This is a genomic window from Luteimonas lutimaris, assembly GCF_039537065.1.
Taxonomy (GTDB): Bacteria; Pseudomonadota; Gammaproteobacteria; order Xanthomonadales; family Xanthomonadaceae; genus Luteimonas; species Luteimonas lutimaris.
The window spans coordinates 28,616-83,533 of record NZ_BAAAZU010000003.1; the positions used below are offsets into that span (position 1 = coordinate 28,616).

50 protein-coding genes, 1 tRNA gene and 1 pseudogene (1 of these 52 running past the window's edge) are annotated in these 54,918 nt (G+C 71.0%); 28 read left to right on the forward strand and 24 right to left on the reverse strand.

Annotation, left to right across the window (positions count from 1 at the left end):
- Positions 1 to 56: 56 nt before the first annotated feature.
- The 3 genes from ABD679_RS02230 to ABD679_RS02240 all read right to left on the reverse strand — a co-directional run bounded on the left by ABD679_RS02230 (position 57) and on the right by ABD679_RS02240 (position 2,536).
- Complete coding sequence (locus tag ABD679_RS02230) at positions 57 to 431, reverse strand: hypothetical protein (protein ID WP_344758318.1); 375 nt, start codon at positions 429 to 431, stop codon at positions 57 to 59.
- A gap of 73 nt (positions 432 to 504) precedes the next feature.
- Positions 505 to 1,293, reverse strand: coding sequence for a LytR/AlgR family response regulator transcription factor (locus ABD679_RS02235; protein WP_344758319.1), 789 nt, complete (start codon positions 1,291 to 1,293; stop codon positions 505 to 507).
- Complete coding sequence (locus ABD679_RS02240) at positions 1,283 to 2,536, reverse strand: sensor histidine kinase (RefSeq protein ID WP_344758320.1); 1,254 nt, start codon at positions 2,534 to 2,536, stop codon at positions 1,283 to 1,285. Before ABD679_RS02240 ends, ABD679_RS02235 begins: the two co-directional genes overlap by 11 nt.
- Before the next feature lie 218 nt (positions 2,537 to 2,754).
- Between ABD679_RS02240 and ABD679_RS02245 the strand changes: the two genes are divergently transcribed.
- Positions 2,755 to 3,525 (forward strand): lytic transglycosylase domain-containing protein, encoded by a 771-nt coding sequence (locus ABD679_RS02245; protein ID WP_344758321.1) that lies wholly within the window; start codon positions 2,755 to 2,757, stop codon positions 3,523 to 3,525.
- Between the two features lie 32 nt (positions 3,526 to 3,557).
- On the opposite strand, the gene ABD679_RS02250 is transcribed toward ABD679_RS02245, so the two are convergent.
- Positions 3,558 to 4,772, reverse strand: coding sequence for a PQQ-dependent sugar dehydrogenase (locus ABD679_RS02250; protein WP_344758322.1), 1,215 nt, complete (start codon positions 4,770 to 4,772; stop codon positions 3,558 to 3,560).
- Between the two features lie 97 nt (positions 4,773 to 4,869).
- Here ABD679_RS02250 and ABD679_RS02255 point away from each other — a divergent pair, with 97 nt between their 5' ends.
- From ABD679_RS02255 to ABD679_RS02270, 4 genes are all read left to right on the forward strand, one after another.
- The gene (locus tag ABD679_RS02255; RefSeq protein WP_344758323.1) at positions 4,870 to 5,058 is read left to right on the forward strand and encodes a CPXCG motif-containing cysteine-rich protein; all 189 of its coding nucleotides are present in this window, start codon (positions 4,870 to 4,872) and stop codon (positions 5,056 to 5,058) included.
- Between the two features lie 326 nt (positions 5,059 to 5,384).
- Positions 5,385 to 5,738, forward strand: coding sequence for an EF-hand domain-containing protein (locus ABD679_RS02260; protein ID WP_344758324.1), 354 nt, complete (start codon positions 5,385 to 5,387; stop codon positions 5,736 to 5,738).
- A 122-nt stretch (positions 5,739 to 5,860) separates the two neighbouring features.
- Complete coding sequence (locus ABD679_RS02265) at positions 5,861 to 6,598, forward strand: HAD family hydrolase (protein WP_344758325.1); 738 nt, start codon at positions 5,861 to 5,863, stop codon at positions 6,596 to 6,598.
- Between the two features lie 68 nt (positions 6,599 to 6,666).
- Positions 6,667 to 6,981: a hypothetical protein gene (locus ABD679_RS02270; protein WP_344758326.1), complete on the forward strand. Its 315-nt coding sequence runs from the start codon at positions 6,667 to 6,669 to the stop codon at positions 6,979 to 6,981.
- Between the two features lie 14 nt (positions 6,982 to 6,995).
- Here ABD679_RS02270 and ABD679_RS02275 read toward each other — a convergent pair whose 3' ends face one another.
- Entirely contained in the window at positions 6,996 to 7,196 is a 201-nt protein-coding gene (locus ABD679_RS02275; protein ID WP_344758327.1) for a hypothetical protein, read from the reverse strand.
- A gap of 128 nt (positions 7,197 to 7,324) precedes the next feature.
- Between ABD679_RS02275 and ABD679_RS02280 the strand changes: the two genes are divergently transcribed.
- Positions 7,325 to 7,885, forward strand: coding sequence for a hypothetical protein (locus ABD679_RS02280; RefSeq protein WP_344758328.1), 561 nt, complete (start codon positions 7,325 to 7,327; stop codon positions 7,883 to 7,885).
- Between the two features lie 9 nt (positions 7,886 to 7,894).
- Here ABD679_RS02280 and ABD679_RS02285 read toward each other — a convergent pair whose 3' ends face one another.
- Positions 7,895 to 9,181 carry an Nramp family divalent metal transporter gene (locus ABD679_RS02285; protein WP_425561840.1) on the reverse strand — a complete coding sequence of 429 codons (1,287 nt, stop codon included), beginning with the start codon at positions 9,179 to 9,181 and terminating at the stop codon, positions 7,895 to 7,897.
- A 231-nt stretch (positions 9,182 to 9,412) separates the two neighbouring features.
- Here ABD679_RS02285 and mntR point away from each other — a divergent pair, with 231 nt between their 5' ends.
- The 6 genes from mntR (at position 9,413) to ABD679_RS02315 (ending at position 14,731) form a co-directional block, all read left to right on the forward strand.
- Positions 9,413 to 9,859 carry a manganese-binding transcriptional regulator MntR gene (gene mntR, locus ABD679_RS02290; RefSeq protein WP_344758329.1) on the forward strand — a complete coding sequence of 149 codons (447 nt, stop codon included), beginning with the start codon at positions 9,413 to 9,415 and terminating at the stop codon, positions 9,857 to 9,859.
- 80 nt (positions 9,860 to 9,939) lie between these two features.
- On the forward strand, positions 9,940 to 10,959 hold the full coding sequence (gene dusA, locus ABD679_RS02295; protein WP_344758330.1) for a tRNA dihydrouridine(20/20a) synthase DusA: 1,020 nt from the start codon (positions 9,940 to 9,942) through the stop codon (positions 10,957 to 10,959).
- A complete protein-coding gene (locus ABD679_RS02300) occupies positions 10,956 to 11,867 on the forward strand; it encodes an arginine deiminase-related protein (protein WP_344758331.1) in 912 nt (303 codons plus the stop codon). Before dusA ends, ABD679_RS02300 begins: the two co-directional genes overlap by 4 nt.
- A gap of 127 nt (positions 11,868 to 11,994) precedes the next feature.
- Entirely contained in the window at positions 11,995 to 12,420 is a 426-nt protein-coding gene (locus tag ABD679_RS02305; protein WP_344758332.1) for a hypothetical protein, read from the forward strand.
- A gap of 73 nt (positions 12,421 to 12,493) precedes the next feature.
- Complete coding sequence (locus ABD679_RS02310; protein ID WP_344758333.1) at positions 12,494 to 13,180, forward strand: response regulator transcription factor; 687 nt, start codon at positions 12,494 to 12,496, stop codon at positions 13,178 to 13,180.
- Positions 13,181 to 13,345: 165 nt separating this feature from the next.
- Complete coding sequence (locus tag ABD679_RS02315) at positions 13,346 to 14,731, forward strand: ATP-binding protein (RefSeq protein ID WP_344758677.1); 1,386 nt, start codon at positions 13,346 to 13,348, stop codon at positions 14,729 to 14,731.
- A 73-nt stretch (positions 14,732 to 14,804) separates the two neighbouring features.
- Here ABD679_RS02315 and ABD679_RS02320 read toward each other — a convergent pair.
- Together ABD679_RS02320 and ABD679_RS02325 are read right to left on the reverse strand one after the other, a co-directional pair.
- Positions 14,805 to 15,530 (reverse strand): annotated as a pseudogene (locus ABD679_RS02320) (M90 family metallopeptidase); the annotation flags it as partial.
- Positions 15,531 to 15,590: 60 nt separating this feature from the next.
- The gene (locus ABD679_RS02325) at positions 15,591 to 15,878 is read right to left on the reverse strand and encodes a hypothetical protein (RefSeq protein WP_344758696.1); all 288 of its coding nucleotides are present in this window, start codon (positions 15,876 to 15,878) and stop codon (positions 15,591 to 15,593) included.
- Positions 15,879 to 16,090: 212 nt separating this feature from the next.
- On the opposite strand from ABD679_RS02325, the gene birA reads away from it, so the two are divergent.
- The 6 genes from birA to ABD679_RS02355 all read left to right on the forward strand — a co-directional run bounded on the left by birA (position 16,091) and on the right by ABD679_RS02355 (position 20,535).
- Complete coding sequence (gene birA / locus ABD679_RS02330) at positions 16,091 to 17,080, forward strand: bifunctional biotin--[acetyl-CoA-carboxylase] ligase/biotin operon repressor BirA (protein WP_344758334.1); 990 nt, start codon at positions 16,091 to 16,093, stop codon at positions 17,078 to 17,080.
- Positions 17,077 to 17,814 carry a type III pantothenate kinase gene (locus tag ABD679_RS02335; protein ID WP_344758335.1) on the forward strand — a complete coding sequence of 246 codons (738 nt, stop codon included), beginning with the start codon at positions 17,077 to 17,079 and terminating at the stop codon, positions 17,812 to 17,814. Before birA ends, ABD679_RS02335 begins: the two co-directional genes overlap by 4 nt.
- 139 nt (positions 17,815 to 17,953) lie before the next feature.
- The gene (locus tag ABD679_RS02340) at positions 17,954 to 18,730 is read left to right on the forward strand and encodes an SPOR domain-containing protein (RefSeq protein WP_344758336.1); all 777 of its coding nucleotides are present in this window, start codon (positions 17,954 to 17,956) and stop codon (positions 18,728 to 18,730) included.
- A 60-nt stretch (positions 18,731 to 18,790) separates the two neighbouring features.
- Positions 18,791 to 18,866, forward strand: a tRNA-Thr gene (locus ABD679_RS02345).
- 124 nt (positions 18,867 to 18,990) lie between these two features.
- Entirely contained in the window at positions 18,991 to 19,914 is a 924-nt protein-coding gene (gene rocF, locus ABD679_RS02350) for an arginase (protein WP_344758337.1), read from the forward strand.
- A gap of 12 nt (positions 19,915 to 19,926) precedes the next feature.
- The gene (locus tag ABD679_RS02355) at positions 19,927 to 20,535 is read left to right on the forward strand and encodes a DUF6445 family protein (RefSeq protein ID WP_344758338.1); all 609 of its coding nucleotides are present in this window, start codon (positions 19,927 to 19,929) and stop codon (positions 20,533 to 20,535) included.
- A gap of 165 nt (positions 20,536 to 20,700) precedes the next feature.
- Here the strand turns inward: ABD679_RS02355 and ABD679_RS02360 are convergent, their stop codons facing one another.
- The 11 genes from ABD679_RS02360 to ABD679_RS02410 all read right to left on the reverse strand — a co-directional run bounded on the left by ABD679_RS02360 (position 20,701) and on the right by ABD679_RS02410 (position 36,925).
- On the reverse strand, positions 20,701 to 20,967 hold the full coding sequence (locus ABD679_RS02360; protein ID WP_344758339.1) for a hypothetical protein: 267 nt from the start codon (positions 20,965 to 20,967) through the stop codon (positions 20,701 to 20,703).
- A gap of 267 nt (positions 20,968 to 21,234) precedes the next feature.
- Complete coding sequence (locus ABD679_RS02365; protein ID WP_344758340.1) at positions 21,235 to 23,172, reverse strand: hypothetical protein; 1,938 nt, start codon at positions 23,170 to 23,172, stop codon at positions 21,235 to 21,237.
- Positions 23,173 to 23,613: 441 nt separating this feature from the next.
- Entirely contained in the window at positions 23,614 to 26,745 is a 3,132-nt protein-coding gene (locus tag ABD679_RS02370) for a hypothetical protein (RefSeq protein WP_344758341.1), read from the reverse strand.
- A 230-nt stretch (positions 26,746 to 26,975) separates the two neighbouring features.
- Complete coding sequence (locus tag ABD679_RS02375) at positions 26,976 to 27,410, reverse strand: hypothetical protein (RefSeq protein WP_344758342.1); 435 nt, start codon at positions 27,408 to 27,410, stop codon at positions 26,976 to 26,978.
- Positions 27,410 to 27,766: a hypothetical protein gene (locus ABD679_RS02380; RefSeq protein ID WP_344758343.1), complete on the reverse strand. Its 357-nt coding sequence runs from the start codon at positions 27,764 to 27,766 to the stop codon at positions 27,410 to 27,412. The genes ABD679_RS02375 and ABD679_RS02380 overlap by 1 nt, the downstream gene beginning before the upstream one ends.
- Before the next feature lie 27 nt (positions 27,767 to 27,793).
- Positions 27,794 to 28,543, reverse strand: a complete 750-nt coding sequence (locus ABD679_RS02385; RefSeq protein ID WP_344758344.1) for a carboxypeptidase-like regulatory domain-containing protein — start codon at positions 28,541 to 28,543, stop codon at positions 27,794 to 27,796.
- Between the two features lie 47 nt (positions 28,544 to 28,590).
- Positions 28,591 to 29,340 carry a carboxypeptidase-like regulatory domain-containing protein gene (locus tag ABD679_RS02390; RefSeq protein ID WP_344758345.1) on the reverse strand — a complete coding sequence of 250 codons (750 nt, stop codon included), beginning with the start codon at positions 29,338 to 29,340 and terminating at the stop codon, positions 28,591 to 28,593.
- Between the two features lie 131 nt (positions 29,341 to 29,471).
- Positions 29,472 to 30,638, reverse strand: a complete 1,167-nt coding sequence (locus ABD679_RS02395) for a hypothetical protein (RefSeq protein WP_344758346.1) — start codon at positions 30,636 to 30,638, stop codon at positions 29,472 to 29,474.
- Between the two features lie 219 nt (positions 30,639 to 30,857).
- Positions 30,858 to 33,599: a protein kinase domain-containing protein gene (locus tag ABD679_RS02400; RefSeq protein ID WP_344758347.1), complete on the reverse strand. Its 2,742-nt coding sequence runs from the start codon at positions 33,597 to 33,599 to the stop codon at positions 30,858 to 30,860.
- Positions 33,600 to 33,661: 62 nt separating this feature from the next.
- A complete protein-coding gene (locus ABD679_RS02405) occupies positions 33,662 to 36,289 on the reverse strand; it encodes a serine/threonine protein kinase (RefSeq protein ID WP_344758348.1) in 2,628 nt (875 codons plus the stop codon).
- A 69-nt stretch (positions 36,290 to 36,358) separates the two neighbouring features.
- Positions 36,359 to 36,925: an ECF-type sigma factor gene (locus ABD679_RS02410; RefSeq protein WP_344758349.1), complete on the reverse strand. Its 567-nt coding sequence runs from the start codon at positions 36,923 to 36,925 to the stop codon at positions 36,359 to 36,361.
- Positions 36,926 to 37,121: 196 nt separating this feature from the next.
- Between ABD679_RS02410 and ABD679_RS02415 the strand changes: the two genes are divergently transcribed.
- The 3 genes from ABD679_RS02415 (at position 37,122) to glnE (ending at position 43,286) form a co-directional block, all read left to right on the forward strand.
- Entirely contained in the window at positions 37,122 to 38,237 is a 1,116-nt protein-coding gene (locus ABD679_RS02415) for a UDP-N-acetylglucosamine--N-acetylmuramyl-(pentapeptide) pyrophosphoryl-undecaprenol N-acetylglucosamine transferase (RefSeq protein ID WP_344758351.1), read from the forward strand.
- 241 nt (positions 38,238 to 38,478) lie between these two features.
- On the forward strand, positions 38,479 to 40,092 hold the full coding sequence (locus tag ABD679_RS02420; protein WP_344758352.1) for a phytoene desaturase family protein: 1,614 nt from the start codon (positions 38,479 to 38,481) through the stop codon (positions 40,090 to 40,092).
- Positions 40,093 to 40,427: 335 nt separating this feature from the next.
- Positions 40,428 to 43,286: a bifunctional [glutamate--ammonia ligase]-adenylyl-L-tyrosine phosphorylase/[glutamate--ammonia-ligase] adenylyltransferase gene (gene glnE, locus ABD679_RS02425; protein WP_344758353.1), complete on the forward strand. Its 2,859-nt coding sequence runs from the start codon at positions 40,428 to 40,430 to the stop codon at positions 43,284 to 43,286.
- 170 nt (positions 43,287 to 43,456) lie between these two features.
- Here glnE and ABD679_RS02430 read toward each other — a convergent pair whose 3' ends face one another.
- On the reverse strand, positions 43,457 to 44,410 hold the full coding sequence (locus ABD679_RS02430) for a mitochondrial fission ELM1 family protein (RefSeq protein WP_344758354.1): 954 nt from the start codon (positions 44,408 to 44,410) through the stop codon (positions 43,457 to 43,459).
- Positions 44,411 to 44,541: 131 nt separating this feature from the next.
- On the opposite strand from ABD679_RS02430, the gene ABD679_RS02435 reads away from it, so the two are divergent.
- From ABD679_RS02435 to ABD679_RS02460, 6 genes are all read left to right on the forward strand, one after another.
- Positions 44,542 to 45,132 (forward strand): malonic semialdehyde reductase, encoded by a 591-nt coding sequence (locus tag ABD679_RS02435; RefSeq protein WP_344758355.1) that lies wholly within the window; start codon positions 44,542 to 44,544, stop codon positions 45,130 to 45,132.
- Positions 45,133 to 45,172: 40 nt separating this feature from the next.
- Entirely contained in the window at positions 45,173 to 45,745 is a 573-nt protein-coding gene (locus ABD679_RS02440; protein ID WP_344758356.1) for a YceI family protein, read from the forward strand.
- A gap of 77 nt (positions 45,746 to 45,822) precedes the next feature.
- Positions 45,823 to 46,533: a pirin family protein gene (locus tag ABD679_RS02445; RefSeq protein WP_344758357.1), complete on the forward strand. Its 711-nt coding sequence runs from the start codon at positions 45,823 to 45,825 to the stop codon at positions 46,531 to 46,533.
- 634 nt (positions 46,534 to 47,167) lie between these two features.
- Entirely contained in the window at positions 47,168 to 47,368 is a 201-nt protein-coding gene (locus ABD679_RS02450; RefSeq protein ID WP_344758358.1) for a zinc-finger domain-containing protein, read from the forward strand.
- 25 nt (positions 47,369 to 47,393) lie between these two features.
- Positions 47,394 to 48,551 carry a glycosyltransferase gene (locus ABD679_RS02455; protein ID WP_344758359.1) on the forward strand — a complete coding sequence of 386 codons (1,158 nt, stop codon included), beginning with the start codon at positions 47,394 to 47,396 and terminating at the stop codon, positions 48,549 to 48,551.
- Positions 48,514 to 49,875 (forward strand): O-antigen ligase family protein, encoded by a 1,362-nt coding sequence (locus ABD679_RS02460; protein ID WP_425561831.1) that lies wholly within the window; start codon positions 48,514 to 48,516, stop codon positions 49,873 to 49,875. Before ABD679_RS02455 ends, ABD679_RS02460 begins: the two co-directional genes overlap by 38 nt.
- A gap of 226 nt (positions 49,876 to 50,101) precedes the next feature.
- Here the strand turns inward: ABD679_RS02460 and lpxL are convergent, their stop codons facing one another.
- Entirely contained in the window at positions 50,102 to 51,025 is a 924-nt protein-coding gene (gene lpxL / locus ABD679_RS02465) for an LpxL/LpxP family Kdo(2)-lipid IV(A) lauroyl/palmitoleoyl acyltransferase (protein ID WP_344758361.1), read from the reverse strand.
- A 38-nt stretch (positions 51,026 to 51,063) separates the two neighbouring features.
- Here lpxL and waaA point away from each other — a divergent pair, with 38 nt between their 5' ends.
- Positions 51,064 to 52,365, forward strand: coding sequence for a lipid IV(A) 3-deoxy-D-manno-octulosonic acid transferase (waaA, locus tag ABD679_RS02470; protein ID WP_344758362.1), 1,302 nt, complete (start codon positions 51,064 to 51,066; stop codon positions 52,363 to 52,365).
- A gap of 76 nt (positions 52,366 to 52,441) precedes the next feature.
- Here the strand turns inward: waaA and ABD679_RS02475 are convergent, their stop codons facing one another.
- From ABD679_RS02475 to ABD679_RS02485, 3 genes are all read right to left on the reverse strand, one after another.
- Positions 52,442 to 53,827 (reverse strand): TolC family outer membrane protein, encoded by a 1,386-nt coding sequence (locus ABD679_RS02475; RefSeq protein WP_344758363.1) that lies wholly within the window; start codon positions 53,825 to 53,827, stop codon positions 52,442 to 52,444.
- A 16-nt stretch (positions 53,828 to 53,843) separates the two neighbouring features.
- The gene (locus tag ABD679_RS02480) at positions 53,844 to 54,500 is read right to left on the reverse strand and encodes a protein-L-isoaspartate O-methyltransferase family protein (RefSeq protein WP_344758364.1); all 657 of its coding nucleotides are present in this window, start codon (positions 54,498 to 54,500) and stop codon (positions 53,844 to 53,846) included.
- 143 nt (positions 54,501 to 54,643) lie between these two features.
- Positions 54,644 to 54,918 carry the final stretch of a TetR/AcrR family transcriptional regulator gene (locus tag ABD679_RS02485; RefSeq protein WP_344758365.1) on the reverse strand. Its footprint extends 403 nt past the window's final position, so 275 of the gene's 678 nt are visible here — the last part of the coding sequence; the start codon falls outside the window, past its right edge; the stop codon is at positions 54,644 to 54,646.

Genomic DNA, 54,918 nt, shown 5'->3' on the forward strand with positions numbered 1-54,918 from the left:
AAAAGCTCGCGGCTGAAGCCGCTCCTACAGAGGATTGGGTTTTGAAGCCACGCCGCTCAGCCCCGTGCGGCGAGGCAATCCGGTGCGGACGGCTCGCGGTCGTGGCTGACGCACTGCTTCAGCCGCGGCGGCAGGTGGGTGAGGTGGCGCGAGGTGCCGGCTTCGAGGGTGAAGGCTTCCACGGTGCGCGGCCGGCAGGCATCCGCGTCGCCTGCGTGTGTGTCGCACTCGCGCACGAACAGCAGGTAGTGGCAGCGGCCGCTGATGCTCTTGATGCATTCGAAATCGCCCGCGCCGCCGTTGACGTAGGAGCGCATCACGTTCTGTGCCTTGCCGTCGATCGACACGTTGGTGATCGTGGTCGTGCCGGCGTCGATCTTGCAGCCGGCCAGGAGCAGCAGCGTCGCGGCGAGCAGGATGGCGGTGCGCATGGCGGATCTCTCCTTGCGGTGTCACGGTGGCATGGCGGGCACGGTCGAATGGTTCGTCCGCGCGGCGCGAAGGTCACATGTTGCGGAACAGGGGCATGTACGGCTGGCTGACCGCCAGCGTCTCGGGCCGCTGCTTGAGGTGGATCGTGCCGCGGCCGCTGTCGTCGCGGCTGATCGAGGCGATCGCCTTGAGGTTGACGATGGTCGAGCGGTGCACCTGTTTGAACATCGCCGGGTCGAGCAGGCCGAGCAGCTCGCGGATCGGCGTGCGCAGCAGCGACTCGCCCTCGGCGGTCATCACGGTGGTGTACTTGTTGTCGGCGCGGAAATAGGCCACGTCCTCGACCAGGATCAGGCGCGTGTCCTTGCCGGCGCTGGCGGTGATCCACGACAGCGGCGTCGCGGCCGGTTCGCGGTTCGCGTCGAGGCGGCGGATCAGCGCGGCCAGCGTCGCCGCATCCGGGTGCGTGCCGGCGGCACGCGACTGCAGCCGCTGCACGGTCGCGGCCAGGCGCTCGCGCGAGACCGGCTTGAGCAGGTAGTCGACCGCGCCGTTGTCGAAGGCGTCGATGGCGTACTGGTCGTAGGCGGTGACGAACACCACCTGCGTGCGCGGACTGGCCTCGGTGGCGGCGGAGGCGACTTCCAGCCCGGTCAGGCCGGGCATGCGGATGTCGAGGAAGGCCACGTCCGGCTGGTGCTCGGCGATCGCCTCGACCGCGCCGCCGCCGTCGTCGCAGGACGCGACGATCGACAGCTCCGGCCAGGCCTCGCGCAGCAGCGACTCGAGCGAGCTGCGCAGGATGTCCTCGTCCTCGGCGATGACGCAGGTGGGGCCGGTGGTGGTGGCGTCAGGCGACATGGCCGTGTCCTTGCGCAGTGGCGGCGGGCAGGGTGATGGTCGCGGCCACGCCGTTGGGGTAGTTGGCAGTGATGCTGAAGCGTGCAGCGTTGCCATAGGCCAGGCGCAGGCGCTCGCGCACGTTCTTCAGGCCGATGCCGGTACCGCTGCTTTCGGCGTTGAAGCCGCGGCCGTCGTCGGCGACGGTGACCGAGACTTCCTGGTTGGCGCTGGTGGCGCGGATCCACACCGTGCCGCCGCCGGGCTTGGACTCCAGGCCATGCTTGATCGCGTTCTCGACCAGCGTCTGCAGCATCATCGACGGGAACGGCAGCGCGTGCAGCGCCTCGGGTACGTCGACCTGGGTCGACAGCCGCGAACCCATGCGGATCTTGAGGATCTCCAGGTACGCGGTCGCGCGTTCCAGCTCCTCGCCCAGCGTCGACTGGCCGTCGAGGTTGCGCGGCAGCGAGCGGCGCAGGTAGGCGATCAGGTGGCCGAGCATCGCGTCGGCGCGCGCCGGGTCGCTGCGGGTGAGCGCCTGCGCGCTGGCCAGCGTGTTGTAGAGGAAGTGCGGCTCGACCTGGGCGTTGAGCAGGCTCAGCTTGGCCTCGCTCAGCTCCTTGGCGCTGGCGGTGTCGCGCACCGCGGCCTTCTCGCCGCGGCGGTGCTCGGCGATGCGGCGGGTGATGGCGCGGGTGATCGCCTCGGTGGTTTCCAGGTTGCGCCCGTGGTCGACGCGCAGCCAGTCGGTCCACGCGGCGCTTTCCGGTTCGCAGGCCAGGGTGATGCTGGAGGTGTCGCCGCCCGGGGCGACGGTGCCGACGACCACGTCGTAGCGGCCGCCGAGCTTGCGGTCCACCCAGTGCATGGGATCGAAACGGCTGTGGCCGCCGTAGGGATCGGGTCGCTCGATGCCGGCACGCACGCGCAGGCTGTCCGGCGCCGATTCGATGTCGACCGCGCGCGGCAGCTCGCGCAGCGCGGCGTCGAGCAGGCCGAAGGCCTCGTCGGCGGGGAAGGGCACCTCGATCTGCCGGCGCTGGCGGTTGCGCAGCTGCTCGGGCGTGGGCTTGCCGCCGACGATCATGCGCACGCGATGGATGTGCGAGGTGGCGTCGGGGATCACGAACGCCAGCGAGATCATCCACAGCAGCACGATCGGGAATTCCGGCAGGCCGAAGTTCGACCACAGGATCAGCACCACCAGGTAGAACACGCACCAGGCGAAGACGTGGCGGGTGGCGAAGGAGAAGGTGGTCATGGCGGTGCCGTATCGAAAGCGTGGGGCGAGAATACCCACGCCGCGGCGCCGGCGGCAGCCGATTGCGACGGATGCGCGGAATCGGCGACGAATCGCGGGAATCGCGCCCCGGGGCTGGCTGCCGGACGGCCACTGCGATGCGCTTCGCGCCGCGTTGACGCCGGCCCGCGCCCCATGGGCGATCACGCGGCCCGGTTTGCCGCAGGGAGGACTCCGGCATGCGCGCATGGCTCCTGTTGCCTGCCGTGGCATTGCTGGCGGCCGCGCCCGATGCACGGGCGCGCACCGTCTACCGCTGCGTGCAGGGCGGTACCGTCAGCCTGGCCACGGCACCGGAGCCCGGCTCGAAATGCGTGGCGAAGCAGATCGACGACAACGCCGTGCAGACGCCCAACCTGTGGGGCGAGATGGGGGTCTTCAGCGGCACGCTCTACGAGCGCGAGCAGGACGGCAGGCTGGTGTACTCGACGCGCAACCTGCCCGGCTCGCGCGTGTACCTGAAGTTCACCGTGCACACGCCGCCGGGCGAGCCGGCGCACGTCGGCCTGGGCAAGGTTGGCAAGCCGCGGCTCGACCGGCATGCAGAACTGTTCAAGGCCGCGGCGAAGGCGACCGGCGTGGACGACGCATGGCTGCGCGCGATCGCGCACGCCGAGAGCGGATTCGATGCACTGGCCGTCTCGCCCAAGGGCGCACAGGGCGTGATGCAGCTGATGCCGGACGTGGTGGCCGAGTACGGCGTCACCGATCCGTTCGCGCCTGCGCAGTCGATCAATGCCGGCGCGCGCTACATGAAGTCGCTGCTGCGCCGCTACGGAGGCGACCGCACGCTGGCGGCGGCGGCCTACAACGCCGGCATCGGCACGGTGGCCCGCTACGACGGCGTGCCGCCCTATGACGAAACCCGCGCCTACATCGACAAGGTGCTGACCCTGTACGCGCGCTACCGCGAAGCGATGGGCTTCAAGCGCGAAACGCCCGCGCAGTAGGGGGACCCACAGGGGAAGGGTTGCGGGCCGGGTTACCCGGCCACGGGCACGAGTTTCAGCAACCGCCCCTTCTCGCCATCCTCCAGCAGCCACAGCGCGCCGTCGGGACCCTGTTCCACCGCGCGGATGCGCTGACCCATGTCGAAGCGCTGTGCCTCGCGCGCGTTGTCGCCGTCGATCTCCACGCGCACCAGCGACTGCGAGGACAGCCCGCCGATCAGCGCGTCGCCCTTCCAGTCGGGGAACAGGTCGCCGGAGTAGATCAGCAGGCTCGACGGCGAGATCACCGGGCTCCACCACGCCTTGGGCGCGTCGAACTCCGGCCGGGTGTCGTGGTCGGGGATGTCGCGGCCGTCGTAGTGGTCGCCGTTGGAGACGATCGGGTAGCCGTAGTTGCCGCCGCGTTCGATCAGGTTGAGCTCGTCGCCGCCCTTGGGCCCCATTTCCACTTCCCACAGCCGGCCCTGCGCGTCGAAGTCGATGCCCAGCAGGTTGCGGTGGCCCAGCGACCAGACCTGCGCGGTCACGCCGCCCTGGTCGGCGAAGGGATTGTCGGCGGGCACGCTGCCGTCGTCGTTGAGCCGGATCATCTTGCCGAGGTTGGACTGCATGTCCTGCGCGGGGTCGAACTTCTGCCGCTCGCTGGAGGTGATCCACAGCTTGCCGTCGCTGCCGAACAGCAGGCGGTGGCCGTAGTGGCCGCGGCCCTCGACCTTGGGCACCTGGCGCCAGATGACGTCCAGGTCCTCGAGCTTGCCGCCGCCGCTGTCGTCCAGCGCCAGCGTGCCGCGCGCGACCGCGCCGCCGCGGGTGTCGTCGTCGCCGGCTTCGGCGTAGCTGACGTAGACGACGTGGTTGCTGGCGAATTGCGGATGCAGGGCGATGTCGCCGAAGCCGCCCTGTCCGCCGTAGTCGACCTCGGGCACGCCGCTGATGTCGCCGACCTGGCCGGTCGCGACGTCGATCAGCTTCAGCGCGCCCTTTTTCTCGGTCACCAGCAGGCGGCCGTCGGGCAGGAAGGCCATCGCCCAGGGTTCGTCGAACGTCGCCACCTCGGTGGCGGTGAACGGGCGCACGTCGCTGACGGGCAACTCCGCGGCGGCCGCGTCGGTGGACTGCGCGGCGGTGGCCGCGGTATCGCCGGGCGGAGGTGGCGCGGTCGATGGATCCGGGGCGTTGCCGGGCCGGGCGCAGGCGGCCAGGCACAGGCTGCCGGCGCAGGCCAGGGCAAGCAGGCGAGGGGTCATGGCAGGCTCCTTTGACGTGGTTGCCCACGTGCGGGCGTGTGTGCGGTGCACACTAGCACCGCGCCGCGTGGCGCGTCGTCGCGACCGGAGGATGCCCATGCTGCCCGCCATCGAAACCACCTGCCCCTACTGCGGCGAGCCGATCGAACTGCTGGCCGACGCCTCCGCCGGCGACCAGCAGTACATCGAGGACTGCAGCGTGTGCTGCCGGCCGATCGTGGTGACGGTCACCACGGACGACGACGGCGACCCGATGCTCGCCGTGCGTGCCGAAAACGAGGCCTGACGCCCGTCCGCCGCGGACTCGTCGGGCGCGCGCGCGTGGCGGCGCAGGTGAAGGTTGTGTTGTGTTCATGCGCGCGCCGCCGCGGAGGGGACGCGCGAGGGCCGGAATTGCCGTCCTGCGGCCCGCTCCCGGCCAATGCATGACGGCCATCGCATTCACGGCTAGCGGCAAATCGCAGGCGCGTGGTTAAGAGGATGTAAGCCGTTGCCGCGCGGCGGTGCGGACGTTCATCGGCGCGGCGGCATTGTCGGTGCCAGGGTCGTGCTGCCCGATTGCATCCGGTGGCGGCCCGAACCGAAGTTCCCCCGAACACAATGGAGAAGACCATGAACCATGCAAGCAAGCTGTCCGGCCTGATCGCGCTCGCCGCCGCCGTTGCCATGCCGATGGCGTTCGCGCAGACCGCTCCGACCACGGACGACGGCATGCAGTCCGAGCCGCCGACCGCCGCCCCCGCGCCGACGGCCGAGCCGCAGCAGGTCACCTGGGCCGACCTGGACACCGACAAGGACGGTGCCCTGTCGAAGGAAGAAGTGGCCACCGTGCCGGCGCTGGCGCAGGTCTTCGATGACGCCGATGCCGATGCCGACGGCAAGCTGACCGCCGACGAGTACAAGGCGCATGCCCAGACCACCAATGCCGATGCCGATGCGGCCGGCAGCGACGACGGCGGGCAGTAACAGCAAGACTGCCGGTTTTTCCCGGCGTGTATGTGCAGGGGCGGCCTTCGGGCCGCCCCTTTTGCATGCGTGCGCGCAATGCCGGCCGATGACGCTTGCGCTCCGGCCTGCATAATGTGCCGATGGGCAACGGCATCCGCATGGTCGCCTTCGACGGCGACGACACGCTCTGGCGCAGCCAGGACTACTTCGACGACGCGCAGGCGCGCTTCGAACGGATCATCGGCAGCTACGTCGATCTCGCCGACGCGCGGGTGGCCGAGCGGCTGTACGCATTCGAGAAGGCCAACCTGGCCTGGTTCGGCTACGGCGTGAAGGGCATGGCGCTGTCGATGATCGAGGCGGCGGTGGAGATCACCGGCCAGCGCATCGGCGCGGCCGACGTGCAGCGCATCGTCGGCATGGCCAAGGAACTGCTGCGGCACCCGGTGGAACTGCTGCCGGGCATCCGCGAAGCGGTCGCCGACATCGCGTCGCGCCACGACGTGGTGCTGATCACCAAGGGCGACCTGTTCCACCAGGAAGCCAAGGTGCGCGACTCGGGGATGGCCGACCTGTTCCGCCGCATCGAGATCGTCAGCGAGAAGGACCCGGGCACGTATGCGCGGCTGCTGGAGGAGTTCGACATCGCCGCCGACGAGTTCGTGATGGTCGGCAACTCGCTGCGTTCGGACATCGCGCCGGTGCTGTCGCTCGGCGGCTGGGGCGTGCACATGCCGTACCACACGACCTGGAGCCACGAGGCCGATGCCAGCGTGGACGCGGGCAGTGCGCGCATGCGCAGCGTGGAGTCGCCTGCGGGGCTGTCGCCGGCGGTGGCGGACATCGTCGCGGCGGCAGCGCCGGGCGCGTCGCCGTGAGCCTGCCTTCACCGGCACCGGACCATGGTGGTCGCCTGCGCGGACACGGAGGCGGGCGGATGGGGCAGGTGGCAAGCGGATGCGTGGGTATCGCGATGGCGGCGCTGTCGCTGTCGGCATGCGCCGGCACGCGCGCCGTGGACGAAGAGCCGAAGCTGCGCTTCGTGCAGTCGCGGGCCGACGCCGCGGACAGCAACCGCGAGGCACCGGCGCGCGTGCGCCGCGACGGGCACGGCCGGCCGGTGTATTTCCGCGAACAGCGGCTGGACAACCACGGCGTCATGCGCGATGTCGTCCCCCGCGACGCGGACGATGCGCGCGGCGAGGGCGCGTCAGGCTGCGGCGACCGCGCGGACTGCGCCGCCGACGACGGGCGGCGCTGAAGCGGCCGCGACAGTCACCGCTCCGGCGTTTCGAGCGCCTGCCCGCCCACCGCGTGGTGGATGCTGGCCTCGACGCCGGATTCGACCTGCAGCGTCACCCAGCGCAGGGCAATGGCGTAGACCCCGAGCAGCACGGCGACCACGCCCAGCCACGCCAGCCAGTGCTTCCAGCGGCGCGGACGCGGCCCGGCCGGCGCATGCCGCGATCCAGCCATCGGAGTCCTCCTGAATGGAGTGTCGCCCTGCCCGTTCATGCCGGCGACGCTACGCCCGCCAGCGTCACGGGTGCGTGCAAGCGCGGCAATGCTGCCCGTGCATCCCGGCCAACGGCGCGGATGACGCCATGCGGTCGCCGCGCGTACCCTTGGCGACCATGATGATCGCCCCGCCGCCTGTCACAGCCTTGCCCGCCGCCTGCCGCGTGCTGGCGCTGGCGGCCTGCCTGCTGCTGGCCGGCGCCGCCGGGGCGCAGGACTACGCCTTCGCCTGGAACCCGCGCAGCGGCGACGCCTGGATCGACGCCCAGCTGGCCGACATCAACGCCTACGGCAGCCGTTACCGCGGCGCCTTCGTCGACGAACTGGTGCGCTACCACGCCGCGCCGCGCGAGCTGGTCACCGAGCTGGTGGACGAGCGCAACTGGGCACCGGGCGACGTGTACTACGCCTGCGCGCTGGCGCAGGTGCTCGGCCGTCCCTGCCGGGCGCTGGTGGAGGCCTGGGGGCAGTCGCACGACGAGGGCTGGGCGGCGGTCGCCGAAAACGCCGGGATTGCCACGCGGCCGGCGGCGGCCACGCGCCTGAAGCAGGCGATCACCGATAGTTACGCGCGCTGGGGACGGCCGCAGGCCGAGGTGGTCGAGGACCACGCCCCGGCGAAGGGCGAACCCCCGCCGGGCGGCTGACCCCGCGGTTCAATAGCCGGCGAAGGTGTCGAACAGCAGCTTCACGTTCAACGCCACGATGACCGCGGCGATCACCCAGGCCAGCGACGCCAGCCACGGCGCCACCACGAAACGCCCCATCTTTTCGCGGTCGGTGACGAAGCGCACCAGCGGGATCACCGCGAACGGCAGCTGCATCGACAGCAGCACCTGGCTGAAGACCAGCAGCTTCGCCGTGCCCTCGGAGCCGTAGATCGCGGTGATGATGACCACCGGCACGATCGCGATGCCGCGGGTCACCAGGCGCCGCGCCCACGTGGGCAGGCGCAGGTGCAGGAAGCCTTCCATCACGATCTGCCCGGCCAGCGTGGCAGTGACGGTGGAATTCAGCCCCGATGCCAGCAGCGCCACCGCGAACAGCGTCGAGGCGATGCCCACGCCGAGCATCGGCGACAGTAGCGCGTAGGCCTGCTCGATCTCCTGCACGTCGGTGTGCCCGGCCTTGTGGAACACGGTCGCGGCCATGATCAGGATCGCCGCGTTGATGAACAGCGCCAGCATCAGCGCGATGGTGCTGTCGGTCACCGCCCAGCGGATCGCCATGCGCCTGCCGGCGTCGTCGCGCGGGAAGTCGCGGGTCTGCACGATCGACGAATGCAGGTACAGGTTGTGCGGCATCACCGTCGCGCCGATGATGCCAATCGCGATGTACAGCGCGGCCGGGTTGGTCACCACTTCCGTGCGCGGGATGAAGCCGCCGAGCACTTCGGCCACCGGCGGCGCGGCCAGCGCGATCTGGATCCCGAAGCAGGCGAAGATCACCAGCAGCATCGCGATGATGAAGGCTTCCAGCGTGCGGAAGCCGTGGCGCATCAGGTACAGCACCAGGAACACGTCGACCGCGGTGATGATCGCGCCCAGCACCAGCGGGATGCCGAACAGCAGGTTGAGCGCGATCGCGGTGCCGATCACCTCGGCCAGGTCGCAGGCGATGATCGCGATCTCGCACACCACCCACAGCATGTACGCCACCGGCCGCGGATAGTGGTCGCGGCAGGCCTGGGCAAGGTCGCGTCCGGTGGCGATGCCCAGCCGCGCGGCCAGTGCCTGCAGCACGATCGCCATCAGGTTCGACAGCAGGATCACGCTCAGCAGGGTGTAGCCGAACTGCGAACCGCCGGCCAGGTCCGTGGCCCAGTTGCCCGGGTCCATGTAGCCGACCGAGATCATGTAGCCCGGCCCGAGGAAGGCGAGGAAGCGGCGCAGCCACTGGCCCCGTCCCGCGCCCGCCGCCGGCACGTGCACGCTGGCGTTCAGGGCGCCGAGGCTGGCACCCGTGCGCGGGTCGCGGGCAAAACGCCAGCCCGGTTCGGCGGCACGCGGCGGTGGAGTGGCTTCGCGATCCACGGGCGGTTGCCGTCGGGCGGGGAAGGGCTCGTTATAGCCTCAGCTATCTTCCAAAGCAAGCGCCATCATCGCTGCGGTAACCTAGCGGTCCCCCGCGGCGCATCCCGCCGCCGCGGGCGTCCGCAGGGGATGCGAGCCCGCATGCCGAAACCCAAGCCATCCACGCCGCCGCTGATCGACGCCGACCTGCACGCGGAGAGCTTCCGCCAGGTGCGCGAGGCGCATCGCCTGGAGCTGGTGGAGGACTACGTCGAACTGATCTCGGACCTGATCCGCGACGGCGGCGAGGCCCGCCAGGTCGACATCGCCGCGCGCCTGGGCGTCGCCCAGCCGACCGTGGCCAAGATGCTCAAGCGCCTGGTGAAGGCCGGCTACGTGGAACAGAAGCCCTACCGCGGCGCGTTCCTGACCGACGCGGGCGAGGCCCTCGCCCAGGCCAGCCGCGAACGCCACCAGGTCGTCGAAGCCTTCCTGCTGGCACTGGGCATCGATCCCGACACGGCGCGCCGCGACGCCGAGGGCATCGAGCACCACGTCAGCGCGGAAACCGTCGCCGCGTTCGCGCGCTTCGTCGCCGCGCGCAGCTAGCCTGCGGACGCGAAAGGCGCCTGCGACCGGTGGCGGGACGAAGCTGCTTCGCCGCGTCGCCCCACCTACAATGGCCGGCCATGTCCGTGCCCAGTCCACTGCCGCCGCTGCCGACGATTGCCCTGTCGGTCGCCCCGATGATGGATTGGACGGACAGTCATTGCCGGGTATTCCACCGCCTGCTGGCGCCGCATGCGCGGCTGTACACCGAGATGGTGCACGCCAACGCGGTGATCCACGGTGATCGCGACCGGTTGCTGGCGATGGATCCGGTCGAGCATCCGGTCGCGCTGCAGCTTGGCGGCAGCGAGCCGCAGCCGCTGGCGCAGGCGGCGCGGATCGGTGCCGAACGCGGCTTCGACGAGATCAACCTCAACTGCGGCTGCCCGTCCGACCGGGTGCAGGCCGGGCGTTTCGGCGCCTGCCTGATGCGCGAGCCGGGGCTGGTGGCCGAATCGGTCGCGGCGATGATCGAGGCGGTGTCGACGCTGGAAACGCCGGTGCCGGTCACGGTGAAGTGCCGGCTCGGCGTCGACGACGACCATCGCTACGAGGTGTTCCGCGACTTCGTCGAACAGGTCGCCGCGGCCGGCTGCCGCATGTTCGTGGTGCACGCGCGCAACGCCTGGCTCAAGGGGCTGTCGCCGAAGGAGAACCGCGAGGTGCCGCCGCTGCGCTACGACTGGGCGTATGCGCTCAAGCGCGAGCGGCCGGAGCTGGCGGTGATCGTCAACGGCGGCATCGCCACGCAGGAAGAGGCCACCGCGCACCTCGAACACGCCGACGGCGCGATGCTCGGCCGCGCCGCGTACCACGACCCCTACCTGTTGCACCGGCTCGACGTGGCCTGGTTCGGCGGTGAGTTGCGCAGCCGCGGCGCGCTGCTGCGCGCGCTGCGGCCGTACGTGGAGGGCCAGCTCGCGCGCGGGGTCTTCCTCAAGCACATCACCCGCCACCTGCTCGGCCTGTTCCACGGCGAGCGCGGCGGGCGCGCGTTCCGGCAGGTGCTCAGCGAAGGCGCGCACCGGCCGGGCGCCGACTGGTCACTGGTCGAGGCGGCGCTCGCCGCGACCGAACACAAGGAACAGGCTGCCGCATGATCACCCGTGACACCCGCGCCTTCCTGGAGGCCGCCCGCGGCTGCGCGCCGGACTTCGGCGCGGCCACCGCGAAGGCGGCGTTCCTGGTCTCGCCCGACGGCTTCGGCCGCGCCGACGAGTCGGCCAGCGACAACCGCTACATGGCCGATGCCGGCGGCTTCGACGCAGCGCGCGCGCTCGACCAGCACCGCGGCCTGCAGGCCGCGCTGTCGGGCGTGCTGCCGACGCTCTGTTTTCCCGGCCTCCCCGATGCCCCCGACGGCCTGTTCCCCAACAACGTCTTCGCCACCGCGCCGGGGCGGCTGGTGGTCGGGCGCATGCGCCACCCGGTGCGCCAGCGGGAGGCGGCGCGCGACGACATCCGTGGCTTCTTCCGCGACGTGCTGGGCTACGCCGAAACCGACCTGTCCGGCCAGCCGCATGCCTGCGAACTGACCGGCGCGCTGGTGATCGACCGCGCCCGCGGCCTGGGCTTCTGCGGGCTGTCCGAGCGCTGCGACGAAGAAGGCGCGCGGCTGATGCACGCGGCCTTCGGCCTGCGCGCGACCCTGCTGTTCGACCTGGCGCCGGGCGAATACCACACCAACGTGGTGCTGGCGGTGCTGGCCGGGCGGGCGGCGATCGTGTGCCCGGGCGGGTTCGCTGACGCAGCCGCGGTCGAAGCCATCGCCACGCTGTACGCGCCGCACGCGGTGGTCCTGTCGCCCGGAGAGCACGCCGCGTTCGCCGGCAACGCCATTTCCGCCTCCGCCGACACGGTCTGGATGAGCGCGGGCGCGGCGTCGGCGCTGTCGCCCGACAGCCGCCGCGCGCTGGAAGCGGCCGGCTTCGCGTTGCGGGCGGTGCCGCTGGACGCCATCGAGGCCGCGGGCGGTTCGCTGCGTTGTTGCGTTGCGGAAATCTATTGAACCGGGCCGGGGACTGAATGCCGCTCCCCGTGGAAACAAAAAGTTAAGGCTTGTTCACCGCGGTCTTCCGAGAATCATTGCCCCTGTCGATCGCGCCCTGGCCGCGCGTACCGGAGTGTCGTCCGCCATGCCCACCCGCCGGATCCTTCCCCTGCTCGCAACCGCAGCGCTCGCGCTGACGGTGAGTGCCGGGGCCTGGGCCCAGGATGGGCGTGGTCACCGCCAGGGCGACCGCGGTGCCGAACCGCGGCGCGACCGCGCCGGCGCGGGCGAGGGCAACCGGCAGCGTGCGATGCCCGCTCCGCGGCCGATGCGCGCCGAATCGCCGCGCCCCGAACCGCGCCAGCAGCGCCGCCGCGACGACTCCATGGCCGACTCCGTGCGCAGGATCCAGCGCACCACCCGCGGCCGGGTCATCAACGCCGAGCGCGTGCAGTCCGACGGGCGCAGCGTCAACCGGATCAAGGTGATGGACGACCGCGGCCGCATCCGCGTCTACATGGACGATCCGGCGCAGCGCCGCGGCGCCCCTACACGCGATGACGACAACTGAGCTTCCAAGCTTCCACAACGAACACATCGACCGGGCACGGTTGCCCTCGAACCACCAACAACTGGAGTAGCCGATGCGAATCCTGCTCGTCGAAGACGAAGCCCCGCTGCGTGAGACTCTTGCCGCGCGCCTGAAGCGCGAAGGCTTCGCCGTGGACGCCGCCCAGGATGGCGAGGAAGGCCTGTACATGGGCCGTGAGGTCCCGTTCGACCTGGGCATCATCGACCTGGGCCTGCCGAAGATGTCCGGCATGGAGCTGGTCAAGGCGCTGCGCGAGGAAGGCAAGCAGTTCCCGGTGCTGATCCTCACCGCGCGCTCGAGCTGGCAGGACAAGGTCGACGGCCTCAAGCAGGGCGCCGACGACTACCTGGTCAAGCCCTTCCACGTCGAGGAGCTGCTGGCGCGCATCAACGCGCTGGTGCGCCGCGCCGCCGGCTGGAGCAAGCCCACGCTCGAATGCGGCGCGGTGGTGCTGGACCTGGCCGCGCAGACGGTCACCGTCAACGGCAGCAACGTCGACCTGACCAGCTACGAGTACAAGGTGCTCGAGTACCTGATGATGCATGCCGGCGAGCTGGTCTCGAAGGCCGACCTGACCGAGCACATCTACCAGCAGGACTTCGATCGCGATTCCAACGTGCTGGAGGTCTTCATCGGCCGCCTGCGCAAGAAGCTCGATCCGGAAGGCACGCTCAAGCCGATCGAGACCGTGCGCGGGCGCGGCTATCGTTTCGCCATCCCGCGCAACAGCGAGGGCTGACACGCCGGCGTGCGGCGGCCATCATCGAACCCGCCTGCCGCCCCGGCCCATCGGCGCGGCGGGCGCGACGACATCCGCCATCAACACCGAGGCAGCGTGCCCCCACGAGCCGACAAGCGGGAGAACGAGCAGCGCAATCCCCTGTTGCCCTGGCGCCCCAGGTCGCTGCAGGCGCGCCAGCTCATGGCTGCGAGCCTGGGCCTGGTCGCCTTCCTCGCGCTCGCCGGCTACGCGCTCGACCGCGCCTTCGTCGACGTCGCCGGGCAAGTGCAGCGCGACCGCCTGAAGGCCTACGCCTACAACTACGTCGGCGGCATCGACTTCTTCCGCAACGGCGACCCCTACGTGCCCGAGGTGCCGCCGGACCCGCGCTTCGACCAGCCCGGCAGCGGCCTGTACGCGGTGATCGTCCTGCCCGAGGGGCAGCAGTCGTGGCAGTCGATGTCCACGCGCGGGCCGCAGCTGCCCGAAGAGGAAATGCTGGCGCCCAACCAGGAGGAATTCCGCGGCCCGCTGCCGATCATCAAGACCAGCGGCGAGCCCGGCGAGGTGTTCCGCTATGGCATCGGCGCGGCTGCCGTGCAGGAGGGCGAGGACGGCGTGGAGGTCGAGCGCCCCTACACCGTCTACGTGATGGAGGACGAAGGCTCGCTGGCGCGCCAGGTGCGCGTGTACCGCGCCGCGCTGTGGGGTTACCTGGGCATCGCCGGCATCGTGTTGCTGCTGCTGCAGACCTTCGTGCTGCGCTGGAGCCTGTGGCCGCTGCGCAACGTGGTCAGCGAACTCAAGCGCGTGCAGCGCGGCCAGGACAACCGCCTGAGCGAACACCACCCGCGCGAACTGGAGCCGCTCACCGACAGCATCAACGCGCTGATCGAGAGCGAGCGCGAGAACCTCGACCACCAGCGCAACACCATGTCCGACCTGGCCCACAGCCTGAAGACGCCGCTGGCGGTGCTGCGCACGCGCCTGGATGCCGACGCCGGCGAGGCCGAGCTGCGCGAGGAGGTCGACATCCAGCTGCGGCGCATGAACGACCTGGTCGGCTACCAGCTCGGGCGCGCGGCGTCGGGCGGGCACAAGCTGTTCGCCGCGCCGGTACCGATCGAGTCGCACGCCGAGGAGATCGTGCGCGGACTGGAGAAGATCTACGCCGGCAAGGGCGTGATCTGCGAATTCGAGATCGCCCGGGACGTGCAGTTCTACGGCGAGCCCGGCGACCTGCAGGAACTGCTGGGCAACCTGCTGGAAAATGCCTTCAAGTGGGCGAAGTCGCGCGTGCTGTTCACCGCCACCCCCGGCGAGCCCCAGCCCAACCGCCGCCCGGGCCTGACGCTGGTGGTCGACGATGACGGCCCCGGCATCCCCGAGGACCGCATCGCCCACGTCCTGCAGCGCGGCGTGCGCGGCGACGAACGCGTGCAGGGCCACGGCATCGGCCTGTCGATCGTGCAGGACCTGGTGCGCAGCTATCGCGGCGAACTCGAGGTCGGCCCGTCTAAGGAGCTGGGCGGTGCCCGCTTCAAGGTGACGCTGCCGCCGGGGCTGTAGGACAGCCGCCGGCAACTCTGGATTTGGATTGCTCCCACAAACCGGGCCCAGCAGGCAGCAGGCCCTTGAGGCGTCAGCGACCGGGTTCGCCCTGCCTCACGTCCGGCGCCTGCCCGTAGAACCGCTCCAGGTGCGCCGCTACCGCCGGCATCGCGCGTCGCAGCGTGTCCGGATCGCTGAAGTGGTACTCGCTGCACACGGCGAAGAATTCCTCGGGCGCCTCGGCCGCGTACGGATCGATCGCCACGCGGCGGTTGCGGTCGACGCGTTCGGCGAAGGCGTCGTACGCGGACTGGAAATCGCGCGCCCATTCGCGCTGCCACGGACGCGGCAGCGGCGGAGTGCCGTCGAGCACGCCGTCGAGCGCGTCGAGCTTGTGCGCCATCTCGTGCACGGCCACGCAGAAGCCCGCGTCGGGTTCGTCCAGGTCGGCCTGCACGTCGGCCCACGACAGCACCAGGGGACCGGCGTCCCAGGCCTCGCCGATCAGCTCGTCCTCCCACTCGTGCAGCACGCCGGCGGCGTCGACGTGGCTGCGGTTCACGCGGAAGGCGTCGGGATACACGATCAGCTGCGACCAGCCGTGCAGGCCCTGCTCGCCGAACTCGAGCAGCGGCAGGCAGCACAGCGAGGCCAGCGTCAGGCGCGCGGCGGCGTCAAGTTCAAGCCCGTCGACCGGCGTGATCGCCTTGTCGCGCAGGAAGCGCGCGGCCAGCGCCTGCAGGCGCGCGTCGCGCTGCGCGTCGAGCGCGCCCACCCAGCGCACGCGCGTGCGCACGCCGGCCCACAGGGCAGGGTCGGGCAGGGAAGGCGGAGTGCCTGCGAACAGGCGTCGGATCAGCGCACGCACGCGCGTGCGTCAGCGGAACATGCCCGGCAGGAAGCTGTGCCAGCGCGGCGGACGCACGTCGACGTCGCCGGTGTGGCGCACGGCGGCGGGCCGGGTCTTGACCGGCTTGGCGGTGTGCGTTGCCGATCCGGCTTCCGGGGTGGCCGGGTGGGCACGGTCGTCGTCCTGCGCGGTGGTCGTATCCGCGCAGCTTCCGCCGCCGTCGCCGGCGGCGCTCAACATCCGGACCTCGTGCGCGGCGGCCAGCGGAAGGCTGGCGCACAGCAGCAGCAGGAACAGTGCGAATCGAATGGACATGGGGGGATCCTTGGCCGGAGCCGCGATCAGTCGCCGACTATACCTTGGATGCCGGGGCCACGCAGAAGGTTGCATGCTGCGCCGCACCAGCGCCGCGGCGGCATTCCGGCACGGCGGGACGGGGTGGAAAACGTCGCGGATAATCGCCCGATGCCTTCCCTCCCGCCATCCCGGCGTCCCGCACGCCACCCCCGCCCGCCCCGGTGGCGGCGATGAACGCCGAACGCGCCCTGCTGCAGCGCCTGATCGCCGGCCCCGTATCGGGCGATGTGCTGGCGCGCGAGAACGGCGAAACCCGCGCCGCGGTCTGGAAGCGGATCGAGGCGCTGCGCGAGGCCGGGGTCGCGATCGAGGCGCAGCCCGGCCGCGGCTACGCGCTGGCCGCGCCGCTGGACCTGCTCGATGCGGACGCCATCGTGATGGCCATGCCCGGGCCGGCGCGCGCGCGCCTGGCCGGGCTGGAGGCGGCCTGGTCGATCGACTCCACCAGCTCCGAGCTGCTGCGCCGCCCCGCGCCGCGCGACGGCGTCGCGGTGCTGCTGGCCGAGCGCCAGACCGGCGGCCGCGGCCGTCGCGGCCGCGGCTGGGCCTCGCCGCTGGCGGCCAACCTGTACCTGTCGCTGGCGCGGCAGTTCGACGGCGGACTGGCGCGGCTGGGCGGGCTGAGCCTGGTGGCCGGCGTGGCCGCGGCCGATGCGCTGCATGGACTCGGCTTTCCGGCGGTACGGCTGAAGTGGCCCAACGACCTGGTCGTGGTGGACGGCGGGGCGCTGCGCAAGCTCGGCGGGCTGTTGGTCGAAGGCGGCGGCGAGCATGCCGGGCCGGTGCGCGCGGTGATCGGCATCGGTCTCAACGTGCGCATGCCGGCCGCGCACGGCGATGCCATCGACCAGCCGTGGATCGACCTGGCCACGCTCGCATCCGACGGACGGCCGCCGTCGCGCAACCACGTCGCCGCCGCGCTGCTGGCCGCGTTGCTGCCGGCGCTCGGCCGCTTCGACCGCGATGGCCTGCCGGCTTTCCTGCAGCGCCACGCCGAACTCGACGCACTGGCCGGCCGCGACGTCGTGCTGCACGGCGGCGACGGCGACCGCACCGGCACCGCGGCCGGCCTCGCGCCGGACGGCGCGCTGCGCGTGCGCCTGGGCGACGGCAGCGTGCACAGCTTCCACGCCGGTGAAGTCAGCGTGCGCGCGCGATGAGCCGCTGGCTGTTCGACCTCGGCAACACGCGGCTCAAGTGCGCGCCGCTGGGCGATGACGGCCGCGTCGGCCCGGTGCACGCGATCGCGCACGACGGCGCGCGCTTCGAAGCCGGGCTGGCGGCCGCGCTGCCGGCGCGCTTCGACGAAGCCTGCATCGCCAGCGTCGCGTCCGTCGACCTGCGCGTGCGGTTGCTCGACGCGCTGGCGTCGCACTGCCCGCGCATGTCGCTGGCGTGCACGCGCCGCCGCTTCGAAGGCCTGTCGATTGCCTACGAACATCCCGCACGCCTGGGCGTGGACCGCTTCCTCGCCCTGCTCGGCGCGCACGCGCGCGGCGGCGGGCCCGCGCTGGTCGTGGGTGTGGGCACCGCGCTCACCGTCGACTGGCTGGACGCCAACGGGCGCCACCGCGGCGGTCGCATCGCGCCCTCGCCGATGCTGATGCGCGCGGCGCTGCACGCCCGCGCGGCGCAGTTGCCGGACGCGGGCGGGCGCTACGTCGAATTCGCCGACGACACCGACGATGCGCTCGAATCCGGCTGCACCGGCGCCGCGCTCGCCCTGGTCGAACGCAGCCTGCAGACCGCCACGGCGCAGGCCGGCGCGACGCCGCGGCTGCTGCTGCACGGCGGCGGCGGCGCAGCCCTGCGCGCGCAGCTGCCGCAGGCGATCGATGCGCCGACGCTCGTACTCGAAGGCCTCGCCCGCTGGGCGCTGGCCGGAGCCGTATAGGCGCGGCTTCAGCCGCGAGCCTTGCCGGCCACGGGCATGCAACCAAAAAGCCCGCGGCCCCGCCGCTCCTGCACGCCGGATGCGCGAACTGCGTCTCCCGTGCGGCCAGCGCCGCGTCGATTCCCCCTAGAATCGCCCCATGCTTGCCCGTTCGCTGATCGTCCTGCTGGTCGTCCTCAACGCCGGCGTCGCCATCTGGTGGCTGGCGCGCGGCGACGCGGCGCCCGTGCCCGCCGAAACCGCGTTGCCCGGCGGCGTCGCGCGCCTGCAGCTGGTGGGCGAGGCCGGCCCGGCCGCCGAAGCCGCGCCTCCGCCAACGCCCGCACCGCCACCGGTCGCAGCCGCGGACGAACCACCCGCACCGGACGGCGCATCCGCAGCGCCGCCCGCGCCGGTTGCGGACGCATCGCCCGCGCCCGACGCCGCGGCGCTGCAGTGCTACGCGCTCGGCCCGTTCACCGACGCCGGCAAGCTCGCCGCCGCGCAGCGCGCGCTGCAGCCGCGCGTGGCGAGGCTGCACGTGCGCGAAGCGCCGTCCACGACGCGCGCCGACTGGCGCGTGTGGCTGCCGCCGCAAGCCGACCGCGCCGCCGCGCAGGCGCTGGTCGAGCGGATCGTCGCCGCCGGATTCAGCGACTACTACATCATCGCCTCGGGCGAGCAGGCCAACAGCATCGCGCTCGGCCTGTACGGCAGCGAGGCCTCCGCCCGCCGCCGCCAGTCCGCGCTGCGCGCGGCCGGATTCACCGACGTCCAGGCCGAAGCCGTGGGCGACGCGCCGCCGGCCACGCGCTGGATCGACGTGGCCAGCAACGCCCCGCTGGCCGCCGCCGACGGCCGCGCGCTGGGCGCCGGACGGGTCGAGCCGCTGGACTGCGCAGGCGTCCCGGCTACGCCGGCGACCGCCGCGCGCTAGAATGCCGGCCCGCGGCGCGCCGGGCGATATCGCGCCGCAGCTTCGCTTTCCGCGCAAACTGCCGGCATAGCTCAGTTGGTAGAGCAACCGCCTTGTAAGCGGTAGGTCCCCAGTTCGAACCCGGGTGCCGGCACCATCTCGCGGAAACGGAGGCCGCCATGCCACGCCGGCGGTGCCGCCCGACGATGTCGAAGCCGCCTGCCGCCGCCAATCCCTCCGCCCTCCATGCCCGGACCGGCGGACACCAAGACGGAGCCACCATGAGCCGCACCTATCCTCCCGTTTCGATCTTCGGCGCGCCCACCGACGTCGGCGCCGGCACCCGCGGTACCCGCATGGGCCCCGAGGCGCTGCGCGTGGCCGGACTGGTCGAGGCGCTGGCCGCGCGCGGCGTCGACGTGGTCGACCGCGGCAACGTCGACGGCCCCGGCAACCCGTGGCAGCCGCCGGTCGACGGCTATCGCCACCTCGATGCGGTGGTGGCGTGGAACCGGGCCGTGCTCGAAGCCTCCACCCGCGAGCTCGAGGCCGGCCGCATGCCGATCATGCTCGGCGGCGACCATTGCCTGGCGGTCGGTTCGATCGCCGCGGTCGCCGCGCACTGCCGCAGGCAGGGCAAGAAGTTGCGGGTGCTGTGGCTGGATGCGCACACCGACTTCAACACCAGCGACATTACGCCCTCGGGCAACATCCACGGCATGCCGGTGGCCTGCCTGTGCGGCATCGGCCCGAAGGCGCTGACCGCGCTGGGCGGGCACGAGCCGGAAATCACGCCGGCGCAGGTCCGGCAGATCGGTATCCGCTCGGTCGACCAGGAGGAAAAGCGACTGGTCAAGCAGCACGGGCTCGACATCTACGACATGCGCTACATCGACGAAGTCGGCATGAAGCAGGTGATGGAGGAGGCGCTGGCCGGGATGGACGCCGACACCCACCTGCACGTGAGCTTCGACGTCGACATGCTCGATCCCTCGATCGCGCCGGGCACCGGCACCAAGGTGCCGGGCGGCGTGAACTACCGCGAGGGCCAGCTGATCATGGAAATGATCGCCGACACCGGCCGCATGGGTTCGCTCGACGTGGTCGAAGTCAGCCCCATCCTCGACGCCGGCAACACCACCGCCGAACTGGCCGTCGACATGATCGAAAGCCTGTTCGGCAAGTCGACGCTGATGCGCGACTAGCGGAGCCATCACATGCCGACCTCCATGGTCATCGTCGACGATTTCCTGGCCCCGCACGATGCCCTGCAGCTGCGCCGGACGGCGCTCGGGTTGACCTATCCGAACCTGCAGGGTGCCTTCGCCGGGCGCAATTCGCAGGAGCGGCTGGAGATCGAGGGGCTGTCCGAAGCCGCCTCGCGCATCGTCGGCGAGCCGCTCAAGCCGGTGTCGCCGCTGCAGTCGCACGCGAAGTTCCGGATCACGCGGGCCGGCGACGTCGGCCGCGCCAGGGTGCACGTCGATTCCGCGCACTGGTCCGGGATCCTCTACCTCAGCCGCCCCGAGGACTGCCAGGGCGGGACGGAATTCTTCCGCCATCGCGAAACCGGCACCGACCGCGCGCCGTTCAACGACGAGGAGCTCGCGGCGATGGGCTTTTCGTCGCGTGAGCAGATGTACCACCAGTTGCTCGAGCGCGACGGTACCGACGAGTCGAAGTGGGAAATGACCATGCGTGTGCCGATGCGCTTCAACCGGCTGGTCATGCTGCGGCCGTGGCTGTGGCACACGGCGGGGCCGGCGTTCGGCGACGGCCTCGAGAACGGACGGCTGGTGTACCTGATGTTCTTCGCCGCCGCCTGAGCACGCACGCGGCCACGCCCGTTCCGGGGTCTGCACGCCCGGTCGACGCAGCAAGCTCCGCAACGCCGCGGGGCTTTGTTTTTCCGGCGCTTCACCGCTTTGAACAGGCAGCGTGTCCTGTCGTGGATGGGAAGCGTCGACCTGCATGCCCGGATCTGGGCGTCGCTACCTCCGCCGTTCCCGCTCGGCGGCCCGCGTCCCCGGTCGCGGGGCCAGCGGGACCGGCGTGCAGCGCGTACGGATCACGGCAGCGCGGATATGGGCGTCGATGAGCTCGTCGACGTACTCGCGATGCATGCCGGCACTGTGCACGGCGGCGATCCAGTCGTCGAACGAGCGCGCAAGCACGGATGCCGTCTCGCAGCGGGTCGCCATCGTTGCCATCTCCGGCGACGTGAGGTGCCGGTACTGCACGCCGAGCGCGGTGGCCATGCCGTCACCATCCCGTGGCGGGTCGGCGCTTGCGGGGAAGGGATCGCTGCAGCCGGATGACAGCAGTGCGCCGGCCACCAGCATGGCCCGCAGCGGCGCCCATGGGGACATCGGACGGGAAAGCCCTGTGCGCCAGATGCGCCTTGGAAGCGACGGTGGCGGGTTGGACGGCCGTGGTGCCATATCGCCCCGACAGCCGCCTGCGGGGGCCTCCGCCCGCATCCCGGCACGCACGGGGAAGCGGACGGAGGCGTTGCGACTGTCGCCTTACAGATCGACGCCGAAGCCGACGCCCGCCGAGCGGTCGCTGCCGCTGAACGCGCCACCGAGCGAGAACGACGCGCGCCCGATGCGCTTGCCGTAGCCGACCGACAGGCCGCGCTCGCCGCCCTGGAAGCCGGCGCCGATGGCGATGCGGCCGCGCTCGCTCTGCGTGCCTGCCGCGTTGATGGCCATGTTCAGCATCGCCGCGCTCATCGCACCCATGCGGTCGATGCGCCGGTCCTGCCGGTGCAGGCGGCGGTCGACGTCGTCGAAGCGGTCCTCGAGCGCACTCACGCGGCCCTCCAGTTCGCTGGCGTCGAAGCCGACCAGCTGCTGGATGGCGATGTCGGTGTACTCGTTTGCGGCGGTGAGCGTGGCGGTGTCGCCGGTGCCGGAGATTTCGGTGGCAATCTCGCGCACCTCGTCCTCGTCCAGGCCGTCCAGGCCGCTGCCTGCGGGGCCCTGCGGGCCTTCCGGTCCCTGCGGACCCGCGGGACCTTGCGGACCGGCCGGACCCCGCGGGCCGGGCGTGCCGCCGCCGGGATTCGCTTCAAGATCGGTGACGCGAGTGTCGAGCGTGGACAGCGCGTCGTCCACGGCCTCGAACGCCGAACCCACGTTGTCATGGCTCCCGCCCTGGATCACGTAGGTCGGCGCCGTCCACGCGCCGTTGGCGAACGCCGCGCCGCCACCGAAGAACGCAGCCACGCTGCTGCCCATGTCGGACAGCTGCGACACGTTGACCGCGTCGGTCGCGGCGGTGCCGGCCGCGACATGGACCAGGCGGCGCTCGTTGTCTTCGGCGCCGAAGGACACCGTGTCGGCTTCGCTGGCCACCGACATGGCACCGATCGCGACTGCGTTGGTGGCATCGGCCGTGACCTGCGCCTTGGCGCCGATCGCGATGCTGCCGCTTGCCGTGAAACCGGTTGCACCATCGGCCAGCACCGAGGCGTCGCGACCGATGGCGATGGCCTCGTAGCCCGTCGCCTTGGCGTACGTGCCCATGGCCAGGCTCTGGTAGCCGGCCGCGTCCGAGGCATAGCCGAAGGCATTGCTGCGCGTGCCGCCGGCCTTGTTGAGGAAGCCGAAGGTGCTGCTGCGTTCGCCCTCGGTGACGTTCTCGCGGCCGAATGCGCTGGACCCCGCACCGATTGCCTTGTTGAAAATGCCGAACGCTTGGCTTCCACTGCCGCTGGCGAGGTTCTGGTAGCCGATGGCGGTCGAGTTGCCGCCGGTGGCCTTGCTCATGTAGCCGAATGCGCTGCTCAGCGAGCCGGACGCTTCGTTGTAGTAGCCAACAGCGGATGCGTTGCCGGCGGAGGCATTGTTGTCGATGCCGAAGGCGACGCTGTTGGAACCGGTGGCATGGTTGTGGCTCCCGAATGCGCTGGCGCGATCCGCAGTTGCATTGTTGGCGGCACCGAATGCCGTCGCGTTGGTGCCGTCAGTCTTGTTGCCGGAGCCGAATGCACTGCTGCCGCTACCGATGGCGTTGTTGTAGTGGCCGATCGCCGAACTGTTCTGGCTGGACGCAGTGTTGTCGGCGCCGATCGCCGATGCGCGGGTTCCCGGCGCCTTGTTTCGGTCACCGATGGTGGTACTGCTGATGCCGCTGGCGGTGTTGTTGCTTCCGATTGCAGTGCTGTCGCGTCCGCGGGAGATGTTTTTCACGCCGAACGCGCTGCTGTGTTCACCGCTTGCGTTGTTGCCTTCGCCATAGGCGCTGGCGTCGTTGGCGCAGGTGGTATTCCTGTCGCCGTGCTCGTTGCCCTGCTCCCTGTCCGTCGTTGCGATCTGTTCCCACTCGCCGGTTGTTGTGTTGAACGACCAGCAGGCTGGCCCATCCGGGGCGGCCATGGCCGGTGCCGCGACGGCCAGGCCCAGCGCGAGCGCGAGCGGGACGAGCTTGAGGGTGTGGGGGATGGTGCGATGCTGCATGGTCTCTCTCCGTGTTGGATGAACGTCATTCACTTGAGGGGGCTGCTACGGCCGGCCACCGGCGTACGCGACGGGGCGTCGTCGGATGCAAGGCTGCTGGCAGGTGACGGCAGTGGCCTGCCGCGCCGGCTGCGAACGCCGGACTCTTCAAACACGAGATGCCGTGGCGAGAACTGACAACGCGTTGCCGTGCAGCCAGCGTCGTTGGTTGCAGTGGTGAAAGGGGGCGTTCGCACCCGCTGCCACTTTTCCGGCGGCGAGGCCGTCATGCGCAGAAGCCGGGCCGCGCCAACCTCGCGTGCGTGCGGGCCCTGGTTGGGCCATGCCAGGACCATCCCCGTACGAACCGTGTCGCAAGCGGGAAAGGTGGTGCGTCCGTGGTAGCGGCTTCAGCCGCCGGCTGCCCCGGATGCGGCCAGGAAGCCGATCGGAGCTGCTTCTCTAATCCACGGGCTCGAAGTGCCAGCTGACCGGGACCGTGCCGAGGCTTACCGGATTGTTGTCCAGCCAGCTTGCGACGTGGACATCCTCGCCCACGTTGCTGCTTGATCTTTCGCGGCCGCCTTCGCCATCGCCCGGGTCTGCCGGGATCATCGCGGTTCCGGAGATGGCGTTCGAGGATTCGATCAGGCCATGGATGGTGGCACCGCCCACCAGCATGGGGCCGCTGCTCACGGTTACGCCCTTGTCCGGGCTCCACTGCCTGAAATTCCCATTCACCCATGCCTGCACGTGCATCATGTAAGTGCATTTGCTGGCGTTGATTCTCAGGCTGAGTCGTGACCCGGTTTGACGGCCGCCCTTCTGCTTGACGGAGGTATAGGGCAGGGGCGCACCACCCCCGCTCCTGGCGTGCCTCAGGATCAGATGGCCTCCGCCGCTGTACCAATCACGTTGATGCCCGATGAGGGCCTCACCTTGAGGCGACATGCTCGTGTACTGGACACTGGAGTGGCGGCCGCTGCTGCGGCCAGGTTCGGCCGGCATTTCACCGCTGAGATTGATCAGCGCGGAATAGTTGATGTGTCCGATGCCACTTGGGTCCCAAACGTCGCGACCGTGCGAGAACGTGACTCGCCCCCGCCACGCCTTGTGCTCGAGCAGGCTTTCGTCGCAGGTGCCTTCCTCGGCCACCGACACCGGCGCGGTCTTGGTGTCCTTCGCGCCGCCGTCGATGATCGTCAGCGTCGGCACGAAGCTGCCGCGCTTCTCGAAGGTGTGTTCGGTGTCGGTGACGGCTAGGCAGTCGTCGAACTTCTCCCGCTTCGAGCCGTCGCCCGGGTCGAACTCGCAACTGGGGGCCTTTCGGTCCTGCGGCCACGGAATCTCCCAGCGGAAGCGGGCTTTCAACGGGGCTTGGCCCGTCTCGGGCGTGCCGCGGAAGGTCCATTCGGTGAACACTTCGGTGGAACCATCCGGCTGCTTGCCGCCAAGGCTGATCGTGGCGATGTAGGCACCGTCCGTGTCCGCCTTCAGGCGCGAGGTATAGGGATAGGTGTGGCGGACGGACCGCGTCTTGCGGCAGTCTGCGATCTGTTCCTTCGGCGAGCCGTCGCCGAAGTCGATCGTGCAGGGCAGCGGCTTCTTGTCGTCGGTGCTTCGGGCGACTTTCCACCGCAGTTGCACGTCGAGCGGCGCCTTGCCCTGCGGCGGATGTGCCGTCAGGTCCACGCCCACGGTGACCGGCCGTGCGCTGTCCCACACGCTCTCGCCGAACGCTCCGCCGGTCCAGACGCAGCCGGGACAGAGGCTGTGGTCACGGAGCACCTTGCTGCGTTCCCCGGCGCCACGCGTCTGCACGCGGACCTGGGTCCGGCCGTTGCGTTCGGCGCGCCACATCAGGTCTTCTTCGTGCGTGGAGACGATCTGCTCGTCGCCGCTGAAGAGCTCGACCAGGTCGTCGCTGGCGATCCGCGCCGGTCCCCAGCGCCGGGCGGGCAGGGTGAACACGCCGGCGCTCAACACCCCCGATCCGGGGAGCACGCCGAACTGCCGCAGGGCGGCCTGGTAGAGGCTGATGGCGAACTCGAAGACGCTCTTGACCGTGTTCCTGTACTTGTCGGTGAGCTCGACCGGCCCGAGCACGGCGCCGGCCAGGTTGACCAAGTCATCGAGCGTGATCGTCATCGGCGTGTTGCTCGCAAGCAACTCGATGGTGGGCAGGGTCGTCTCTTCCACGTGCAGCAGGTCCTTGCTCAGCTGCAGGTCGAAACGGTCCACCTTGGAGGGCAGCAGCGACAGCGACACCTTGGAGATGGCGAAGTCGACGACCGTCAGCAGCGAGCTGATGATCGCGTGTGCGGGGACCGTCTGGCCCAGCACGCCGACCAGCCCGGCGACCAGCCCGACGGTGTTGGCATAACCGTCCGCGGTCGGCTTCACGAAGAACTCGGAGTACATGGAGAGCAGGGCGTGCGCCTGCATCATGCAGGCGATCCGGAACGCTTCGACGCTGTCGTTGCGGCAGCGCGCGGAGCCGTTGCCGCCGACAGCCGGGGGAGGCGGCAACGCGCCCTGCAGCGTCGTCGAGAGCCAGGCGGTCGCAAGCTGGCCGGTCGATGCGTGCTGGAACGCGAGCGGCGGGGCGTCGGGGGGCCGCGGCAGCATCGAGGCCACCAGCTCGCCATGCACGCCCGGGCGCATCGCCGTGTCGGGCGCGCGGCCCGTGGGCGGCGCCGGGTCGGCCAGGGTGGATGCGTAGGCGTCCAGGTAGGCTGCCGCGCCGCTGGAAGCGAGCACGGCATCGGTCAGCTCGAGATCCACCGGGGCACCTTCCAGCAGCGGTGAGGACCCGGCCAGGACCGCCGCCAGCGACTTGTCGCCTTCGCTCACCAGTCCACGCAGCATGGCCATGACCGCATGGCGCGTGGCGCGGTCCTGCTCGTCCTGCACCGGGAGCGCGTCGAAGATGCGCGCGTAGCCATCGGTGAGTTTCGCCAGCGAACGCTGCACGTTCGCCGTGGTACCGGGCGCGCGCTGCAGCGCGGTGACCTGCACGCCGCCCTCGCTGGCGGCCAGGAGCCGGTCGCCGCTGCGGACTTCGATCGTCTGCTTGCGCTTCGGCGGCGCGGGCCAGCCATCGGGACCGAGATAGAGCGGCACCAGGATGCGGATGCTGCCATCCCGCAGCCGCTGGGCGGGGGCCGGCTGGTCGCCGACCAGGACGTGGAAGGGCTGGTCTTCTTCCAGCATCAAGCCGGTCAGGTGCACAGGCGCGGCGGGAGCGGCCTTGTCCGGTGAGAACTTCAGGACCACGGCCTTGGCTGGCGTCGACTCGCCGGGTGCCGGTTGGCCGATTTGCGGCGTCCGCCACAGCAGCAGTGCGACGACGACCGCCACCACCGCGAACGTGCCGGCCGCAACCAGCCGCCGATGCGGCAGCCACAGGTAGCACCGGCGCAGCGCGGGAAACGCCGTGCCGCGCAGCCAGCGCCAAGTGGTGGGAATCGCGCGCAGCACGATAAAGCGGCTGACGGCGACCAGTAGCGCGAGCAGGTGCCGGGCCAGGAACAGCAGGCCGCTGCCGATGGCGGTGGTGATGCGGACGAGGGTGTGTTTCCGGTCTGTCGCCATGCCTGCGGTCCGTGGTGTGGTGGTGAGGCTGCGTGGTGCCTTGGCGGGTCGACGCAGCCGCGCGGACGGCGGTCCGCGCCTGTCGCTCCTACCCACGCGATTTCGCGCCGTGCACTGACAGGGTCGGCAGTGCATGCACGGGGAACATCGCCCGTGGAAGCCGCCATGGCAGCTCCCGCGGACGGGGCGGCAGGGGCGGGCAGGCCGGAAAAAAAGCGCGCTCGGGCGGCTCAGCGGGCCTCGAAGGAGACTTCGCCCGCGAGGCCGGCCGCCTGGCCTTCCGGATCAAAGGTCAGGACGAAGGCCCTGTCGCGGTGGCTCAGGCGCACGCTGCCCTCCAGGATCGCGGGAGCGTCGGGGCTGACGACAACCGTGGACCCGGCATCGGTACTGCCCCGCAGCGCGACGCGCACGCTGCCCTGTTGCACGGTGAACTGGCCGCGCACGAAGCCGAGGCGACGCCTGGTATCGATCTTGACGGTGGCCGAGGCGTGGTGGTCGAACTCGCGGATGCCGATCGTGCAGTCCTTCTTCACCGCGACTTCGGCGACGTTCCGTGCCGAGCACTTCAGCACCGCTGCGTCCGGCGGTGCTTCGCAGCCGGTGCTGGCGATGGCGAGGCAGGCGGCGCCGATGCCGGCCAGCCAACGCGATGTGGCGCGCATCATTTCGACGTGATCTTCAGCTGCTCGACCTTGCCCGAGGCGGGCATGTCGCAGCTCTCCTGGCCGGAGAAGCCGGTGACCGGCATGTTCTGCGTCCCCTGGCTTTCGCCGGCGGCCATGTCGTGGCAGGCCGCGCCGATCATCTCGCCGCCGTTCTGGCAGGTGATGACCAGGTTCCAGCAGGCCTCGAAGGCGCCGTCGCCGCCGGTGCGCTTGACCTCGCAATCGACGCCGTGCGGACCGGGCGTGCCGCAGTCGACGCGCGCGGCGTCGAGGTCGGTATCGATGGTGCAGGCGGTGAGCGCGAGCCCGAAGAAGGACAGGGCGGCGGCGCGGGCGACGGTGTGCAGCGGCATGGTTTTGTGCTCCGGAGGGGATGGGGGTCAGTCGCCGATGACAATCGATGCCTTGGCACCTGGACTGCCGCCGGATTCGGGCAGGAAGTCGAGCTGGAACTCCGGCGTCGGGTCGCTCTTCCCGTGCCAGTCCTGGATGCTCAACGGGCGCGTCTGCCCGTCGCTTTCGAGCGTCGCCGTGACCGTGTAGCGGCCGATCGGGATGTCCTCGATTTGGTAGTAGTCCCGCCAGTAGTGGTCGTTCAGGCGCAGCCGCAGCTGTTGTCCCGGCGAGCCGTCGATCAGTGGGCCGTCGGGCGTCAGGACCAGTTCGACGTCGTTGAAGTCTTCGTAGAAGCCGACGGCCGAGCTGAGCTGGATGAAGCCGCCGTAATAGCTGTAGTCGTTCACGGGCCCGCGTCCCTCCAGCTGCCAGGTGAAGTTGCGCACGCCGCCATCCTGGTCGATCGAATCGATGGCGTCGGGATGCAGTTCGAGGGTGTAGGTCCGTCCGTTGTAGTCCTTCCTGAAGGTGGCGTGCACCCGCCAGGCGCCGGGCTGCACCCGGATCCGGTAGCTGCCGTCGTCACGCGTCGAGCCGTGGATGTAGGAGGCGTAGAACACCGAGTTGTCCAGCAGGATCTTCGCGCCGGCGATCGGGTTGCCCGCGGTGTCGACGACGGTCCCCGTGGCGTACCCGCTTTCCGGCCCGGCCGCGTCGGCGGCCTTGCTGCCCTCGCAGGCGGCAAGGCCCGGGAGTGCGAGGACGGCGAGGAGCAGGAGCGATGTCTTCGTCATGTCATGGATCCATCGGCGTCATGGGGTGGCAGGGTTCGGTGCACGGGTCAGTCGCCGATGACGAGGGCTGCCGTGGCGCCCGGCGTGCTGCCGGTCTCGGGCCGGAAGTCCAGCTGGAAGGCCGGCGCCAGGTCGTCTTGTCCGTGCCAGTCCCGGACCCGCAGCGGGCGTCCCTGTCCGTCGCCCTGGAGCGTCGCGGTGACCGTGTAGCGGCCGATCGGGATGTCCTCGATCTGGAAGAGGTCGCGCCAGTAGTGGTCGTTCAGGCGCAGTCGCAGCTGCTTTCCGGCCGAGCCGTCGATCAGCGGGCCGTCGGGCGTCAGGACCAGTTCGACATCCTCCATGTCGTGCTCGAAACCGACTTCCCGGCTGGGATGGATGTAGCCGCCGTAGTAACCGGCGTCGTTCTCGGGCCTGCGCCCTTCCAGCTGCCAGGTGAAGTTGCGCACCGCGCCGTCCTGGTCGAAGGAATCGGCGGCGTCGGGACGCAGGCGGAGGGTGTAGGTCTGCCCGTTGTAGTCCTTCTTGAACGTGGCGTACGCGCGCCATGCGCCGGGCTGCACCCTGACCCGGTAGCTGCCGTCCTCCCCGGTGGTGGTGTCGATGTAGGACGTGCGGAACACCGAGTTGTCGAGCAGGATCTTCGCGCCGGCGATCGGATTGCCCTGGGTGTCGACGACGGTTCCGGTGGCGTAACCGTCTTCCGCGCGCGCGGTGCCGGTGGCTTCGCCGGCTTCGCAGGCGGCGAGCGTCGACAGCATGAGGCCGGCGAGCAACAGCATTGATGTCCTGGTCATGTGCATGGCTTCGGGTGGCGTCGTGTCGGTTCGCGTGGAATGGCCGGCGGCGGCATGCTTCGGTCGCATGCCGGCACGGAAGTGACCGGCGCCCGGCCCCATCGGGACTGGGCCGGGCGCCGGTCGTGCAATCAGCGCCCGAACAGGCCCTTCAGCAGCTTCTTGGCACCGTCCTTGGCCGCCGGCTTCGCGGCGTCCTGGGTGGTCGCGGGTGCGGCACCGCCGCCGGACGGCATCAGCATCGCGGTGGATTTGTTGCGCACGTGCACGCGCCAGCCGGGCTGGCTGATGGTGCGCTGGTTGCCGTAGGCGATCATCTGCACCATCGGCGCGCCGCCGGTGAACACCTCGCGCGGAATCTTGCAGTTGCGTGCATCGGCGCCCAGCAGCGTGCGCTTCTTCGTCCACTGCGCGACCAGCGATTCGGGCAGGAAGTCGACCAGCTCCGGCCCGGCGTAGCCGTCCTCCGAGCTGCTCCACATCACGATGGTGTCGCCGTCGGAGGCGGTGGCATGGATGAAGTAGGCGCGGGCGCCGTCGACGCCGTTCCAGCGCAGCTGCGTGCCCTGGTCGGTGGCCTCGCGCTCGAGCTTGAGCTCGGGCAGGAAGTCGTGCTCGCGGCCGAGGTCGAACTGCATCGAGCCGGGCAGCCCGTCGCCGGTGACGTGGTGCGCGCCGACCAGCGACGCCTTCGCCGGAACCGACTTGCGGTTGGCAGGATTGGGCCACAGCGCATGCTGCGGGCCGGGGTTGATGCCGTGCTGCGGGACGCTGCGCGGGGTCATGGCGCGGCCGCTGTGGACCGGCTTGCCGTTGCGCACGCTCATCGTGAACTCGGCCGGTTGGCCGGCGCGCACCTGTTCGCCGCAGCCCCAGTAGTAACGGATCGTGTAGGGACCGCCGTCGGCCAGCGCCACGTTGGCGGTCGCGCCGTCCGCGCCGCCGCCGTCCTGCGTCTTGCGCTCGGGCGGCAGGAGGTCGATCTTGTCGCCAAGGCGCAGGTCCCTGGGGATCGCCTGGCTGGCCGGCGCGCCGGGCTTGCTGCGGTTGTCGAGCGCGACGTCCATGTACTTGCCGGGCATGCCCGGGTGCCGCGCCATGCCGTAGCTGGCGTTGCCGCCGCCCATGGCGCCGGCCACGCGGCCGAGGGCGCCCAGTCCGGCCATGCCGGGCATGGTGTGCGTGGCGACGTCGATGTACAGGTCGGCCTGTGTGGCCTGTGCGGCCGCGGGAGCGGGAAGGACGGCGGCCAGGGCGAACGCCAGCGCCGATGGAACGAGGGAATGGGAAACGTGCATGTTGGAGCCACCCGAGGAGGGGCGGGTCGAACGGCGACCCGGCCGTGCCCGGTGCGTCCGGGCACCTCATCCACGAGATCGGAGGGCGGGGACTGACAGCGGAAGTCGAACCCTGCCGGCGTGGCCGGCATCGGCGGAGGCGACGTGGGGACGCAGGGGCGCCGGGACGGCCTCCCTCCTGCGCATCGGGCGGCGTCTTGCCGGCCGGTGCCGCGGCGGTCAGTGCTGCTTCGCGAGCGCGGCGTAGCGCCGGGTCCCGGGGTGGTCGTTGCCGAACGTCCTGGCGTACCCGTCGAGCGCCTCGGCGATCATCGGGGCCGCGAGCCCGGGCCGGTGTTCGATCTCGAAATCCGCTCGTGCGGCGAGTATCCGCACCCATTGCGTCCCGTTGTCGACCCCGGCGGACCGGGCTTCGGCGACGGTCCGGTCGAAGAGTTCGCCGGCCTCCTGCACGCGGCCCAGCCGCGCCATGGCGCGGGCACGCAGCATCCGCGCGGTCGCGATCCGGCGGGGGTCCCAATAGTCGGCGTCGGCGTAAAGGGCCATCGCCTGGTCGGCGAGCGCGAGGGCGTCCGCAGTCCGCTCCTGGTCCAGGCGCAGGGTCGCCAACTGGACCAGGCAGTGCCCGATCTCGGGATGTGCGCCGCCCAGCAGGCTGCGGCGCAGTGCCAGGGACTGTTCCAGCAGGAGCTCTGCCTCGGCGAAGCGGCCGAGCCGGCGATACGAATTGCCCAGGTTGGTCGTGGCAATGGCGTAACGCATGTCCTGCTGCCCGAACAGTTCGCTGGCCGCGTCCCTGGCGCGCGCGATGAGTGGCGCAGCTTCCTCGTCGCGCTCGGCAAGCTCGAGCGCCAGCGCCAGGTTGTTGTACGTCGCGGCAAGCATTTCGGTGCGTTCGCCCGGCGCGAGCGATTCCTGGATCGCAAGCGATTCACGCAGCTCGCTTTCCGCCGCATCCAGCCGCCCCATGTGCAACAGGACCAACGCCGAATTGATCAGGATCGAGGCTCGGTCGTAACTCATCGGCGTGTAGAGCCGGCTCGCGAGATCCAGCGCCTGCTTCGCCTGCGCGTGCGCCTCGTCATGGTCGCCCCTGGTCAGCGCCAGGCTGGAGAGCATGAGGTGCACCTGGATGCGGCGCGTGGGCGGCACGCTGTCCGTCGATTTCAGCGCAAGCGCCTCGCGCAGCAGGCCGTCGGTGCGCTGGTCCTGCCCGGTACGGGACAGGTCGAGCGCGCTGCCGAGGGCGAGCAGGTAGGCGAACAGGGCCTCGTCGGATGCGTTGCGCTTGCGTGCCAGCGCCAGGGCCGCCTCGGCGCGTTCGATCGCGGAGGGTGCCTGCCCCGCATAGGCCAGCGCCGTGGCCATGTCGCGCATGAGCAGGCCGTGCCGCGCGCCGGGAACCCGGCCTGATGACGCCAGCAGGTTGGCCGCGGTCTCGAACTCGGCCACGGCGTCCGCCGGGCGTTCCTCATCGAGGTGCAGCTGGCCCAGGCTGGTCCGGGCCTGTACCCGCAGGTCCAGGTCGCGGCGGGACTCTGCCAGTTCGAGGCCCTGCCGCAGCAAGGGGGCTGCGGCTTTCGTTTCGCCGATCTTCCGGTACAGGTCGCCGATCAGGAGGAGCATCTCGGCGCGCAGGTGGGGGGTGTCGGAAAAGGCCGTGCGGATCTGGTGGGCGCCCTGGTCCAGCAGTTCGCGCGCGCTGATCACGCGCCCCTGGGCCACGTCCGGGTCGCTGGCCTCGAACAGCTGGGCCATGAAGTTGCGCGCGGCCAGTGCGCGTTCCGCCTCCTGCCTGGCCTGCTGCGCTTGCCACAGCGTCGCCCCGATGCCACCCGCCAGGCTCAGTGCCAGCAGCACGCCCGCGGCCACGCCGATCTTGTTGCGCGTGGCGAACTTGCGCACGCGGTAGCCCAGCTTCGGCTTCTGCGCCAGCACCGGCTGGCCGTCGAGCCAGCGGCGCAGGTCGTCGGCCAGGGCCTCGGCGGTGGCGTAGCGCTGTTCGGGTTCCTCGGCCAGGGCCTTGAGCAGCACCCGGTCCAGGTCGTTCTTCAGCGGCACGTAGTGGCGGTGGTAGGCGTCGCCGGCGTCGCGCACCAGCAGCGAGGGCCGGGTGGTGTCGGTGCTCTGGGTCGCGGCCTGCGGCGTGCGCCCGGTCAGCAGCCGGTGCAGGAGGGCGCCCAGGCCGTAGACGTCGACCGCGGTACTCGGCGGCGCGCCGGCCAGCTGCTCGGGCGCGGCGTAGCCCGGGGTCAGGGCGCGCCACATCGTCTGCGTCTGCTCGCCCTGGGCGTCGGCGAACTGGCCGATGCCGAAGTCCAGCAGGCGCACGTGGCCGTCGTCGTCGACCAGCACGTTGGACGGCTTGATGTCGCGGTGGATCACCAGGTTGCGGTGGGCGTAGGCGACCGCGCCGCAGACCTGCAGGTACAGGCGCACGATCGCGTGCGCATCGGGCGAGTGCGCCTCGCACCAGCGGTCGATGCGTTCGCCGTCGACCAGCGGCATGGCCAGCCAGAAGGTGCCGTCGTCGGCCACGCCCGAGTCGATCAGGGCGGTGACGTTGGGATGGTTGAGGCGGGCCAGGATCGCGGCCTCGCGGCGGAAGCGCTCGCGGCCGGTGGCGCCCAGTGCGCCCAGGGTGAGGATCTTCACCGCCGCCTGCTGGCGGGCCATGCCCTGCTCGCGCCAGGCGCGGTAGACCACGGCCATGCCGCCGCGGCCGAGCTCGGCGTCCAGCGTCCAGTCGCCCAGGCGGCAGCCGGCCAGGTCGCTGCCGCCCGGATCGAGCGAGGGGCGTGGCTTGCAGTGCGCGGTGATCAGCTGGACCAGGCGGCGGCGCACCGGTTCGGGCAGGGCGTGGCCTGCCAGCCAGGCGTCGCGTTCGGAGTAGGGCAGGTCCAGCCACTGGTCGAAGGCGGCATCGGCCGCCTGCCAGTGCGCGATTTTTTCAGGGTCCATCATGGCTCACCACGAGATTCGGCGGCGGCGACTGACAGGCCAGGCGCCGGAATGCAGTCGAACTACGGGACTGCCAGGCAAGTCGCCTCGTCGGGCCTGGCAAGGCAATGCGAAAGGGGCGGTCTGTTCCCAAGGTCGCCAAGCTCGGCGACGAGTTCGGCCTGGGCCGCCGCGTCGCCCGCGTTGCGTGCCAGCAGCAGCGACAGCATCCACGGCCGCATCCACTGGAAGCGGGTGACGTCGGTCTCGGCCGGATAGCGCTGGCGGAGGGCAGCGGCCAGCCGGCCGGCTTCCTGGCGTTCGCCGCGCGCGAAATGCAGCTCCGCCTGGGCCTGCATGCGCTGGATGACGTCCGGCGCGCCTTCTGCCTGCGGGCACTGGGCGAGGGTGCGTCCGGCCGCGGCCACCTTCCCCAGCCGGAGCTGCGTCGTGGCGAGCAGGCCGCAGGTCCCGTAGCCCTGTACGGTGCTGCGGTAATCAAGCTGTTCCAGGATTTGCCAAGCCTGCTCCAGGTTTGCGAGCGCGATGTCGAGTTCGCCCATGCTCAGGTGCGCATGGCCGCTCATCCGGATGCAGGACTCGATCTGCTGCTGGTTGTTGGGGATCTGCGTGTAGATCCCGTCGGCAACCGAAAAGTGTTCCAGCGAATCGGCGACGCGGCCGGTGATGTAGAGATAAACCCCCGCGGCGCAGTGCGCGAGGGCCTTCGTCGAATGGGGGCCACGGTAGATGCGGTCGGCAATCTCGACCGCTTCGAAAACGACCTGTCCGGCGCGTTCGTCGTTGCCGGCCGTCAGGAGCAGCGGGCTGTTGTTGGCCAGCGAGAACACGTAGCCACCGCTGTCGGCTCCGTTCACCTGGCGCGACATCCGGATGATCTCTTCCGCGCGCGCGAGATGCCCTTCCATGTCGTCCGGTTCCATCCAGTACGCCAGGTCGAGCCGGCCGACCAGGGCGCCGAGGTGGAGCTCGGTGTCCTGCAGCCCGTGTCGGGGCAGGGCTTCCAGGACGCCCTCGAATTCGGCGAGCGCGGCATGAGGCTCGCTGAACGCAAGCGCTTCGCCGAGCCTGACCCTGGCATTGAGGTGCGGAACCGCATCGCCGCCATTTGCCAGGGCCAGTGCACCCAGTTCAACCGCGCGGCGTCCATGCCGGACGGATGCGCCGGCCTTTCCTGTTTCCCGCATCACGCGGCTCAAGTCGGACTCGATGCGGGCGTGTTCCGCATAGGCCGCCGTATCCCACGCCGACAGGATCTCGCTGGCTTGCGTCAGGTCGGCCAGCGCCTTGTCGAGGTCGTCCATTTCGATTCTTGCCCGGCCGGTGAGCATCAGGATGTCGGCGGCGGCCAGCGGGTCGGTGTCCAGGACATTCGAACGCGCGCGGCGTGCGCCTTCGTCGAGCAGTTCCAGCGCCGTCGGCACGCCGCCCGACGCCGGCTCGGTGGACTCGAACACGTGCGACAGGAAGTCGCGCACCAGCACCGCGCGCTGCGCCTGCACCTTTGCGTTCTCGGCCTCGCGCCTGGCCTCGCTGGCCTGCCACAGCGTCGCCGCGACGCCGGCGCCCAGGCTGGCCGCCAGCAGCACGCTGGCAGCCACGCCCGCCCTGTTGCGCGCCATGAACTTGCGCATCCGGTAGCCGAGCTTCGGCTTCTGCGCCAGCACCGGCTGGCCGTCGAGCCAGCGGCGCAGGTCATCGGCCAGCGCCTCGGCGGTGGCGTAGCGCTGTTCGGGTTCCTCGGCCAGGGCCTTGAGCAGGACCCGGTCCAGGTCGTTCTTCAGCGGCACGTAGTGGCGGTGGTAGGCGTCGCCGGCGTCGCGTACCAGCAGCGAGGGGCGGGTGGTGTCGGTGCTCTGGGTCGCGGCCTGCGGCGTGCGCCCGGTCAGCAGCCGGTGCAGCAGCGCGCCCAGGCCGTAGACGTCGACGGCGGTGCTCGGCGGCGCACCGGCCAGTTGCTCGGGCGCGGCGTAGCCCGGGGTCAGGGCGCGCCACATCGTCTGCGTGCGCTCTTCCTGCGTGTCGGCGAACTGACCGATGCCGAAGTCCAGCAGGCGCACGTGGCCGTCGTCGTCGACCAGCACGTTGGACGGCTTGATGTCGCGGTGGATCACCAGGTTGCGGTGGGCGTAGGCGACCGCGCCGCAGACCTGCAGGTACAGGCGCACGATCGCGTGCGCATCGGGCGAGTGCGCCTCGCACCAGCGGTCGATGCGTTCGCCGTCGACCAGCGGCATGGCCAGCCAGAAGGTGCCGTCGTCGGCCACGCCCGAGTCGATCAGGGCGGTGACGTTGGGATGGTTGAGGCGGGCCAGGATCGCGGCCTCGCGGCGGAAGCGCTCGCGGCCGGTGGCGCCCAGTGCGCCCAGGGTGAGGATCTTCACCGCCGCCTGCTGGCGGGCCATGCCCTGCTCGCGCCAGGCGCGGTAGACCACGGCCATGCCGCCGCGGCCAAGCTCGGTGTCCAGCGTCCACTCGCCGAGGCGGCAGCCGGCCAGGTTGTTGCCGGCCGGATCGAGCGACGCGCGCGGTTGCTGGTGTGCGGTGATCAGCTGGACCAGGCGCCGGCGCACCGGCTCGGGCAGGTCCTCGGTTGCGAGCCACGCGCCGCGTTCCGGATCAGGCAGGTCCAGCCAGCGGTCGAAGGCGGCGTCGGCGGCCTGCCAGTGGGCGATTTTTTCGGGATCCATCATCGTCCTCACGAAATCCACCGGCGGGAACTGACTCCTCCGCCAAGGCGCAGGGCGGCCCGCGCTGCCTCAGGCGTCGTCGCCTTCCTCGTCGAGCATCGCCTGCAGGAACGCGCGCGCGCGTTCCCATTCGCGGTAGACGGTGCGTTCGGAGACCTCGAGCAGGGCGGCGATTTCGGCAAACTCCATGCCGGCGAAGTAGCGCAGCTCCACCACCCGTCGCCGCTGCGGGCTGATCGCCTCCAGCGCCTCCAGGCCCTGGTCGAGCATCAGCACGCTGGTCAGCGCCGGCGGCGCGTCGGGGATCTGGTCGTCGAGCGCGACCATCACCTGGCGGCCGCCGCGCTTGTCCGCGCCGCGCTGGCGCGCGTGCTCGACCATGATCCAGCGCATCGCCTTGGCCGATGCGGCGAAGAAATGATTGCGGTCGGCCAGCGACAGCGGCGCGCCCTGGGTGATGCGCAGGAACAGCTCGTGCACCAGCACGGTCGGCGTGAACGTGGATTCGTTGCCGTACATGCGCGAATTGGCCAGCCGCCGCAGTTCGGGATACAGCGCCTCGAATACGGCCCCCAGCTGCGCCTGCTCGCCGTCGCGGGCCAGCGCCAGCAACCTGGTGATGTCGGTATCGGACACGCCCCTTCCCCTTGTCCTTTTGCCCCTTCCGTCGGAACGGACGCTAGCAGCCGCCATGCGCGGGGGCAATCGCGGCGCACGCGGGTCGCCCGTACGGGGCGCCGGACAGCGCATCGCCGCCGTTTGCTGCAGCGCGGCAGCGGCGGACGGCGGCGTGGGCGGCGATAATGCCCCGCTTTCCCACGCGAACGCGCGCATGCCCGCCACGTCCCCGAATGCCACCATCGCCCTTGCCGCCGGCGGCACCGGCGGTCACCTGTTCCCGGCCGAAGCGCTGGCGCGCGAGCTGCAGCGCCGCGGCCATGCGGTGGTGATCTACACCGAACGGCGCGGCGCGCAGTACACGAAGGCGCTCGAAGGCATCCCGCACGTGGTGCTGCCGGCGCGCAGCCTGGCCGGCGGCATCGGCGGCAAGCTTGCCGCCGCATTGGTCATCGCGCGCGCGGCGCTGGCGGCGCGCCGCGACATGAAGCGCCGCCGGGTGGCGCTGCTGGCCGGCTTCGGCGGCTACCCCAGCTTCGCGCCCGCTGTGGCGGCAAGGACTCTGGGCCTGCCGCTGCTGCTGCACGAACAGGCCACGCGGCTGAGCGTGGCCAACCGGCGCCTGCTCGGCTCGGCCGCCGCGCTGGCCACGTCGTTCCCGCAGGTGTCGGGCACGGACGATTTCGACCCCGCGCGCATGACCGAAACCGGCAACCCCGTGCGTGCGGAAATCCTCGCCGCGCGCGGCGACTACCCGGGGCTGTCGGCCGACACGCCGATCGAACTGCTGGTGGTCGGCGGCAGCCAGAGCGCGCGCGTGTTCGGCGACGTGGTGCCGCCGGCGCTGCTGGCGCTGCCGCCGGACATCCGCAGCCGCCTGCGCGTGGCGCTGCAGTACCGGGGTGACGATGCCGACGCCATTGCCGCGCGCCTGCGCGAGGCCGGCATCGACGCCGACGTGCGCCCCTTCTTCGACGACATGGGCGCGCGCCTGCGCGCCGCGCACTTGGTGGTCACCCGCGCCGGCGCGACCACGGCCGCCGACCTGCTGGTCGTCGGACGCCCGGCGATCTTCGTGCCGATCCCGCACGGCGGCTCGCGCGAGGAGCAGCGCCGCAATGCGGACACGCTGGCCGACGCGGGCGTGGGCTGGTGCGTGCCGGAGCCGGAACTGACGGTGGAGAAACTGTCGGGACTGCTGGGCGAGCTGTTCGCCTCGACGATCAAGCTGCCGCAGGCGGCGGCGATCGCCGCGTCGATGGGCCGGCCGCAGGCGGCGGCGGACCTGGCGGACCTGGTGGAGCGGATGCTGGCGCGGGGCACGCGATGAACATCAGGTTTGCGGCCATGCAACCGTGCGCGGTCGACCGCTTCGCTCCTTCCCCTTCAAGGGGAAGGCGGGGATGGGGATGGGTTTCGCTGCGGCGGGCGGGAAACCCATCCCCACCCAACCCGTCCGGCCCGGCGCAGCGCGCCGGTCGTTCGTTCGGCCTGCGCGGCAGTGCCGCGCAAACAGGCCGCCCTCACCCCCTTGAAGGGGAGGGCTTCCAGCCCGGCTTCGGAACGAATTGATGAATGCCCGAGAGCTCGACATCCTCATCATCGGCGGCGGCCACAACGGCCTGGTCTGCGCGGCGTACCTGGCCGCGGCGGGACTGAAGGTGCATGTGCTGGAGCGGCGCGGCGTCGTCGGCGGCGCCGCGGTGACCGAGGAATTCTTCCCCGGCTTCCGCAACTCGGTCGCCAGCTACACCGTCAGCCTGCTCAACCCGCGCGTGATCGCGGACCTGCGCCTGGCCGAACACGGCCTGCGCGTGGTCGAGCGGCCGTACGCGAACTTCCTGCCGCTGCCCGATGGCCGCGCGTTCCGCCTCGGCGGCGAGCACACGCAGGCCGAAGTCGCGCGATGGTCGACGCGTGACGCCCAGCGCCTGCCGGAGTACTACGCAATGCTCGACCGCGTGGTCGTGGTGCTGCGCGAGCTGATGACGCGCACGCCGCCCAACGTCAGCGACCGCTTCGTGCTTGCCGACTGGCTGGGGTCGCTGTCGGTGGCCAGGCAGTTGAAGCACCTGGACATGCGCGGCCGCCGCGACCTGCTCGACCTGTTCACCAAGTCCGCGGGCGAGATGCTCGACCAGTGGTTCGAGTCCGAGCCGCTGAAGGCGGTGCTCGGCTGGGACTCGGTGGTCGGCAACTTCGCCAGCCCCTACACGCCCGGCAGCGCCTACGTGCTGCTGCACCACGTGTTCGGCGAGGTCAACGGCAAGTCCGGCGTCTGGGGCCACGCGATCGGCGGCATGGGGGCGATCACCGCGGCGATGGCCAAGGAGTGCACGGCGCGCGGGGTCGAAGTCGAAACCGATGCGGAGGTCGCGCAGCTGCTGGTCGAAGGCGGCAAGGCCGTGGGCGTCGCGCTGGCCGATGGCCGCGAGCTGCGCGCGGGCGCCGTCGTGTCCAACCTCAACCCGAAGCTGCTGTACACGAAGCTGGTCGAACCCGGCGTGCTCGACGAAGACACCGCGCAGCGCATCGAACGCTACCGCTGCGGCTCGGGCACGTTCCGCATGAACGTGGCGCTGTCGGCGCTGCCGGACTTCAACGCCGCGCCCGGCACCGCGCTGCAGCCGCACCACCAGAGCGGGATCCTGATCGGACCGTCGCTGCGCTATTTCGAGCAGGCCTACTTCGACGCCAAGTCGAAGGAGCACAACCCGGGATGGGCGCGCGCGCCGATCGTCGAGCTGGTGATTTCGTCCACGCTCGACGACACCCTGGCGCCGCCCGGCCAGCACGTGGCCAGCCTGTTCTGCCAGCAGGTGCACCCGGACGTGGACGGCGGCTGGGACGCGCACCGCGACACCGTGGCCAACCTGATGATCGACACCGTCGACCGTTACGCGCCGAACTTCCGCGCCAGCGTGCTGGGCTACCAGGCGCTGTCGCCGCTGGACCTGGAGCGCACGTTCGGGCTGGTGGGCGGCGACATCTTCCACGGCTCGCTGGGCCTGGACCAACTGTTCAGCGCGCGCCCGCTGCTGGGGCAGGGCAACTACCGCGGCGCGCTCGAAAACCTCTACCTGTGCGGCTCGGGCACGCATCCTGGCGGCGGCGTCACCGGCCTGCCGGGCCGCAACGCCGCGCGTGAGATCCTGCGCGACCTGCGGCGCGGCCCACGGCCGTAAGCGGCCTACCCGCGGCGGGCGCGGCCATGGCCGCGGTGCGATCGCCCCCTGTTCTTGCCCTGGCTCGGGTTCCTGTTCCGGATCGGAGGCGATCGCGGCCATGGCCGCTCCCACAGAGGCGCAAAGGGGTTGCGGGTATTCCTGAACCCAACGGTCCTGTTTTGCACTGCAGCGTGCAAAGCGGCTAACGAATCCTTCACGATCAATCCGCACCCGACGTGGGGGAGGGAGCAAAAGCCCGGAACGGTTCGCCGCTCCGGGCTTTTTTTATCCCGGGATCCGGGCTGCAGGGCTGCGGACCCGGGGCGCGGCGCGACGGATGACACAATCGCGGGATGAACGACCCGAACGCCCGCGCCGTGCCGGTTGCCGACCCCCGCGACGTAGCGCGCGCGCTGGCGCGGTTTCCGCCTGACACGCTCGCCGACCCCGCGCTGCGCGCGAAGCTGGAGCGGGTGGCGGTCGCCAGTGATTTCGCGATGGGCGCGCTGGCGCGCCAGCCTGACCTGCTGCAGGGGCTGGCCGCGGACGACGGCGCACAGCCGCTGCCGCCGCCCGCGCTCGATGCCGGCAACCGCGGCGACTGGCCGGCGCTGCTGCGCCGCCACCGCATCGCCGGCTCGACGCGACTGGTCTGGCGCGACGTACTCGGGCTGGACGACGTCGACGCCACCCTGGCCGGCAGCACGGCGCTGGCCGAACAGTGCCTGCAGGCCGCGCTGTCGGCGCTGGAGGACGACTTCGCCAGCCGCCACGGCGTGGTGCGCGACCGCGACGGCAATGCGGTGCGGCTGGTGGTGTTCGGCCTGGGCAAGCTCGGCGGCGGCGAGCTCAATTTCAGTTCCGACGTCGACCTCGTCTACGCCTACGCCAGCGATGGACAGAGCGATGGTCCACGCCCGCTCGCGGCCGAGGCGTATTTCGCCCGGCTCGGGCAGCAGCTGGCGAAGCTGCTCGACGAGATGACGGCCGACGGTTTCTGCTACCGGGTCGACCTGCGCCTGCGGCCGTTCGGCAACGCCGGGCGGGTCGCGCTGTCGTTCGCGGCGATGGAGCAGTACTTCCAGCGCGAAGGTCGCGACTGGGAGCGCTACGCCTGGCAGAAGGCGCGGCCGGTGGCCGGCGACCTCGCCGCGGGGGATGAATTCCTCGCCACGCTGCGGCCGTTCGTCTATCGCCGCTACCTCGACTTCGGCGCGCTTGACGGGCTGCGCTCGATGAAGGCGGCGATCGCGGCCGAAGTCGCGCGCAAGGACTTGGCCGACGACATCAAGCGCGGGCCGGGCGGGATCCGCGAGATCGAATTCCTCGCCCAGGCGCTGCAGCTGATCCACGGCGGCCGCGACGCGCGCCTGCGCAGGCGCGCGCTGCTGCGCGCGCTCGACGCGCTGTGCGCGGCCAACCACCTGTCGGTGGAAACGCGGGACGCGCTGGTCGACGCCTACCGCTACCTGCGGCGGCTGGAGAACCGGCTGCAGATGCTGCGCGACGCGCAGGTGCACGCGCTGCCCGGCGACGCGGGCGATCGCGAGCGGATCGCGGCCGGGCTCGGACATGCGGGCTGGGCGGCGCTGCGCGACGAGCTCGACGTGGTGCGCGCGCAGGTGGCGGACGAGTTCGATGCCCTGCTGGCGCCGCGCCGGCAGAAACCGGAGGCCGGTGCGCTGACCGGCTACTGGCAGGCGCTGCCCGACGGCGGCGACGTGGCCGCGCTGGCCGCCGCGGGCTACGACGAGCCTGCGGCCGCGGACACCGCGCTGCGCGACTTCGCGCGCACGCCCGGCGTTCGCGACCTGTCCGACAGCGCGCGCGCGCGGCTGGACCGCGTGGTGCCGGTGCTGGTGGAAGCCGCGGGCGCGGCGATCGATTCGCAGCTGGTGCTGCGGCGGCTGCTGGCGCTGCTGCACAACATCCTGCGCCGCGCCAGCTATCTCGCGCTGCTGGACGAACAGCCGGCGGCGCTGTCGCGGCTGGTCGACGCGGTGGTGCGCAGCGCCTTCCTCGCCGAGCGCGTGGCGACCCTGCCGCTGCTGCTCGACGAACTGCTCGATGCGCGCGTCGCTGGTCCCTTGCCGGAACGCGAGACCTTCGCGCCGCAGTGCGCGCAGGCACTGGCGCACGAGGACACCGAAGCGGCGCTGATGGTGCTCAATGAAACCCGCCAGGCGCTGAGCTTCCGCATCGCCCTGGCCACGCTCGACGGCCGCCAGCACGCGCGCGACAGTGCCCGCCAGCTGGCGTGGCTGGCCGATGCGGTGATCGGCGTGGTGTTGCAGCTGGCGCTGCGCGAGATGCGCCGCGCCCACGGCGACATCGCCGGCGCGCGCTTCGGCATCGTCGGCTACGGCAGCCTCGGCGGCGAGGAGTTGGGGTTCGGCTCGGACCTGGATCTGGTGTTCCTCTACGACGCGCCGCGCGTTGGCGACGACGGCGACCTGCAGTCCGATGGCGACCGCCCGCTCGACGCCGCGCGCTGGTTCGCGCGGCTGGCGCAGAAGATCGTGGCACTGCTGGGCACCGTCACCGCCGCCGGCCGGCTGTACGACATCGACGTGCGCCTGCGCCCGGACGGCGGCAAGGGCCTGCTGGTGTCGACGCTGGCCAGCTACGACGAGTACCAGCACAGTCGCGCGTGGACCTGGGAACATCAGGCGCTGGTGCGTGCGCGCTTCGTCGCCGGCGACGACACGCTGGGCGACGCGTGGCGGGCGATCCGCGGCGATACCCTTGGCCGTCCGCGCGGCGCGGCGGCGCTGCGCGACGACGTGGACGCGATGCGCCGGCGCATGCGCGCCGAACTCGACCGCAGCGATACCGGCGGCTTCGACCTCAAGCAGGGCGAGGGCGGGCTGGTGGACCTGGAATTCCTGCTGCAGTACCTGGTGCTGCGCGACGCCGCGCAGACGCCGTCGCTGCTGCGCCCGCGCGATACGCCGGGCCTGATCGACGCCTGCGCGGAGGCAGGCCTGTTTGACGACGACACCGCGGCCGCGCTGCGCGATGCGCACGGCGTGCTGCTCGCCTCCGGCCTGGACTGCACGCTCGACCGCCGCCGCCGCTGGGTGGTGGAGAACGACGCCGTTGCCGGCGCCCGCGCGACCGTGCGCGCCGCCGTCGCGGCGGCCGGCCTGGTGTTCGACGAACGCCGCGGCGCCCCGCGCGGGGAAACCCAGGAGATGCGCCGGCTGTTGTAGGAGCGGCTTCAGCCGCGAGCTCTTGATGGGCTCTTGTAGGAGCGACGGAAGTCGCGATGCTTTCCCGACGAAGCCTTTCGCGACTTCCGTCGCTCCTACAAACGCAACGGCGAAACGCTCGCGGCTGAAGCCGCTCCTGCAGGTTTGCGGAAGATCGGGCGTTGCGGGGATCAGGCGAGGCGCTGGCGGATTTCCCCGGCCACGCGGGCGGTCTCCCGCAGCGGTTCGACCTCGAACGCCGCCAGCGTCCGGTCTAGCGCCCGGATCCGCCCCCGCGCCAGCAGCGCGTCGAGGAAGCGCCGCGGGCGACCGGGCATGCGCCCGGGTTCGAACACGTACACCGGTGCGTGCGTCGCGCAGGCTTCGGACACCATGTTGACCGAGTCCGCGGAGCAGACGATGCGGTCGGCCCAGGCCAGCAGGCCGGGGTAGGGATTGGGGCCGTCGCTTTCGTCGCGCCAGGCCAGGCCGCCGCCGCGGCCGTAGCGCGCGTGCAGCGCGGCGCGCACCTGCGGCGGGGTGCGCCGCGAGGCGGTGGCCAGCACGCTGCCGCCGTCGCGGGCCAGGGCGGCGTCGAGCCGGGTGGCCAGCGCCTCGAACGCGGCCGGGTCGAAGCGCGCGTGCGCGCTGTCGCCGCCGAGCAGGAGCGCCGTGCGCGGGCGCGGCAGGGTTTCGAGCGCGGCGAACTGCGCGCGGGCGCGCGCCAGCCAGGCGTCGTCGACCGGGTTCAGGCCGCCGAGGGTGGTGATGACGTTGGCGCCGGACAGGCCGTCGTGTTCCGGGGCGATGACGATGTCCCAGTGTGCCGGGTCGATGCGCGGATCGAGGATTTGCACGACTTTGGCGCCGCGTGCACGCAGCAGGCGGGTGGCCAGTGCCGCCTGGCGGCCACAGCCGACGGCGACTGCCGGCGGCGCGGCCAGCAGGCGGGCGAACCCGTCCCCGAATGCACCGCCGCTGCCGGGCAGCCGGCGCGGCGCCAGCCAGCGCCAGGGCGCACGTGGTGCCAGCGTGGCGTGGACCGGCTCACCGCCGCCGGCCAGCGCCGCGGCCAGCGCGTCCGCCTGCCGGACGTTGCCGGCGCGCCCGTCGCTGATCGCGCATGAATGTGCATAATCGATCAAAATATCGCCTGTCGTTCTGTTTGTGTTGGCAATACGTTCCGGCGATGGGGCTGTCCGGCCATCCGCGGAACTCTACACTGGCGCCTTCGCCGCGATTGCGCCGGTTCCACCGACAAATCTCCAGGAGTCCCATGACCGCTGCCCTGCCCGATGCCGCCCTCGACCAGCTGTTCCGCAATGCCCGCAGCTACAACGCCTTCAGCGGGGAGATCAGCGACGAGACCCTGCACCAGCTCTACGACCTGGTGAAGCTTGGCCCCACCGAGGCCAACACCACGCCGGCGCGGTTCGTGTTCGTCAAGTCGCCGGCCGCGAAGGAGAAACTGGGCCCGGCGCTGTCGGAGGGCAACTTCGCCAAGACCATGGCCGCGCCGGTGACGGTGATCGTCGGCTACGACATGCGCTTCCACGACAAGCTGCCGTACCTGTTCCCGCATACCGACGCGAAGTCCTGGTTCGACGGCTCGCCGGAGGAACGCATGTATCGCGTCGCCCTGCGCAGCTCCAGCCTGCAGGGCGCCTACCTGATCATGGCCGCGCGCGCGCTCGGCCTGGACACCGGCCCGATGTCCGGCTTCGACACCGACAAGGTGGACGAGGCGTTCTTCAAGGGCACCACGATCAAGTCCAATTTCCTGCTCAACCTGGGCCAGGGCGACCCGGCCAGCATCTTCCAGCGCTCGCCGCGCCTGGGCTTCGACGAAGCCGCGCGGATCGAATGACCGCCCGCCCACCTGCCACCCCCATTCCGGAGATTTCCCCATGAAACGCATCGCCCTTGCCGCCGCCCTGTCGCTGTTCGCCGCCTCGGCCCTGGCCGCGCCGGTGACCTACAAGCTCGACCCCACCCACACCGACGTGATTGCGCAGTGGAGCCACTTCGGTTTCTCCAACCCGTCGGCGCACTTCGGCCAGGCCGACGGCACGCTGGTCTATGACGCCGACGACGTCGCCGCGTCCAGCGTCGAGGTCACGCTGCCGCTGTCGGGCCTGAACGCGTTCGTGCCCGACCTGACCAAGCACCTGCTGGCCGCCGATTTCTTCGACGCCGACCAGTTCCCGACCGCGACTTTCAAGAGCACCGGCGTCGAACCGGCCGGCGAGGGCAAGCTCAAGGTCAGCGGCGACCTCACCATCAAGGGCGTCACCAAGCCGGTGGTGCTGGACGTGACCCTCAACAAGGCCGGCGTGCATCCGATGGCCAAGCACGAAGCAATCGGCTTCGACGCCACGACCACGATCAAGCGCAGCGATTTCGGCGTGGATGCCTACGTGCCCAACGTCAGCGACGAAGTGAAGCTGCGCATCACCACCGAGGCCGCTGCGGCCGAGTAATCGCGCGCCGGTTCACACAGCCGCCGCGCCCGCAATGGCGCGGCGGTTCTGTTTCCGCCTCCAGACGAGGACATCCCATGCAGGTCCTGCGCACCGCCGCCGAGCGCGGCCACGTCCAAGCCGGCTGGCTCGACAGCCACCACACGTTCTCCTTCGGCCACTACCACGACCCGGCCTGGATGGGCTGGGGGCCGCTGCGCGTGATCAACGAAGACCGCGTGGCGCCCGGCGCCGGCTTCCCGCCGCACGGCCACGCCAACATGGAGATCATCAGCTACGTGCTCGAAGGCGGACTTGCGCACCGCGACGACAAGGGTGGCGAGGGCGTGCTGGGCCCGGGCGAACTGCAGTGGATGGGCGCCGGCCACGGCATCGAGCACAGCGAGTTCAACGCCTCGAAGGACGTGCCGGTGCACTTCCTGCAGATCTGGATCCAGCCCGACCGCGTCAACGCGCCGCCGGCGCACGCGCAGCAGGCCTTCGACCCGCAGGCCCGCCGCGGCCGCTGGGCGGTACTGGCGTCGCCGGACGGCGCCGGCGGCAGCCTGGCCATCCGCCAGCAGGCCTGGCTGCATGGCGTGCAGCTGGGTGCGGGCGAGTCGGTGGTGTTCGCGCTCAAGCCCGACCGGCGCTACTGGCTGCACCTGGCGCAGGGCACCGCCGAAGTCGACGGACGCGCGCTGTCGGCGGGCGATGCGATCGGTTACGTGGACGAGTCGGGCGAGTTGCGGATCGAGGGTGTGGGCGAGGCGGTTGCCGACGTGCTGTTGTTCGACCTGCCGGTCTGAGGCTCTTCTGCTTGTGCTCTTCTGCTTTTGAAGACAGGGAATCACCGGCGTCGCCCGCAGACCCGGAGGGCGCCGCACATGGATGTGCGGCGTTTTTCTATGGGGCAGGATGCCCCTTAGAAAAATCCCCGCAACAATGACTTCCCGGGTTTGCCTTGGGCACAAAGCGTTTTTCTTTGCTTCGTTTCTTTTGACGCTTATCAAAAGAAATGAAGTCGCCGAAGGCGAAAGCTTCTGACTTTTGCACTTACTCGCTTTGAGCGGCTTTGAGCCTGGGTTTTCGATGAAGCAAAAACCAAGGGCGTTTCGTCCGCTTCGCGGCCGAGTTCATTTCTTTTGATAAGCGTCAAAAGAAACAGAACCAAAGAAAAACGCTTTGTGCCAACAGCACACCCGGCGCTTCGTTGGTGAAGGGATTTTTCGAGAGGGCATCCTGCCCTCGCGAAAAACGGCGCACATCCGTGTGCGCCGCCCTCCGGGTCTGCCGGCATCGGCTGGGCGGTTGGATCTTCAGAAGCAGAAGCAAGGGCAAAGCCGGACCGTTGCGGGACAAGACCGGAAAAAGCGGCAAGTGGGCCGCCCCGGCCCCTGGCTTGGTAAACTGCACGCCTCCCGTGCCCGGCTTCCTCCCGCCATGACCGCAGCCAACGCCAGCCCCGTGCAAGCCAACGCCCAGCAGCGCTACGAGGTGCATCGCGCCGACCTGCCGCTGAGCTGCCCGCTGCCGTCGATGGGGCTGTGGAACTCGCATCCGCGGGTGTACCTGCCGATCGAGGCCGACGGCGGGGAGTCCGATTGCCCGTACTGCGGCGCGCACTTCGTGCTGGTCGACTGATCCGGCCGCGGCGGCCGGCAGGGGCATGTCCCGCGCGCTGACCGTCGTGCAGCTGTTGCCGGCGCTGGAGTCCGGCGGCGTCGAACGTTCCACCCTCGAGATCGCCGATGCGCTGGTGCGCGCCGGGCACCGGGCCGTGGTCGTGTCCGCCGGTGGACGGCTGGTGCGCAGGCTGCTCGACTCGGGCGCCGAACACGTCGCCCTCGACATCGGCCGCAAGTCGCTGGCCACGCTGGGCACCGTGCGGCCGTTGCGCGAACTGCTGGTCCGCGAGGGCGCCGACATCGTGCACGCGCGTTCGCGGCTGCCGGCGTGGATCGGCTGGCGCGCGCTGCGCGGCATGGGCGAAGCGGTGCGCCCGCGTTTCGTCACCACGGTGCACGGGCTCAATTCACCGTCGCGCTACAGCGCGATCATGACCCGCGGCGAGCGCGTGGTCTGCGTTTCCGACACGGTGCGCGAGTACGTGCTGCGCCACTACCCGCGCACCGATCCGGCCAGGCTCCGGGTGGTGCCGCGCGGCATCGATCCGGCGGCGTTCCCGTTCGCGCCCTGGCACGACCGCGTCGCGCGCGCCGGCGCGGCCGCGCCGCATCCGCGGCTCGGCGGCGACGGCCCGCTGCTGCTGCTGCCCGGACGCGGGACGCGCCTGAAGGGCCACGCCGATGCGCTGGCGCTGCTGGCGCGGCTGCGCGCGGATGGTCTCGATGCGCGCCTGTGGATGCCGGGTGCGCGCGACCCGGCGCGCGTCGACTACGTGGCCGAGCTCGAGGCGCGGGCCGCCGATCTCGGCATCGCCGACGCCGTCGCGATCACGCCGCCGACCGCCGCCATCGCCGAGGCCTACGCCGCCAGCGACTTGGTGCTGCAGCTGTCGCGCAAGCCCGAGGCCTTCGGTCGCACGGTGATCGAAGCAATCTCGGTCGGGCGCCCGGTGCTGGGCTGGGCGCACGGCGGCGTCGGCGAGCTGCTGCGCGAGCTGCAGCCCGGTGGCGCGGTCGCGCCGTTCGACGAATCGGCGCTGCACGCCGGCGCGCGCGCGCTGCTCGACGGCCTGCCGGCGCACCACGTGGCCACCCCGGCACAGCCGGACCGGCTTGCACGCTATTCTCTGCGGGCCATGCAGGAAGCCACGCTCGCCATCTATGACGAACTCGCCGATGACCTCCCCGCCCGCCGCTGACGCCGCCGGCCCCGCGACGCCGCGCAGCGGCTGGCGCTGGGCACCGTACTGGGTGCTGGCCTTCGTCGTGCTGTGGCCCGCGCCGGGCATCGCCGAGGGCGTGCTGGTGCTCGGTGCGCTGGCGGCGATCATCAAACTCGTCACCACCCGCTTCCGCGGCGGCACCGAGCTGCTCAGCGGCCCGGCCTGGGCACTGACCAGCGCGCTGTTCTTCGCTTACTGGCTGCCGCAGCTGCTGTCGGCCTTCGACGCGATCGACGCGCGCGAGGCGTTCTACAAGTCCGCCACGGCGCTGCGCTACCTGCCGTTCCTGTGGCTGGTCGCCTCGGCGGTCGCCGACCGGCGCGGGCGGCGCATCACCTTCGGCGGGCTGGCGGCCGTCGCCTCGGTGTGGACGCTCGATGCGCTGGCGCAGGCGCTGCTCGGGACCAGTCCGCTGTTCTGGGGGCTGGACGCGCTCAAGCAGCTGATCGAACACAAGCCGATGTGCAGCGCCGAGGAGATCGCCGCGCTCGACCGGCTCAGCGGCGTGCTCGGGCCGTGCAACCTCAAGCTCGGCATCGTGCTGGCGAGCCTGTCGCCGTTCGTGCTGTACGTCGCCGGGCGCCGCTTCGGCAGCCTCGGCTGGATCGTGGCCGCAGGGCTGGTGGGCCTGGTCATCCTGCTGGGCGGTGCGCGTGCGTCCTGGGTCACCTACGCGCTGGTGCTGCTGTTCTCCGGCTGGCGCCTGCTGGGCTGGAAGAAGCTGCTGGGCGTGTTCGTCTTCGGTGGCGCGCTGCTGCTGGTGCTGGCCGTGACCGTGCCGCAGGTGCACGATCGCATCGAACGCACGTCGCAGGCGCTGGCCGCCGACGAAACCGGGCTGGACGACGCGCTGTCCGGCCGCGGCCGGATCTGGGGCGCGGCGCTGTGCATGGCGCGCGAGCACCCGGTCAACGGTGTCGGCGCGCGCAACTTCCGCGACGCGTTCCCGGCCTGCGACCCGGAGCCGGACGAGATCCCGGCCTGGGGCGAGGGCCCCGCCTACCACGCGCACCAGATCGTGCTGGAGATCCTCAGCGAGACCGGCCTGCTCGGCCTGCTGCTGTGGCTGTCCGGCGCGGCGCTGGCCTGGCGCGCCTGGCGCTACGCCGACGAGCGCGCCCGCGACCGCGCGCGGCCTGCGATGCTGGCGCTGGCGGTGACGGTATTCCCGTTCAACACGCACCTGGCGTTCTATTCGACGTTCTGGGGTGGACTGACGCTGCTGCTGGTGGCGCTGTTTGCGGGGAGCCTGCTGGCGAGGCAGGAGGCGGTGGCGGATGGGGGCGGGGCGACAAAGTGATGCTTCGTAGCGCTTGTCCCGACTGCAGGAGAAGAGCCTGCTCGCGAGGATGGAGTGGCGCGAAGCGGACTGTCTTTGTGCCGTGACGATGAGCGCGCGCTCCGGCCCGTCTCCCGTTTGCGGGAAAAGGTGCCCGAAGGACGGATGAGGGAGCGAGCGCAGCGAGCTGCTTTCCGCTGGACGTTCGCATGGTGCGCCGCTCGGCAGGCGCTCCTGGACCGGGTCGTCAGGCCTTGCCGGCGTACGGCGAGGTGCCGTCCGGCCTGCGCTTGAAGCGGCGGTGGATCCACAGGTACTGCGCGGGGGCGGCGCGGGCCATGGTTTCGATGGCGGTGATGACGCGGGCGGTATCGGCCGTTGCGTCTTTCGAGGGGAACTCGTCGAAGGCCGGCCACAGCTTCAGCGCGTAGCTGCCGTCGGCGCGGCGGGCGTGCTGGAAGACCAGTACGGCGGCGCCGGACATGCGGGCGAGCTGGTGGGTGGAGGTCAGGCTGTGGGCAGGCTGGCCGAAGAAGGGCACGTAGACGCTGTCGCCGCGGCTGGGATCCTGGTCGGGGGCGTACCAGAGCAGGCCGCCGCGCTTGAGGTGGCGGACCGCGCCGCGCACGTCCTGCTTGGGGAACATCGCCGCCGCGTAGCGCGCGCGGCCGCGGCGCACGGCCCATTCCATCGCCGGCTGCGCGTGCGGGCGGTACATGCCGGCGAGCGGGACGTGGTCGCACATCAGGCGGCCGCAGACTTCCAGGGTGGTGAAGTGGCCGGACACCACGATCACGCCGCGGCCGGCGGCGCGCGCGGCGGCCATGTGTTCCAGGCCTTCGACCTCGATCCCGCGCCGCAGCGGGTCGACCGAACCCCACCAGGCGCGCGCGAATTCGAACACGCCGATCGCCAGCGAGCGGAAGTGCTCGCGCAGCAGTGCCTCGCGCGCGGGAGCGTCGAGTTGCGGGAAGCACAGCTCCAGGTTGCGCAGCGCGATGCGCCGGCGCGCGCCCAGCAGCGTGCGCAGCACCGCCCCCAGCGGCGTGCCGAGCGCGCGCTGCCACGACCACGGCAGCCGCGCGAGCGCGGCCATCGCGCCGATGCCCAGCCATGCCGGCCAGTGGCGCGGGCCCAGCGGCGGCGGTCCGATATCAGGGGCTGCGCTCATGCGGCGATTCTACCGGCCTGCTCCGCTATCCTTCCCCGATGCGGAAAGACCCCGTCGAGCACCTGCTGCGCGCCCTGTACTCGGCCGCCCTGTACCTGCTGGTGCCGGTGACGGTGTACCACCTGATCTGGCGCGGCTTCCGCCAGCCCGAGTACTTCCAGCGCTGGAACGAGCGCTACGCCGCGTACGGCGCGCAGTCGCACGGCGAGACCGTGTGGATCCACGCGGTGTCGGTGGGCGAGGTCGGCGCGGCGGCACCGCTGATCAATGCGCTGCTGCGCGAACGGCCGGACCTGCGGCTGCTGGTGAGCACGATCACGCCGACCGGCTCGTCGCGCGCGCGCGCGCTGTGGGGCGACCGCGTCGAGCATGTCTACCTGCCATACGACCTGTCCGGCGCGGTGCGCCGCTTCCTGGCCCACTACCGGCCGCGGCTGGGGCTGATCGTGGAAACCGAGCTGTGGCCGAACCTGCTGTTCTGCTGCCGCGACCAGGGCATCCCGGTCTACATCGTCAACGCGCGTCTTTCGGAACGCTCGTTGCGCGGCTACCGCGCCCTGCGTGCGCTGGTCGGCCGCGCCCTGCGCACGCTGCGCGCCGTGGCCGCGCAGTCGCGCCGCGACGGCGAGCGCTTCGTGCGCCTGGGCGCGAAGCGCGACGCGGTGGTGGTGACCGGCAACCTGAAGTTCGACATCGGTACCGACCCGCGCTGGCAGGCCTCGGCCGCGACGTTCCGCGAGCACGCCGGCTCGCGTCCGGTCTGGATCGCCGCGAGTACGCATCCGGAAGAGGAGGCCATGGTGGTCGCGATCCACCAGCGCCTGCGCCAGCGCTGGCCGGACCTGCTGCTGCTGTGGGCGCCGCGCCACCCCGAGCGCTTCCGCCCCGCGTCGCAGGCCGCGATCGACGCCGGCTGGCGCGTGGCCACGCGCCGGCTCACGCGCTGGCCGGACCCGGACGACGCCGTGTTCGTGGTCGATACGCTGGGCGAGCTGATGGATTTCTACGCCTGCGCGCAGGTCGCCTTCGTCGGCGGCAGCCTGCAGGACATCGGCGGCCACAACGTGCTCGAACCGGCCGCGGTCGGCACGGCCGTGGTCACCGGCCCGCACCTGCACAACTTTGCCGACATCGCGCGCCAGATGCAGGCCGCCGGGGCGATGGTGGTGGGGCAGGACGCGGATGCGGTCGCCGATGCCGTCGAGGCGCTGCTCGCCGACGAGGCCCGCCGTTCGGAGATGGCCGCGGCCGGGCTGGTGCTGGTCGAACACGGGCGCGGCGCGCTGGCGAAGACGCTGGCGCTGGTGGGCCGCGACCTGCCTGCGCCGCCGGCGACCTGACCGCATCGCAAGCCGGCCCCGGAAACGCAAACGGCCCGGCGTGGGCCGGGCCGTGCGATCGCGGTGCGCGGGCGCTTTACTGCACCTGCGGCGGCTCCTGCTGCGTGGCCGCTTCATCCAACTGCGCATTGGCGTCGACGGTGAGCAGGCGGTTGACGTCCTGCACGTCCGCGTAGTCCAGCGAGCCGGCCGACTGCTCCAGCAGCAGGCGGTTCTGCAGGTAGTTGTACTTGGCGATGGCGTAGGCCTGGCGCGCATCAAACAGTTTCTGTTGGTTGATCAGCACGTCCAGCACGGTGCGCGTGCCCACTTCCAGGCCGACCTGCGACGCGTCGTAGGCTGCGTCGGCGGAGACCACCGCCAGGCGCCGGGCCTCGATCTCGCTGATGCCGGCCACCAGGGTCTGGTAGGAATTGCGAGTGTTGCGCTCCACCGCGCGCCTTTGCTGCTCGAGCTGGTCCTGGCGGATGTCGCGGTTGGCGATCGCCTCGCGCACGCGCGACTGGGTGGCGCCGCCGGAGAAGATCGGCACATTCAGGGTCAGGCCGATCGAGCGGCTTTCGCCCGCGCGCGCTGACGACGTAGGATCGGTGGGATCAGGGTCGTACGCCGGCCCGCCCCAGGTGTTGCGGTTGCCGTAGCTGGCGCCGAAGCTCAGCGTCGGGTAGTGCCCGCCGCGCGCGGACGAGACGCCCTGTTCGGCCGACTTGACCTGGTAGTCGATCGCCTTGAGTGACGGGTTGTTTTCAAGTGCCGAGGCCACCCAGCTCTCGGCATCGCCACCGGCGGGGAGCTCGGGCCTGAAGTCGTCCGGCAGGCCTTTGAGATTGGTGATTGGGGTGCCCGTGATCTCGGTCAGCGCCTGGTAGGCATCCTTGAGCACATTGCGCTGGGCAATCGTGTTGGCGCGGGCGCTGTCGTAAGTGGCGCGTGCCTCGTGCACGTCGGTGATCGGCGCCAGGCCGACTTCCAGGCGCTTGTCGGCGTAGTCGAACTGGCGCTTGAGCGCGGTCTCGGCCGCCTCGGCCGCGGACAGGGTCTCGATCGCCACCAGCACGTTGAAGTAGGCGGCCGAGGTCCGGGTCACCAGCGAGTCGCTGGCGGCCTCCAGGTCGAAGTCCGCCGCGTGGCTGAGCGCGTTCTGGGCGCGCACGTTGGCGAAGCTGCTCCAGCTGAAGACCGTCTGGTCGAGGTTGGCGCTGTAGCTGCGCGTGGTCGGGTCCGAATAGTCCTGGCCGGCAAGATGCGAGCGCGACAGCGAAGCGCTGCCGTTGATCTGCGGCAGGAGCTGCGCGCGCGCCTGCACGGCGCCTTCCTTCTGCGCCAGGCGGCCGGATTCGGCGGCGGACAGCTGCGGATCGCCGGTGCGTGCCAGTTCGTAGGTCTGCAGCAGGTCTTCGGCGAACGCCGTGGCCGGCAGCAGGGCGGACAGGGCGAGCGCGAGGGCGAGGGGGCGGCTCATGCGGGTTCCTTGGATATCAGAAGACGAAGGCGGGCACGGGGGCGGCGCCAGCAAGATAGGGGAGGTCGGTCTCGAACAACGATTCGGTGCGGGTTCCGTTGACGTCCCGGCGCAGCAGCGCCGCGTCCATCACCGGCGGGTTGCCGCGGACCACGAACATGCGCCCACCCGGACGCAGCCACTGCAGGAAACGTGACGGCACCGCCGCGACGGCGCCGGTGACGCAGATCGCATCGAAGCGGCGCTCGGTGTCCCAGGCCAGCGCGTCGGCGACCTCGACGGCCACGTTGGCGATGCCCTGCTCCTGCAGGCGCGCGCGGGCAAGGTCGACGAAATCGGCGTGCTGTTCCAGGCTGACCACGTCGCGCGCCAGCATGCCCAGGCATGCGGACAGGAAACCGCTGCCGGTGCCGATCTCCAGCACTTCGTCCCCCGCCTGCAGCTCAAGGGCCTGCAGGGCGCGGCCTTCGACGACCGGCTTCATCATGCGTTCGCCGTGGCCGAGCGGCAGCTCGATGTCGGCATAGGCCAGGGCGCGGTGGGTCTCGGAGACGAATGCTTCGCGCGGCAGCCGGACCAGCACGTCCAGGACGCGCACGTCGAGCACGTCCCAGGGACGTACCTGCTGTTCCACCATCGTTTCGCGGGCCTTGGTGTAATCCATCGTCGACATGCTCGGCTCTCGTGCGGTCAGCCCGCTATTTTACGGTGTTTGGGCCCCTGTCCCCGCATCGGCGGAGGAGGACAGGATCGCGGTTGCGGCCCGGCAGGACGCAGTGCCGGAAGTCACCGCAACCGCCGGCACCGTGCCGGTGGTCACGATTGCCCGGCCGCTCGCGTGCCGCGGACGCCGTAGGCGCGCAGGAACATGTCGACGCAGGCGTCGAGGTGCTCGTCGACCGGACGGTTCCCGCTGCAGCAGCCAAAGACCATCCGCGCGTGCACCTCGCCCTTGAGGAGGGCGAAGAACTGCGAGGACGCCAGGGCAACGTCCGGGATCTCGAGCTGGCCGGCGTCGATGCGGCTCTGGAGCAGTTTCGAGAAGGCGGTCTGCACGCGTTCAGGCCCCGCCTTCCAGAAGATCTCGGGCA

What these genes read in the sequence shown, in the direction of transcription:
- ABD679_RS02405 (WP_344758348.1), bottom strand. Translation starts at nt 36,289, where the DNA reads ATGGATCCCGAAAAAATCGCCCACTGGCAGGCCGCCGACGCCGCCTTC.
- ABD679_RS02280 (WP_344758328.1), top strand. Translation starts at nt 7,325, where the DNA reads ATGCGGTCGCCGCGCGTACCCTTGGCGACCATGATGATCGCCCCGCCG.
- ABD679_RS02235 (WP_344758319.1), bottom strand. Translation starts at nt 1,293, where the DNA reads ATGTCGCCTGACGCCACCACCACCGGCCCCACCTGCGTCATCGCCGAG.
- ABD679_RS02310 (WP_344758333.1), top strand. Translation starts at nt 12,494, where the DNA reads ATGCGAATCCTGCTCGTCGAAGACGAAGCCCCGCTGCGTGAGACTCTT.
- ABD679_RS02325 (WP_344758696.1), bottom strand. Translation starts at nt 15,878, where the DNA reads ATGTCCATTCGATTCGCACTGTTCCTGCTGCTGCTGTGCGCCAGCCTT.
- ABD679_RS02265 (WP_344758325.1), top strand. Translation starts at nt 5,861, where the DNA reads ATGGGCAACGGCATCCGCATGGTCGCCTTCGACGGCGACGACACGCTC.
- ABD679_RS02390 (WP_344758345.1), bottom strand. Translation starts at nt 29,340, where the DNA reads ATGACCAGGACATCAATGCTGTTGCTCGCCGGCCTCATGCTGTCGACG.
- waaA (WP_344758362.1), top strand. Translation starts at nt 51,064, where the DNA reads ATGCGGAAAGACCCCGTCGAGCACCTGCTGCGCGCCCTGTACTCGGCC.
- ABD679_RS02335 (WP_344758335.1), top strand. Translation starts at nt 17,077, where the DNA reads ATGAGCCGCTGGCTGTTCGACCTCGGCAACACGCGGCTCAAGTGCGCG.
- ABD679_RS02380 (WP_344758343.1), bottom strand. Translation starts at nt 27,766, where the DNA reads ATGCCGCTGCACACCGTCGCCCGCGCCGCCGCCCTGTCCTTCTTCGGG.
- ABD679_RS02305 (WP_344758332.1), top strand. Translation starts at nt 11,995, where the DNA reads ATGCCCACCCGCCGGATCCTTCCCCTGCTCGCAACCGCAGCGCTCGCG.
- ABD679_RS02260 (WP_344758324.1), top strand. Translation starts at nt 5,385, where the DNA reads ATGAACCATGCAAGCAAGCTGTCCGGCCTGATCGCGCTCGCCGCCGCC.
- ABD679_RS02420 (WP_344758352.1), top strand. Translation starts at nt 38,479, where the DNA reads ATGAATGCCCGAGAGCTCGACATCCTCATCATCGGCGGCGGCCACAAC.
- ABD679_RS02440 (WP_344758356.1), top strand. Translation starts at nt 45,173, where the DNA reads ATGAAACGCATCGCCCTTGCCGCCGCCCTGTCGCTGTTCGCCGCCTCG.
- ABD679_RS02340 (WP_344758336.1), top strand. Translation starts at nt 17,954, where the DNA reads ATGCTTGCCCGTTCGCTGATCGTCCTGCTGGTCGTCCTCAACGCCGGC.
- lpxL (WP_344758361.1), bottom strand. Translation starts at nt 51,025, where the DNA reads ATGAGCGCAGCCCCTGATATCGGACCGCCGCCGCTGGGCCCGCGCCAC.
- ABD679_RS02240 (WP_344758320.1), bottom strand. Translation starts at nt 2,536, where the DNA reads ATGACCACCTTCTCCTTCGCCACCCGCCACGTCTTCGCCTGGTGCGTG.
- ABD679_RS02435 (WP_344758355.1), top strand. Translation starts at nt 44,542, where the DNA reads ATGACCGCTGCCCTGCCCGATGCCGCCCTCGACCAGCTGTTCCGCAAT.
- dusA (WP_344758330.1), top strand. Translation starts at nt 9,940, where the DNA reads ATGTCCGTGCCCAGTCCACTGCCGCCGCTGCCGACGATTGCCCTGTCG.
- ABD679_RS02460 (WP_425561831.1), top strand. Translation starts at nt 48,514, where the DNA reads ATGACGAACTCGCCGATGACCTCCCCGCCCGCCGCTGACGCCGCCGGC.
- mntR (WP_344758329.1), top strand. Translation starts at nt 9,413, where the DNA reads ATGCCGAAACCCAAGCCATCCACGCCGCCGCTGATCGACGCCGACCTG.
- ABD679_RS02250 (WP_344758322.1), bottom strand. Translation starts at nt 4,772, where the DNA reads ATGACCCCTCGCCTGCTTGCCCTGGCCTGCGCCGGCAGCCTGTGCCTG.
- ABD679_RS02365 (WP_344758340.1), bottom strand. Translation starts at nt 23,172, where the DNA reads ATGCAGCATCGCACCATCCCCCACACCCTCAAGCTCGTCCCGCTCGCG.
- ABD679_RS02455 (WP_344758359.1), top strand. Translation starts at nt 47,394, where the DNA reads ATGTCCCGCGCGCTGACCGTCGTGCAGCTGTTGCCGGCGCTGGAGTCC.
- ABD679_RS02480 (WP_344758364.1), bottom strand. Translation starts at nt 54,500, where the DNA reads ATGTCGACGATGGATTACACCAAGGCCCGCGAAACGATGGTGGAACAG.
- rocF (WP_344758337.1), top strand. Translation starts at nt 18,991, where the DNA reads ATGAGCCGCACCTATCCTCCCGTTTCGATCTTCGGCGCGCCCACCGAC.
- ABD679_RS02400 (WP_344758347.1), bottom strand. Translation starts at nt 33,599, where the DNA reads ATGGACCCTGAAAAAATCGCGCACTGGCAGGCGGCCGATGCCGCCTTC.
- ABD679_RS02230 (WP_344758318.1), bottom strand. Translation starts at nt 431, where the DNA reads ATGCGCACCGCCATCCTGCTCGCCGCGACGCTGCTGCTCCTGGCCGGC.
- ABD679_RS02300 (WP_344758331.1), top strand. Translation starts at nt 10,956, where the DNA reads ATGATCACCCGTGACACCCGCGCCTTCCTGGAGGCCGCCCGCGGCTGC.
- ABD679_RS02275 (WP_344758327.1), bottom strand. Translation starts at nt 7,196, where the DNA reads ATGGCTGGATCGCGGCATGCGCCGGCCGGGCCGCGTCCGCGCCGCTGG.
- ABD679_RS02385 (WP_344758344.1), bottom strand. Translation starts at nt 28,543, where the DNA reads ATGACGAAGACATCGCTCCTGCTCCTCGCCGTCCTCGCACTCCCGGGC.
- ABD679_RS02255 (WP_344758323.1), top strand. Translation starts at nt 4,870, where the DNA reads ATGCTGCCCGCCATCGAAACCACCTGCCCCTACTGCGGCGAGCCGATC.
- ABD679_RS02370 (WP_344758341.1), bottom strand. Translation starts at nt 26,745, where the DNA reads ATGGCGACAGACCGGAAACACACCCTCGTCCGCATCACCACCGCCATC.
- ABD679_RS02360 (WP_344758339.1), bottom strand. Translation starts at nt 20,967, where the DNA reads ATGGCCACCGCGCTCGGCGTGCAGTACCGGCACCTCACGTCGCCGGAG.
- ABD679_RS02450 (WP_344758358.1), top strand. Translation starts at nt 47,168, where the DNA reads ATGACCGCAGCCAACGCCAGCCCCGTGCAAGCCAACGCCCAGCAGCGC.
- ABD679_RS02245 (WP_344758321.1), top strand. Translation starts at nt 2,755, where the DNA reads ATGCGCGCATGGCTCCTGTTGCCTGCCGTGGCATTGCTGGCGGCCGCG.
- ABD679_RS02375 (WP_344758342.1), bottom strand. Translation starts at nt 27,410, where the DNA reads ATGCGCGCCACATCGCGTTGGCTGGCCGGCATCGGCGCCGCCTGCCTC.
- ABD679_RS02395 (WP_344758346.1), bottom strand. Translation starts at nt 30,638, where the DNA reads ATGCACGTTTCCCATTCCCTCGTTCCATCGGCGCTGGCGTTCGCCCTG.
- glnE (WP_344758353.1), top strand. Translation starts at nt 40,428, where the DNA reads ATGAACGACCCGAACGCCCGCGCCGTGCCGGTTGCCGACCCCCGCGAC.
- ABD679_RS02475 (WP_344758363.1), bottom strand. Translation starts at nt 53,827, where the DNA reads ATGAGCCGCCCCCTCGCCCTCGCGCTCGCCCTGTCCGCCCTGCTGCCG.
- birA (WP_344758334.1), top strand. Translation starts at nt 16,091, where the DNA reads ATGAACGCCGAACGCGCCCTGCTGCAGCGCCTGATCGCCGGCCCCGTA.
- ABD679_RS02445 (WP_344758357.1), top strand. Translation starts at nt 45,823, where the DNA reads ATGCAGGTCCTGCGCACCGCCGCCGAGCGCGGCCACGTCCAAGCCGGC.
- ABD679_RS02415 (WP_344758351.1), top strand. Translation starts at nt 37,122, where the DNA reads ATGCCCGCCACGTCCCCGAATGCCACCATCGCCCTTGCCGCCGGCGGC.
- ABD679_RS02355 (WP_344758338.1), top strand. Translation starts at nt 19,927, where the DNA reads ATGCCGACCTCCATGGTCATCGTCGACGATTTCCTGGCCCCGCACGAT.